General features: G+C 72.1%; 48 protein-coding genes and 1 pseudogene. 17 read left to right on the top strand and 32 right to left on the bottom strand.

The annotated features are described in order from the left end of the window. Window positions 1-65: 65 nt before the first annotated feature. From ACFY7E_RS28020 to ngcE, 3 genes are all read right to left on the bottom strand, one after another. Window positions 66-1,007, bottom strand: a complete 942-nt coding sequence (locus ACFY7E_RS28020; RefSeq protein ID WP_383441330.1) for a carbohydrate ABC transporter permease — start codon at window positions 1,005-1,007, stop codon at window positions 66-68. After that, entirely contained in the window at window positions 1,007-1,936 is a 930-nt protein-coding gene (locus ACFY7E_RS28015) for a carbohydrate ABC transporter permease (RefSeq protein WP_389489590.1), read from the bottom strand. Before ACFY7E_RS28015 ends, ACFY7E_RS28020 begins: the two co-directional genes overlap by 1 nt. Window positions 1,937-2,040: 104 nt before the next feature. Continuing rightward, window positions 2,041-3,483 (bottom strand): N-acetylglucosamine/diacetylchitobiose ABC transporter substrate-binding protein, encoded by a 1,443-nt coding sequence (gene ngcE, locus ACFY7E_RS28010; RefSeq protein WP_389489587.1) that lies wholly within the window; start codon window positions 3,481-3,483, stop codon window positions 2,041-2,043. Window positions 3,484-4,010: 527 nt separating this feature from the next. On the opposite strand from ngcE, the gene ACFY7E_RS28005 reads away from it, so the two are divergent. Both ACFY7E_RS28005 and ACFY7E_RS28000 read left to right on the top strand, forming a co-directional pair. After that, window positions 4,011-4,940, top strand: a complete 930-nt coding sequence (locus ACFY7E_RS28005; protein ID WP_389489584.1) for an FG-GAP repeat domain-containing protein — start codon at window positions 4,011-4,013, stop codon at window positions 4,938-4,940. A 383-nt stretch (window positions 4,941-5,323) separates the two neighbouring features. Next, a pseudogene (locus ACFY7E_RS28000) lies at window positions 5,324-6,448 on the top strand (MFS transporter); the annotation flags it as partial. Window positions 6,449-6,667: 219 nt separating this feature from the next. Here the strand turns inward: ACFY7E_RS28000 and ACFY7E_RS27995 are convergent. Both ACFY7E_RS27995 and ACFY7E_RS27990 read right to left on the bottom strand, forming a co-directional pair. Beyond that, the gene (locus ACFY7E_RS27995; protein WP_389489582.1) at window positions 6,668-9,463 is read right to left on the bottom strand and encodes an aconitate hydratase; all 2,796 of its coding nucleotides are present in this window, start codon (window positions 9,461-9,463) and stop codon (window positions 6,668-6,670) included. A 224-nt stretch (window positions 9,464-9,687) separates the two neighbouring features. After that, complete coding sequence (locus ACFY7E_RS27990) at window positions 9,688-10,236, bottom strand: GNAT family N-acetyltransferase (protein WP_389489580.1); 549 nt, start codon at window positions 10,234-10,236, stop codon at window positions 9,688-9,690. A gap of 96 nt (window positions 10,237-10,332) precedes the next feature. Between ACFY7E_RS27990 and ACFY7E_RS27985 the strand changes: the two genes are divergently transcribed. Beyond that, window positions 10,333-10,689, top strand: coding sequence for a VOC family protein (locus tag ACFY7E_RS27985; protein ID WP_389489577.1), 357 nt, complete (start codon window positions 10,333-10,335; stop codon window positions 10,687-10,689). A 51-nt stretch (window positions 10,690-10,740) separates the two neighbouring features. Beyond that, window positions 10,741-12,270, top strand: coding sequence for a helix-turn-helix domain-containing protein (locus ACFY7E_RS27980; RefSeq protein ID WP_383441346.1), 1,530 nt, complete (start codon window positions 10,741-10,743; stop codon window positions 12,268-12,270). Window positions 12,271-12,626: 356 nt separating this feature from the next. Here ACFY7E_RS27980 and ACFY7E_RS27975 read toward each other — a convergent pair whose 3' ends face one another. Together ACFY7E_RS27975 and ACFY7E_RS27970 are read right to left on the bottom strand one after the other, a co-directional pair. Next, a complete protein-coding gene (locus tag ACFY7E_RS27975) occupies window positions 12,627-13,457 on the bottom strand; it encodes a ribosome-inactivating family protein (protein WP_389489575.1) in 831 nt (276 codons plus the stop codon). Window positions 13,458-13,798: 341 nt separating this feature from the next. Continuing rightward, window positions 13,799-14,035, bottom strand: a complete 237-nt coding sequence (locus tag ACFY7E_RS27970; protein ID WP_389489573.1) for a hypothetical protein — start codon at window positions 14,033-14,035, stop codon at window positions 13,799-13,801. A 513-nt stretch (window positions 14,036-14,548) separates the two neighbouring features. Here ACFY7E_RS27970 and ACFY7E_RS27965 point away from each other — a divergent pair. Next, a complete protein-coding gene (locus ACFY7E_RS27965; RefSeq protein ID WP_389489571.1) occupies window positions 14,549-14,680 on the top strand; it encodes a hypothetical protein in 132 nt (43 codons plus the stop codon). A 37-nt stretch (window positions 14,681-14,717) separates the two neighbouring features. On the opposite strand, the gene ACFY7E_RS27960 is transcribed toward ACFY7E_RS27965, so the two are convergent. Beyond that, on the bottom strand, window positions 14,718-14,930 hold the full coding sequence (locus tag ACFY7E_RS27960; RefSeq protein ID WP_389489569.1) for a DUF397 domain-containing protein: 213 nt from the start codon (window positions 14,928-14,930) through the stop codon (window positions 14,718-14,720). After that, complete coding sequence (locus ACFY7E_RS27955; RefSeq protein ID WP_389489567.1) at window positions 14,912-15,754, bottom strand: helix-turn-helix domain-containing protein; 843 nt, start codon at window positions 15,752-15,754, stop codon at window positions 14,912-14,914. Before ACFY7E_RS27955 ends, ACFY7E_RS27960 begins: the two co-directional genes overlap by 19 nt. A gap of 203 nt (window positions 15,755-15,957) precedes the next feature. Here ACFY7E_RS27955 and ACFY7E_RS27950 point away from each other — a divergent pair, with 203 nt between their 5' ends. Continuing rightward, window positions 15,958-16,203 carry a hypothetical protein gene (locus ACFY7E_RS27950; protein ID WP_389489564.1) on the top strand — a complete coding sequence of 82 codons (246 nt, stop codon included), beginning with the start codon at window positions 15,958-15,960 and terminating at the stop codon, window positions 16,201-16,203. Continuing rightward, a complete protein-coding gene (locus tag ACFY7E_RS27945) occupies window positions 16,200-16,439 on the top strand; it encodes a hypothetical protein (protein WP_389489562.1) in 240 nt (79 codons plus the stop codon). The genes ACFY7E_RS27950 and ACFY7E_RS27945 overlap by 4 nt, the downstream gene beginning before the upstream one ends. A gap of 23 nt (window positions 16,440-16,462) precedes the next feature. On the opposite strand, the gene ACFY7E_RS27940 is transcribed toward ACFY7E_RS27945, so the two are convergent. Then, a complete protein-coding gene (locus ACFY7E_RS27940; protein ID WP_389489559.1) occupies window positions 16,463-17,557 on the bottom strand; it encodes a hypothetical protein in 1,095 nt (364 codons plus the stop codon). 370 nt (window positions 17,558-17,927) lie between these two features. Here ACFY7E_RS27940 and ACFY7E_RS27935 point away from each other — a divergent pair, with 370 nt between their 5' ends. From ACFY7E_RS27935 to ACFY7E_RS27925, 3 genes are all read left to right on the top strand, one after another. Beyond that, complete coding sequence (locus ACFY7E_RS27935; protein WP_389489557.1) at window positions 17,928-18,464, top strand: hypothetical protein; 537 nt, start codon at window positions 17,928-17,930, stop codon at window positions 18,462-18,464. Between the two features lie 701 nt (window positions 18,465-19,165). Continuing rightward, window positions 19,166-19,573 carry a hypothetical protein gene (locus ACFY7E_RS27930; protein ID WP_389489555.1) on the top strand — a complete coding sequence of 136 codons (408 nt, stop codon included), beginning with the start codon at window positions 19,166-19,168 and terminating at the stop codon, window positions 19,571-19,573. 179 nt (window positions 19,574-19,752) lie between these two features. Next, window positions 19,753-22,299, top strand: a complete 2,547-nt coding sequence (locus ACFY7E_RS27925; RefSeq protein WP_389489553.1) for an NACHT domain-containing protein — start codon at window positions 19,753-19,755, stop codon at window positions 22,297-22,299. Between the two features lie 27 nt (window positions 22,300-22,326). Here ACFY7E_RS27925 and ACFY7E_RS27920 read toward each other — a convergent pair whose 3' ends face one another. Further along, window positions 22,327-23,631: a YncE family protein gene (locus tag ACFY7E_RS27920; RefSeq protein ID WP_389489551.1), complete on the bottom strand. Its 1,305-nt coding sequence runs from the start codon at window positions 23,629-23,631 to the stop codon at window positions 22,327-22,329. A 313-nt stretch (window positions 23,632-23,944) separates the two neighbouring features. On the opposite strand from ACFY7E_RS27920, the gene ACFY7E_RS27915 reads away from it, so the two are divergent. Further along, window positions 23,945-24,595, top strand: a complete 651-nt coding sequence (locus ACFY7E_RS27915; protein WP_389489549.1) for a TetR/AcrR family transcriptional regulator — start codon at window positions 23,945-23,947, stop codon at window positions 24,593-24,595. 59 nt (window positions 24,596-24,654) lie between these two features. On the opposite strand, the gene ACFY7E_RS27910 is transcribed toward ACFY7E_RS27915, so the two are convergent. Both ACFY7E_RS27910 and ACFY7E_RS27905 read right to left on the bottom strand, forming a co-directional pair. Next, window positions 24,655-26,211 carry an MFS transporter gene (locus tag ACFY7E_RS27910; RefSeq protein ID WP_389489547.1) on the bottom strand — a complete coding sequence of 519 codons (1,557 nt, stop codon included), beginning with the start codon at window positions 26,209-26,211 and terminating at the stop codon, window positions 24,655-24,657. A gap of 98 nt (window positions 26,212-26,309) precedes the next feature. Then, window positions 26,310-26,615 carry a hypothetical protein gene (locus ACFY7E_RS27905; RefSeq protein WP_389489544.1) on the bottom strand — a complete coding sequence of 102 codons (306 nt, stop codon included), beginning with the start codon at window positions 26,613-26,615 and terminating at the stop codon, window positions 26,310-26,312. Window positions 26,616-26,780: 165 nt separating this feature from the next. Between ACFY7E_RS27905 and ACFY7E_RS27900 the strand changes: the two genes are divergently transcribed. After that, a complete protein-coding gene (locus ACFY7E_RS27900; RefSeq protein WP_389489542.1) occupies window positions 26,781-28,403 on the top strand; it encodes an AMP-binding protein in 1,623 nt (540 codons plus the stop codon). A gap of 152 nt (window positions 28,404-28,555) precedes the next feature. Further along, window positions 28,556-29,383 carry a PaaX family transcriptional regulator C-terminal domain-containing protein gene (locus ACFY7E_RS27895; RefSeq protein WP_389489539.1) on the top strand — a complete coding sequence of 276 codons (828 nt, stop codon included), beginning with the start codon at window positions 28,556-28,558 and terminating at the stop codon, window positions 29,381-29,383. 48 nt (window positions 29,384-29,431) lie between these two features. Here ACFY7E_RS27895 and ACFY7E_RS27890 read toward each other — a convergent pair whose 3' ends face one another. The 12 genes from ACFY7E_RS27890 to ACFY7E_RS27835 form a co-directional block, all read right to left on the bottom strand. Next, window positions 29,432-30,847, bottom strand: a complete 1,416-nt coding sequence (locus ACFY7E_RS27890) for an amino acid permease (protein WP_389489536.1) — start codon at window positions 30,845-30,847, stop codon at window positions 29,432-29,434. A gap of 120 nt (window positions 30,848-30,967) precedes the next feature. Next, a complete protein-coding gene (gene argF, locus ACFY7E_RS27885) occupies window positions 30,968-32,044 on the bottom strand; it encodes an ornithine carbamoyltransferase (protein ID WP_389489534.1) in 1,077 nt (358 codons plus the stop codon). A gap of 110 nt (window positions 32,045-32,154) precedes the next feature. Beyond that, entirely contained in the window at window positions 32,155-33,387 is a 1,233-nt protein-coding gene (locus ACFY7E_RS27880) for an arginine deiminase (RefSeq protein ID WP_389489531.1), read from the bottom strand. A 580-nt stretch (window positions 33,388-33,967) separates the two neighbouring features. Beyond that, window positions 33,968-36,535 (bottom strand): polynucleotide kinase-phosphatase, encoded by a 2,568-nt coding sequence (locus ACFY7E_RS27875; protein ID WP_389489529.1) that lies wholly within the window; start codon window positions 36,533-36,535, stop codon window positions 33,968-33,970. Next, a complete protein-coding gene (locus ACFY7E_RS27870; protein ID WP_389489527.1) occupies window positions 36,532-38,022 on the bottom strand; it encodes a 3' terminal RNA ribose 2'-O-methyltransferase Hen1 in 1,491 nt (496 codons plus the stop codon). Before ACFY7E_RS27870 ends, ACFY7E_RS27875 begins: the two co-directional genes overlap by 4 nt. Window positions 38,023-38,179: 157 nt before the next feature. Further along, window positions 38,180-39,103, bottom strand: a complete 924-nt coding sequence (gene mmuM, locus ACFY7E_RS27865; protein WP_389489524.1) for a homocysteine S-methyltransferase — start codon at window positions 39,101-39,103, stop codon at window positions 38,180-38,182. An 18-nt stretch (window positions 39,104-39,121) separates the two neighbouring features. Then, window positions 39,122-40,045: an LLM class F420-dependent oxidoreductase gene (locus tag ACFY7E_RS27860; RefSeq protein ID WP_389489522.1), complete on the bottom strand. Its 924-nt coding sequence runs from the start codon at window positions 40,043-40,045 to the stop codon at window positions 39,122-39,124. An 81-nt stretch (window positions 40,046-40,126) separates the two neighbouring features. Next, window positions 40,127-40,618 carry a DUF6099 family protein gene (locus tag ACFY7E_RS27855; RefSeq protein WP_389489713.1) on the bottom strand — a complete coding sequence of 164 codons (492 nt, stop codon included), beginning with the start codon at window positions 40,616-40,618 and terminating at the stop codon, window positions 40,127-40,129. A gap of 151 nt (window positions 40,619-40,769) precedes the next feature. Further along, entirely contained in the window at window positions 40,770-41,168 is a 399-nt protein-coding gene (locus tag ACFY7E_RS27850) for a nucleotide pyrophosphohydrolase (RefSeq protein WP_389489520.1), read from the bottom strand. After that, on the bottom strand, window positions 41,165-42,310 hold the full coding sequence (locus ACFY7E_RS27845; RefSeq protein ID WP_389489518.1) for an ATP-binding protein: 1,146 nt from the start codon (window positions 42,308-42,310) through the stop codon (window positions 41,165-41,167). The genes ACFY7E_RS27850 and ACFY7E_RS27845 overlap by 4 nt, the downstream gene beginning before the upstream one ends. A 385-nt stretch (window positions 42,311-42,695) precedes the next feature. Further along, on the bottom strand, window positions 42,696-43,127 hold the full coding sequence (locus ACFY7E_RS27840) for a cell division protein SepF (RefSeq protein WP_389489515.1): 432 nt from the start codon (window positions 43,125-43,127) through the stop codon (window positions 42,696-42,698). A 303-nt stretch (window positions 43,128-43,430) separates the two neighbouring features. Continuing rightward, window positions 43,431-44,654, bottom strand: coding sequence for a PLP-dependent aminotransferase family protein (locus ACFY7E_RS27835; RefSeq protein WP_389489513.1), 1,224 nt, complete (start codon window positions 44,652-44,654; stop codon window positions 43,431-43,433). A gap of 427 nt (window positions 44,655-45,081) precedes the next feature. Between ACFY7E_RS27835 and ACFY7E_RS27830 the strand changes: the two genes are divergently transcribed. Then, complete coding sequence (locus ACFY7E_RS27830) at window positions 45,082-45,225, top strand: hypothetical protein (RefSeq protein WP_389489511.1); 144 nt, start codon at window positions 45,082-45,084, stop codon at window positions 45,223-45,225. Window positions 45,226-45,237: 12 nt separating this feature from the next. Beyond that, complete coding sequence (gene fabI, locus ACFY7E_RS27825) at window positions 45,238-46,203, top strand: enoyl-ACP reductase FabI (RefSeq protein WP_389489509.1); 966 nt, start codon at window positions 45,238-45,240, stop codon at window positions 46,201-46,203. A 25-nt stretch (window positions 46,204-46,228) separates the two neighbouring features. Here fabI and ACFY7E_RS27820 read toward each other — a convergent pair whose 3' ends face one another. From ACFY7E_RS27820 to ACFY7E_RS27790, 7 genes are all read right to left on the bottom strand, one after another. Next, the gene (locus ACFY7E_RS27820; protein ID WP_389489507.1) at window positions 46,229-46,915 is read right to left on the bottom strand and encodes a GntR family transcriptional regulator; all 687 of its coding nucleotides are present in this window, start codon (window positions 46,913-46,915) and stop codon (window positions 46,229-46,231) included. 89 nt (window positions 46,916-47,004) lie between these two features. Further along, a complete protein-coding gene (locus ACFY7E_RS27815; RefSeq protein ID WP_389489505.1) occupies window positions 47,005-48,009 on the bottom strand; it encodes a proline racemase family protein in 1,005 nt (334 codons plus the stop codon). 109 nt (window positions 48,010-48,118) lie between these two features. Next, the gene (locus tag ACFY7E_RS27810) at window positions 48,119-49,033 is read right to left on the bottom strand and encodes a dihydrodipicolinate synthase family protein (protein WP_389489503.1); all 915 of its coding nucleotides are present in this window, start codon (window positions 49,031-49,033) and stop codon (window positions 48,119-48,121) included. 88 nt (window positions 49,034-49,121) lie between these two features. Further along, window positions 49,122-50,636 (bottom strand): FAD-dependent oxidoreductase, encoded by a 1,515-nt coding sequence (locus ACFY7E_RS27805; RefSeq protein WP_389489501.1) that lies wholly within the window; start codon window positions 50,634-50,636, stop codon window positions 49,122-49,124. Further along, on the bottom strand, window positions 50,617-50,937 hold the full coding sequence (locus tag ACFY7E_RS27800) for a (2Fe-2S)-binding protein (RefSeq protein WP_389489499.1): 321 nt from the start codon (window positions 50,935-50,937) through the stop codon (window positions 50,617-50,619). The genes ACFY7E_RS27805 and ACFY7E_RS27800 overlap by 20 nt, the downstream gene beginning before the upstream one ends. After that, entirely contained in the window at window positions 50,934-52,121 is a 1,188-nt protein-coding gene (locus tag ACFY7E_RS27795; protein ID WP_389489497.1) for an NAD(P)/FAD-dependent oxidoreductase, read from the bottom strand. The genes ACFY7E_RS27800 and ACFY7E_RS27795 overlap by 4 nt, the downstream gene beginning before the upstream one ends. 97 nt (window positions 52,122-52,218) lie before the next feature. After that, window positions 52,219-54,531 (bottom strand): collagenase, encoded by a 2,313-nt coding sequence (locus ACFY7E_RS27790; protein WP_389489495.1) that lies wholly within the window; start codon window positions 54,529-54,531, stop codon window positions 52,219-52,221. Window positions 54,532-54,835: 304 nt separating this feature from the next. Here ACFY7E_RS27790 and ACFY7E_RS27785 point away from each other — a divergent pair, with 304 nt between their 5' ends. Beyond that, window positions 54,836-56,083 carry an SLC13 family permease gene (locus ACFY7E_RS27785; protein WP_389489493.1) on the top strand — a complete coding sequence of 416 codons (1,248 nt, stop codon included), beginning with the start codon at window positions 54,836-54,838 and terminating at the stop codon, window positions 56,081-56,083. 94 nt (window positions 56,084-56,177) lie between these two features. Further along, entirely contained in the window at window positions 56,178-56,633 is a 456-nt protein-coding gene (locus tag ACFY7E_RS27780; protein ID WP_383435800.1) for a tellurite resistance TerB family protein, read from the top strand. Window positions 56,634-56,751: the final 118 nt, after the last annotated feature.

Below are 56,751 nucleotides of genomic sequence, written 5' to 3'. Positions count from 1 at the left end.
CCCCCGGCGCGCGGTGCGCCGGGGGCCCTTCGGGAGCGGTGGCGGGGCCGGTGCGGCCCCGGGGATCACTTCACGGCGCCGGCGGTCAGACCGGCCACCACCTGCCGCTGGAAGATGATGTACGCGGCGAGGACCGGGAGCATGGCCATCACCAGACCGGCGAAGAGGCCCGACCAGTCGCCCTTGTAGCCCTGGCTCACCGCGAGCTGGACGAGGCCCTGCGAGAGCACCTTCCGCTCCGGCTCGGTGTTGAGCACGGTCGGCAGCAGGTACTGGTTCCACTGCCCCAGGAAGTTGAAGATGCCGACGCTGATGAGGCCCGGCTTGGCCATCGGCAGCATCACCTGGAAGAAGGTCCGGGTGTGCGAGGCGCCGTCCACGAAGGCCGCCTCCGCCACCGAGGTCGGCAGGGTGCGGAAGAAGGCCGTGAGGAAGAAGACCGTGAACGGCAGCGAGTACGCGATGTAGACGAGGATCAGGCCGTGCAGCGTGTTGAGCAGGGCCATGTTCTGCATCACGTAGAACAGCGGCACGAGCGCCAGGATGATCGGGAAGCTCATCCCACCGATGAAGAGGAAGTAGATGAAGCGGTTGCCCGGGAACTCGAAGCGGGCCAGGACGTAGGCCGCCATCGAGCCGAGGAGGAGCGTGCCGAGCAGCGAGCCGCCGACCACCAGGAGGGTGTTCAGGAAGTAGTCGCTCATGTGCGCCTCGGTCCAGGCGCGCGACCAGTTCTCGAAGTGCAGCCTGTCGGGCAGCGCCCACGGGGAGGTGAAGATCGCCCGGTCGGTCTTGAAGGAGGTCATGACCGCCCAGAGCAGCGGCATGACGACCATGATCGCCCAGAGGATCAGGACGCCGTGGGAGAAGACGTTGAGGACGGCGCCCTCCCCCTTCTTCGGCTCCTTGCGGGGCGCGGGGGCGGTCGTCTTGGTGACCACGGGGTCCGGTCCCGCCGGGGAGCCGGGGTTCTCCACTCCGGCGGGGGTCGTGTCGGTGATCTTCATCAGAACTCCAGCCGCTCGCGCCGGCCCAGCTTCATCACGACGGCCGCGAAGGCCAGCGTCACGACGAGCAGGGCGACGCCGATGGTCGTGGCGTAGGCGGCCTGACCGTCCCGGAACGCCTTCTGGTACACGTACAGCGGCAGGACGATGGTGGAGTAGTCGGGCCCGCCGCCACTGGGACCGACGGTCATGATCTGGACGACGGCGAAGGACTCGGCCCCGAGGGCCAGGATGCCCATGTAGATCCACCCGGACTGCACGGTGTCCCAGAGCAGCGGCAGGGTGATCCGGAAGAAGGTGGTGAAGCGGTTCGCGCCGTCGAGCAGGGCCGCCTCGTAGAAATCCCTGGGAATGGACGCCATGCCGGCCGAGAAGAGGACGACGAAGAATCCGACGGTGGACCAGACGAGGACGACCATCACGCAGACGAGGGCGAGGTCCGGGTCTCCGAGCCAGTCCGGCTGGACGCTGCCGAGACCGACGCCCTTCAGTACGGAGTTGATGGCTCCGCTGTTCGGGTTGTACGCGAACTGGAAGAGCAGCGCGACGATCGCGATCGACAGCACCTGCGGGAAGAAATAGACGATCTTGTAGAAGGACGATCCGCGCACGCCGGCGATGGCCGCGTCCTTTCGGCGCCGACCGCCGACATTGAGCATGAAGGCGAAGAACAGTGCGAGGCCGACGGTGACCAGGGGCAGCACCACCGCGAAGGTCAGGCTGTGCTGGAGCGATTTCCAGAAGATCTCGTCGTCCAGCATTCTGCTGTAATTGCCGAATCCGATCATTCCGAATTCGGGGCTCAGCCCGGTCCAGTCCGTGAAGGAGTAGTAGATGGACTGGATGAACGGCCAGATGACGAACAGCGCGTAGAGCGCGAGGGGGGCCGCCAGGAACCCCACGATGAAACGGTACTTGCCGTGTTGCATTTCCTACCGACCCCGATCTTCCCGCGAAGGCGCGCCGCTCGTGCCGCGCGCTGAGGGGCCGGGGCCCGCTCCCGGTCGGCGGGAAGGGGCCCCGGCACTGTTCGTCAGTGCTTGTAGTGCTTGATCGAGGAGTCCTTGGCCGCCTCGTCGGCGAACTTCTGGATCTTCTTGATCGTCTCGGCCGGGGTGGCGCGGCCGGCCATCATCTCGCCGATGCCGGCGACACCGATCTTCTCCTTCTGGAGGGCGACGTACCAGTCCTGGAGGCGCGGGTTGACGACGTTCTGGCCGGCCTTCTCCAGGGCCGCGACGCCGGACTTCAGGCCCGGGGAGAGCTCGATGCCGTCGGTGCCGCCGTTGAGGGCGGTCAGGGACTTCACGGACTGCGTGAAGCTCTTGGAGGAGGCCTCGCCGAGCATGATGCGCAGCTGCTCCATGCCGCCCTCGGCGTTCTTCGCCTTGGCCGGGACGACGAAGGGCTCGCCACCGGCGGCCCAGATGGTGCCGAACGGCATCTTGTCGGAGGCGTCGAGGCCGGTCGGGCCGGAGACGGCCAGGCCGAAGTCGGCCGGCATGGTCTTCGCGGCCTCGTTCTCGACCCAGGAGCCGTTCGGGATGAACAGCGCCTTGCCCTCGGTCCAGGCGGTCTGCGACTGGATGTGGTCGAGGCCGGGGGTGCCCTTGAGGACGTAACCCTTCCGGACGAGCTCGTAGTACGCCTCGAAGCACGCCTTGACGGCCGGGTGCTCCCAGGCCTTGGGCTCCAGGTTGTCGATGGCGTCCAGGACCTCGCGGCCGCCGACCTTGCCGATCATCGGATAGAGCGAGAAGGGGACGTAGTACGGGTGCTTGCCCGCGTACGTCCAGCCGGCGATGTTCTTCTTCTTGGCCTTCTCGCAGACGGCCAGCATCTCGTCCCAGGTCTCCGGGTACTTCGCGTCGAGCGAGTCGAGGAGCTTCTGCGAGTACCAGACGCCGTAGACGGTGTAGGCGTAGTTGAGGATCCAGCACTGCTCGCCGTCGAACTGGCCCATCTCGACGATGCCGGGCCGCAGGGTGTCGCGGACCTTCTTGCTCGGGTCGTCGAGGGAGGGCGCGTCGAGCAGCGGGGTGAGGTCGGCGAGCTGCTTCTGGCCGACCAGGACGCCCATGTCCATCTGCTCGGCGCCGGAGTTGTCGATGAGGTCCGGCGGGGTGCCGCCGTTGAAGCGCGGCTGCAGGGTGGTGGTGATCTTCTGGGTCGGGGTGAACTTGACCGTGGCCTTGGGGTAATTCGTCTTGTAGACCTCGATCGCGTCCTTGGCGTACTGCTGTCCGAATCCGCCGTCGAAGAGGACGAAGTCGAGCGGTGCCGACTCGTTCACGCCGAGCGGGTTCTTGTCGGATTTCGTACCCTTCTCGACCTTTCCGTTGCCACCGCTGTCACTGCTCGCACAGGCGGACAGGAACCCCATGGTCGGTACGGAGATCAGACCGATAGCGGCGGAACGCTTGATCAGATCGCGACGGCCGAGGCCCTCATTGGTCTGTGCGGAGGTGGATCCCATGCTCAAGTCCTCGCCTTCATTCAGGACTCAGGCGGTGTACCGGTCGCCCGTTCTCAACTCGCCTCAGGCGAAGGGCCCCGCCACCGCGGTCATTTGCAGCCGGGTCGTGCACGCGCCGGGCCGTCGTCGATGGACACGACGGGCTGGACGCGACAGGTATAGTCCACTCTCCTTCGCCTGAGCAAGATCGAAAGCAGGTTTCGACAGCCATCTTTCCCGAGTTGAGACCTGCGGGATAAGTACGCTGGATCTGCGGCGTTTCGTCCAACGGTCCGTCACGCGACACCCTTGACACGACACCAGGGTCACCCCATGCCCGGGGCCGATCGAGCAGGCGGACGAGGACGCGCGGAAGGAAACACGTAAATGGGGCATAGGTTCGGCATCGAAACAGTTGTGTCACAAACCGGCTGCCCGGTGAAGATCCCGCGCGAAGGATCCGGGATCATAGAGGTCCCGCCCGCCCCTGCCTCCGGCACGGGCACGCGGCGGGCCCTTTCTCGTCCCATGAGCATCTGGAGTACTACGTGGCCAATTCTTCTGGCCTGAACCGCACGGGCGTCCTGTCCCGTGTCACGGTCGCGGCGATAACGGCCGCTCTCGTCGGCACCTCCACGGCCGCCGTGGCAGCCGACGCGCCGCAGGCTGCGAGCCGCACCCACACCGCCCCCGCGGCCCCGGCCGCTTCCGCCGCGAACTCCTCGGCGACGACGGCGGACGCCGAGATCCGCTTCCTGCAGGCCGTCTCCGGCTCGGCCCTGTACTGGTACGAGCCCAACGGCTCCGGCGGCTACGAGGCCCGCAACTACGACAACTCGACCTGGGGCAGCGTCAAGAACGCCCAGCAGGCCGACAACGACGGCGACGGCGTCGCCGACGACGCGTGGATCTGGTACACCAACGGCAACCTCGGGTACCTCTCGGGCGAGTCGACCGGCACCCAGTTCGTCAACGTCGGCAGTGGCTGGAACATCTACAGCAAGGTGCTCTCGCCGGGTCAGCTCGGCGGCGGCGCGGCCGCGGACCTGATCGCCCGCGACTCGTCCGGCACCCTGTGGCTGTACCTCGGCTACGGCAACGGCAAGTTCGCCGCCCGTTCCAAGGTCGGCACCGGCTGGAACATCTACAACCAGATCGCCGGCGTCGGCGACCTGAGCGGTGACGGCAAGGCCGACATCGTCGCCCGCGACAGCGCGGGTGTGCTGTGGATGTACAAGGGCACGGGCGACTACAAGAGCCCGTTCGGCGGTCGCACCAAGATCGGCGGCGGCTGGGGCGGGTTCAACACCCTCCTCGGCGTCGGCGACCTCGACTGGGACGGCCGCAGCGACCTGCTCGCGCGCGACACCGCCGGCAAGCTGTACCGCTACAGCGGCACCGGCAACGCCGCCGCGCCGTTCAAGGCTCGCGTCCTCATCGGCGCCAGCGGCTGGAACACCTACCGCCTGATGTTCTGACCCACGGTCCCCACGGATCCCACGGGATCCACGGACCCGCACGCGTGACGAACACGCGCAAGGGCCCCGCTCCTCCTCCGAGGAGCGGGGCCCGCTTCGTACTGCCGGTTACCGGTTACCGGGCCCTACGGCCTCAGCCTCGGATCAGGCTGCGGGGCACGTCCGGCGGTCGCCCCGTATTCCGCCCGCTGCCGTGGCGGCGGGTCCGGGTGCTCGCGTGGCTGCGCTCCCGCGCGCCCTTCATTGCTGATCCCCGACACAAAACGCCGGGTCACAATCGCGGTCATGTGATCACACAGAGGACTAGCCGGAACGTTCGCCGATTGCACCGAGCCTGTGCGCATCGATTGGGCTCCCGCCGACGGGGTGAACGGCTTTCCGTTATGCGGACCCACGCGGGAGTCGTCGGTCGGACCGGACCGGCAGGCGACCCGATGACCGCCGAATCGCCGGTCCCGGAAGCGGAGGCGGCCCGCTCCCTCCGGGAACTGCTCACTCACAAGTCCTGCCGGGTCTGGACGCTCATCGTCCAGCTCGTGAACGCGCCCGCCCTGATGGCCGCCATGGCGTTCGCGGGGCTGACGGCCGCGGGCACCGGTTCCGCAGAGGACGGCGGGGTCATGGTCGCCCCGCTGATCCTGGCGGACGTCGCCTCCTCCGGGCTCATCGGCAAGGTCGCGGACCGTACGCCGGGCCGTGCCGTACCGGTGGTCTCCGCCGCTCTGGCGGCCCTCGGGCTGGCCTCGGTCGCCCCGGCCCCTGCCGTGGACGCCCCGCTGCCGGTGCTGTGCGTGCTGTGCGTGCTGTGCGCGGTCGCGGGCATCGGCCTCGGCGGCCTCACCGGGCTCACCCGTACGCTCCTCAACTCGGCCGTGCCCGAACGGCTGCTGGAGCGGGCCCTCGCGGTCAACGCCACCGTGATGGAGTTCCTGGTCGTCGGAGCCCCGCTGATCGCGGGGGCGGCGCTCCTGGCCTTCGGCCGGACGGGTGGCGTCTTGGCGATGGCCGCGGGCTGTGCCGTGCTCGCCCTCCTGCTGGCCTTCTCCCGCCGGGCGTCCCGGCCGGCCCGGGAGCGTACCGCCGAAGGCGCCGAGGGCGAGGACGAGGTGCTCGACGAGCCTCGTGAACCGCTGTGGAACCTCGGATTCATCGCCTGGGTCGCGGTCGGCGTCGCCTTCAGCCACACCCTCGGTGCCATCGAGACGGCCGCTCTGCCGCTGGCCCGGACCATCGGGTCCGGGGCCTTCGGCGCCGGCACGATCATCGCGGTGCTCGCGGGCAGCAGCGTGCTCACCGGAGTCGGCTGCACCGCGCTCGCGGACCGGCTGTCCGGCGGGCCCGCGGTGCGGGCGGGCACCCTCCTCGCGGTGGTGGCGGTGGCGGTCGTCGGCGTCGGACAGGCCGGCGGCTGGCCCGCGCTGACCCTCGTCGTGATCGCCGCCGGTCTGTGCACCGCCCCGCTCGACGCGATCCGGTCCTGCGCGGTCGAGAGGACCATCCCCGAACATCGGCGTTCCGAGGGGTTCGGCTGGCTCTACACCACGGGAGCCTGCGGGTTCGCCGTCAGTGGCCTGGGCCTGACCGCGGGTCCGCCGTACGCCGGCCCGGGGCCCGGCGCCTTCCCCGTACGCGCTTTCCGCCAAGGTTCCCGGAGTTCTCCGCCGTCGCGCGCGAGCGCCCCCGCCCCCGCGCGAGATGCGGGGGCAGGGGCGCTCGTTCACATCCGGTCAGGAGCCGGCGAGCTGGCGCAGCACGTACTGCATGATGCCGCCGTTGCGGTAGTAGTCCGCCTCGCCGGGCGTGTCGATGCGGACGACCGCGTCGAACTCGACGCCGGTGTCGGTGGTGACCTTCACCGTGCGCGGCGTGGTGCCGTCGTTGAGCTCCTCGACGCCGGTGAAGGAGAAGGTCTCCTCGCCGGTCAGGCCGAGGGAGTCGGCGGACTGGCCCTCCGGGAACTGGAGCGGCAGGACGCCCATGCCGATGAGGTTCGAGCGGTGGATGCGCTCGTACGACTCGGTGATGACGGCCTTGACGCCGAGGAGCGCGGTGCCCTTGGCGGCCCAGTCGCGGGACGAGCCGGAGCCGTACTCCTTGCCGCCCAGGATGACGAGCGGGGTGCCCTGCTCGATGTAGTTGCGGGAGGCGTCGTAGATGAACGACACCGGACCGCCGTCCTGCGTGAAGTCGCGGGTGTAGCCGCCCTCGGTGCCCGGCGCGAGCTGGTTGCGCAGGCGGATGTTGGCGAAGGTGCCGCGGATCATGACCTCGTGGTTGCCACGGCGCGAGCCGTAGGAGTTGAAGTCACGACGCTCCACACCGTGCTCGGTGAGGTACTGGCCGGCCGGGGTGTCGGCCTTGATGGCGCCGGCCGGGGAGATGTGGTCGGTGGTGACCGAGTCGCCCAGCTTGGCCAGGACGCGGGCGCCCGTGATGTCGGAGACCGGGGTGGTCTCCATCGTCATGCCCTCGAAGTACGGGGGCTTGCGGACGTAGGTGGACTCGGCGTCCCACTCGAAGGTGTTGCCGGTCGGGATCGGCAGCGCCTGCCACTGGGCGTCGCCCGCGAAGACGTCCTGGTAGGACTTGCTGAACATGTCCTCGCCGATGGCGTTGGCGACGACGTCGTTGACCTCGGCCTCGGTCGGCCAGATGTCCGTCAGGAAGACCGGCTCGCCGTTCTGGTCGGTGCCGAGGGCGTCCTTGGTGATGTCGACCTTCATCGAACCGGCGAGGGCGTACGCGACGACCAGCGGCGGGGAGGCCAGGTAGTTCATCTTGACGTCGGGGTTGATGCGGCCCTCGAAGTTCCGGTTGCCGGAGAGGACCGAGGTGACCGCGAGGTCGTGCTCGTTGACGGCCTTGGAGACCTCCTCCGGCAGCGGGCCGGAGTTGCCGATGCAGGTGGTGCAGCCGTAGCCGACGAGGTTGAAGCCGACCTTGTCGAGGTACGGGGTGAGGCCCGCCTTGTCGAAGTAGTCGGTGACGACCTTCGAGCCCGGGGCGAGGGTGGTCTTGACCCACGGCTTGCGGGTCAGGCCCTTCTCCACGGCCTTCTTCGCGACGAGCGCGGCGGCGACCATGACGTACGGGTTCGAGGTGTTGGTGCACGAGGTGATCGCGGCGACGGTGACGGCGCCGTGGTCGAGCTCGTAGGTGCTGCCGTCGGGGGCCGTGACGGTGACCGGGTTGGACGGGACCGAGGCACCGGTGCCCCCGGTGTGCCGGGGGGCACCCGCGCCGTTCTCCTGGCTGCCGTAGGCCGGGGCGTCGGAGGCCGGGAAGGACTCGACGCTCGCCTCGTCCACCGGGGAGGCGGCGGAGCCGTTCCCGTCGGTCGGGACCTCGACGTAGTTGAGGACGTCCTGGGCGAACTGCTCGGCGGCGTTGGCGAGGACGATGCGGTCCTGCGGGCGCTTCGGGCCGGCGATGGAGGGGACGACCGTGGAGAGGTCGAGCTCCAGCTTCTCGGAGAAGTCGGGCTCGGCGGCCGGGTCGAGCCAGAGGCCCTGCTCCTTGGCGTACGCCTCGACCAGCGCGACCTGCTGCTCGGGGCGGCCGGTGAGCTTGAGGTAGTTCAGGGTCTCGCCGTCGATCGGGAAGATCGCGGCGGTGGAGCCGAACTCCGGCGACATGTTGCCGATGGTGGCGCGGTTCGCCAGGGAGGTGGCGGCGACGCCCTCGCCGTAGAACTCGACGAACTTGCCGACGACGCCGTGCTTGCGCAGCATCTCGGTGATCGTGAGGACGAGGTCGGTGGCGGTGGTGCCGGCCGGCAGCTCGCCGGTCAGCTTGAAGCCGACGACGCGCGGGATGAGCATGGAGACCGGCTGGCCGAGCATCGCGGCCTCGGCCTCGATGCCGCCGACGCCCCAGCCCAGCACGCCGAGGCCGTTGACCATGGTGGTGTGCGAGTCGGTGCCGACGAGGGTGTCGGGGTACGCCTGGCCGTTCCGGACCATGACCGTGCGGGCCAGGTGCTCGATGTTCACCTGGTGGACGATGCCGGTGCCGGGCGGGACGACCTTGAAGTCGTCGAAGGCGGTCTGGCCCCAGCGCAGGAACTGGTAGCGCTCCTTGTTGCGGCCGTACTCCAGCTCGACGTTCTGGCCGAAGGCTTCCTTGGTGCCGAACTTGTCGGCGATGACCGAGTGGTCGATGACCAGCTCGGCCGGGGAGAGCGGGTTGACCTTCGCCGGGTCGCCGCCGAGCTCCTTGACGGCCTCGCGCATGGTGGCGAGGTCGACGACGCAGGGCACACCGGTGAAGTCCTGCATGATCACGCGGGCCGGCGTGAACTGGATCTCCTGGCTCGGCTGAGCCTGCGAGTCCCAGTTGCCGAGGGCCCGGATGTGGTCGGCGGTGATGTTCGCGCCGTCCTCGGTGCGGAGCAGGTTCTCCAGGAGGACCTTCAGGCTGTAAGGGAGGCGCGCGGAGCCCTCGACCTTGTCCAGCTTGAAGATCTCGTACGACTCGTCGCCCACACGCAGCGTGCTGCGGGCGTCGAAGCTGTTCGCCGACACGACAGTCTCCTTCATCAATGTGCGCGTACTACCGTCATGCTGCCGCCACGACTTCTCGCGGATCCGTTAGGGTAGGGCTGGGTTAGGTAACCCTTACCGGCCGGGCGGCCACGGTGCGCCGTAAGCAGTTATCTCGATGTCGAGATAACTCTAGTGCATCCCCGTCGCTCGGTCATGCCCGGGCGCCCGCGAAGTGTCGGAAAAGCGCGGCGCGCCCTGTCCCCTCACGACGGGGCGGCGGGGCGGGGCAGGGCGAACACGAGCACGTCCCGGTGCTCGTCCCCGATCCGCAGCCCTCCCGCCAGCAGTCCTTCGCGCCGGAAACCCGCGCGCTCGGCGACCCGCGCGGAGGCCGTGTTCCAGGGCTCGACGTGGAGCGCGAGCCGGGGAACGCCCAGCTCCCGCAGGGCCCAGTCGGTGACGGCGGCGACTCCGGACGCGGCGGCGCCCCCGCCACGGGCGGAGGCGACGACCCAGTACCCCAGGGTGGCACCCCCCTTCCCGTCCGGCCAGAGGCCGACGGTGCCGACGGGCCGCCCGCCGGGGTCCACGAGGACGAACGGGAAGCCGACGCCGGTGGTCGCCCTCCCCCACTGGCGCTCCACGAAGGCGCGGCCCTCGGCCTCGGAGTACGAGGAGGGCACGGTCGTGATCAGCGGGATGTACGGATCCTCCGAGGCCTCGCGGACGAGGTCCAGGTCGGACATGCGCCAGGGGCGGAGGGCGAAGCCGCCGGGGGCGGTGAGGTCGGGCACGTGGAGGGGGTGTTCCATCCGGCCATCCTGCCGCGCGGGGAGATCCGCCGTCCGCACCCCCCGTACGGACGCGGACGAGTGGCCGTCCCGGTGCGGGAGGCCGAGGATCGGAGCATGTTCAGCGGCGTGCACGTGACCTTCTACAGCCGGGACGCGGAGGCCGACCGCGCCTTCCTCCAGGACGTCTTCGGCTTCGAGCACGTGGACGCGGGGGGCGGCTGGCTCGTCTTCAAGCTGCCGCCCGCCGAGATCGCGATGCACCCCACGGCGGAGGAACCGCGGCACGAGGTGTACCTCATGTGCGACGACCTCACCCGCACCCTGACGGTCCTGGAGGACCGGGGGGCGGAGATCTCACGGGCCATCACCGACCGGGGCTGGGGGCTGCTCGCGGCCGTGCGGCTGCCGAGCGGCACCGAGCTGCCCCTCTACGAGCCGCGTCACCCGACCGCGCACGGCCTTTCACCCTGACGGCTCACCCCGGATACGATCTTCATCTCATATCTGAGATAACGTGACGCCATGGCAGACGACTACCTCGTACGCATCGGCAAGCTCATCCGTGACGCCCGGCAGCACCGCGGCTGGACCCAGACGCAGCTCGCCGAAGCGCTGGCCACGAGCCAGAGCGCCGTCAACCGGATCGAGCGCGGCAACCAGAACATCAGCCTTGAGATGATCGCCCGGATCGGCGAGGCCCTCGACAGCGAGATCGTGTCCCTGGGGTACTCGGGTCCCATGCACCTCCGGGTCGTCGGCCGCCGCCGGCTCTCCGGCGCCATCGACGTCAAGACCAGCAAGAACGCCTGTGTCGCGCTGCTCTGCGGCTCGCTCCTCAACAAGGGCCGCACGGTCCTGCGCCGGGTCGCCCGCATCGAGGAGGTCTTCCGTCTCCTGGAGGTCCTCAACTCCATCGGCGTGCGCACCCGCTGGATCAACGAGGGCGTGGACCTGGAGATCGTGCCGCCGGCCGAGCTGGACATGGAGTCCATCGACGCCGAGGCCGCGATCCGCACCCGCTCGATCATCATGTTCCTCGGCCCGCTGCTGCACCGCATGGACCGCTTCCGGCTGCCGTACGCCGGCGGCTGCGACCTCGGGACGCGCACGATCGAGCCGCACATGATCGCCCTGCGCCGCTTCGGCCTGGAGGTCACCGCCACCGAGGGGATCTACCACGCGCAGGTCGAGCGCTCGGTCTCCCCCGGCCGCCCGATCGTCCTGACCGAGCGCGGTGACACGGTCACCGAGAACGCGCTGCTGGCCGCCGCCCGGCACGACGGCACGACCGTCATCCGCAACGCCTCCTCCAACTACATGGTCCAGGACCTGTGCTTCTTCCTGGAGGCCCTCGGCGTACGGGTCGACGGCATCGGCACCACCACCCTGACCGTGCACGGCGTGCCGCAGATCGACGTGGACGTCGACTACTCCCCCTCCGAGGACCCGGTCGAGGCGATGAGCCTGGTGGCCGCCGCCGTCGTCACCGAGTCGGAGCTGACGATCCGCCGGGTGCCGATCGAGTTCATGGAGATCGAGCTCGCGGTCCTGGAGGAGATGGGCCTCGACCACGACCGCTCGCCCGAGTACACCGCCGACAACGGCCGCACCCGCCTGGTCGACCTGACGGTCCGCCCCTCCAAGCTGGAGGCGCCGATCGACAAGATCCACCCGATGCCGTTCCCGGGCCTGAACATCGACAACGTCCCCTTCTTCGCGGCCATCGCGGCCACGGCGCAGGGCAAGACCCTGATCCACGACTGGGTCTACGACAACCGGGCCATCTACCTCACGGACCTCAACCGCCTCGGCGGCCGCCTCCAGCTCCTCGACCCCCACCGCGTCCTCGTCGAGGGCCCGACCCGCTGGCGCGCCGCCGAGATGATGTGCCCGCCCGCCCTCCGCCCCGCCGTGGTCGTCCTCCTCGCGATGATGGCCGCCGAGGGCACGTCGGTCCTCCGGAACGTGTACGTCATCAACCGGGGGTACGAGGACCTGGCGGAGCGGCTGAACTCGATCGGGGCGCAGATCGAGATCTTCCGGGACATCTGAAAGTTCGTCGGGCAATGGCTGACGACACCTCTCCGGCCTGCGTCGATGCACACCACCAGGAGGTGTGACGACACTTCGTGGGACTCCTCCGGGACCTTGCGCCCGCGCCGGACGCGCCCGCGAAAGGCGGCGTGACCGGAGCGGGCGCGGGTGGCGATGGACTCGTGGTTGTCCGCGTGCGCCTCGACCATCGAGCGATCGAGGAACACGTCGAGGATCAGGGTGTTGCCGGAGAGAGCCGGCGGGCCCTCGCGGATGCCGAAGCCGGGTATCGGAAACGGCTCAGTGCCGCGGGTTGACCCGGAGCATGCGGCGGCGGGCCCACGCCACTCGTGACGCGGGCCCGCGACGTCAGGTCACCATTGAGATCCGAGAGCAACGAACACGTCAATGGCAGGCATGCCCCGGCTGGGGTCCCCCTGCTCCACTTCAGTGCGATTCGAATAGACCCGGTTGTTTATGTTCACCGGTACCCCTTGCCGTCCCGCCGCGTTGGCGGCAAGGAGGCGGGTGAGGGCCGCCCAGCTGGTTTCCATTTCGGCACCGAAGGGCCCCAAGTGGCTGTACCTGTTGGTTCCGTCGATGTCGGAACCGCTCCGGATCGTGTTGAGGATGCGGTTCTGGATCCATCCGAATCGTGCGGCTTCGGACACTGCGGCCACAACCTGGGTGAGTGAACGCGCGGCCGTGATGGCCGGAGGCGTGTTCTGACCTATGGTTCCACTGAGGCCGACAAGGTTGTTGATGTCGTTTCGCAGTCCCAGAAACGACGTGTTGGCGCGCCACTCGTCCCGGGAGAAGTCGTTGTAGTTTTCACCGAACGGCAGGTAGGTGAAATGTCCTGGCTGCAGCCCACCGTGGACGGCGTTGTACGCGGACACGACGCGATTCACGTCCATGTCCCTGAAGAGATACCTGCTCCGAGGCGTGAAGAACCCCACCGCGTAGAGATTTCTTGCATCAAGGATGAGGGAGAGTCGATGCGGCACCGCCTGGTTCGACCAATCCACCAGCGCAACTTCGATGTACCTGTTCGAATCGGGGTCGGTTATGGAATAGGTGGCGCCGTGGTGGGGCGGAATTCCCGTGCTTGCGTATTCTCGAACCGACGCCAGCATCGACCAGTAAGAGTTCGCGGCGTACGTGCTGGACGTATCGGGCTGGAGGTTTGTGATGTCCCAGTCCACGCGAACCCACCGAGGCGTTACCGCGGTCGCGGTCGGGGCGGGAGCCTGGGTGACTCCGAGGGATGCCACCAACGCCAGAATCACTACTAAAATTCGCGCGAACGCCGGGCGGACGGATGGGTTGTTTTTCATGCGGAAGGTTCTCCCGGGTTGGTTGAGGATGATCAGAGGGTGCTTTGTGCGCCTGGTGGCAGGGTATGTACTTTCAAGGCCGGGGCTGTCGATACGGCTGTACGCTTCGGCGGCTCGCGGAGGGCCTGTCCGACCGCGTGTCCGGACAGGTCGGACGGATCCCTGCCGGCCATGCGCTGTTCCACCGGGCGGTATTCGCTCACCAGAGGTCATGGGTGGGGCGCCAGCCGGTCCGGGTGCCGTCCCACGCGCAGTTCGTTGAACCGGTGGCGTCCGTCGGTGCCGATCGCGAACTCGTACTGGTCACCGGCCTTCGAGGTGCAGGCGGCGACGCCGTATTCGCGGATGACGGTGCCGGTACCGGACCGGCAGTGGCCGAGGGCCCGTGCCGGAGTGACGGCGAGGACCGTGCCGACGGTGAGGACGGCGGCGTTGATTCTCTTCATCGCGGAACTTTCTTCGCTCGATCGGGCATGGCGAACGCTCGGTCCCGTCAGGGAGGCGAACCCGGACGACCTTCGGCTCCACGCTAGGGATCACTGCTAACGCCTCACTGGCGCACGCCTAACGCGGCTGATCGACACCGGACTCTTGCTCCACGGGCGCGTACACGACCGAGCCTTTCCAGACCGGCGGTGATGACCGCGAGTGGGACACAGCCGCACAACGACGAAGCTCCCGGCAGACGGGTTCTGGAGCAAGATCACCCGTGTCTGCCAGGAGCTTCGCGTGCTTGTCTGCCCGTCGGCGATCGACCTGTCCGGCCGCGCCCTGCGGTTCTGACCAGACGGCTGAAGGCCAGGCAGCAGGAGATCGGCACGCGTTGGCGGAGCCTTCCTCCCTCGCGGCGGACCCTGCCCGCCCTGGCTCATCCGCGGCGCGGTGACCCCCACGCCCAGCCGGCCGCCGGGCTCGGCGTGGCGATGCCGCCCTCCGCGTACGTGCCCCAACTCGGCGGCGTGACCACGATCCAGGTCACCGACGCACCGGTCCGCGTCGAGTACGTCGTCTGGACCCCGGGCAACCGCACGCCCCCGGCGACCGCGTTCCTGTGTCTGCTCGACATCCCGTACGTCCGCGAAACCCCTTGAGAAGCCGGGGTGTTCGGCAGAGGCTGTCGCCGCTCGCTCAGCCCTTCAGCAACCCGCCCTTGACCGCCGCGACGAAGGAGGACCAGCCGTCCGCCGGGAACACGAGGGCCGGACCGTGCGGGGTCTTGCTGTCCCGTACGGGGACGACGAGGGGGGCGAAGTCGTCGGAGATCTCGACGCATTCGCCACCGTCGGAGTTGCTGTAGGAACTCTTGCGCCAAGAAGCAGCACTCAGGTCGATGCGTCGCACGGTACTTCCTCCAACAAGGCCAGAACGAACTTCTGCGACTCGGCCGGAGAAAGCGCCAGGTCACGCATCGCATCGTACGCACGCTGCAAGGGTTCGACCGAAGTGCTCTCCTCGATCAGCTCGCCGTGGTGGGCGTTCTCCGTGTAAGCAACGGTACGCCCGCTGTGCAGCCGCAGGAACATCACGGCGGTGCTGTTCAGGCCGTGCACACCGGCGCGCAGAGGAAGGATCTGCAACGTCACGTCCGGGCGCTCCGCCACCTCTAGAAGATGCTCAAGCTGTTCGCGCCACTCACCCGAGTCTCGCACCGGCGTCCGCAGCACCGCCTCCGACAGGATCGTCCGGAACGGCGGTGCGTCCTCCCCCTCCAGCAGCACTTTCCGGCTCATTCGCGCTTCGACCTGCTGCTCCAGCTCCTTGCTCTTGTATCCGCCCGCCGCCAGAACTTCCCGCGCGTACCCCGCCGTCTGCAGCAATCCCGGCAGCACGCTCACAGCGAAGTGCCACAGGCTCACCGCCTCCGCCTCCAGTGTCATGTACCGCCGGTACCGCTCCTTGAACTGCGACTTGTCCCCCGCCGCCAGCTCCCACAGCGCCAGCAACAGCCCCGGCGTCTCGTAGAACGTGTCCAGGCCCTGGACGACGTCCGGGCTGCCCAGGGTCTCGCCCTTCTCCATCTTCCCGAACAGGGACCAGTCCCAGCCCACCCGTTCGCCGAGCTGGCGGAGGCTCAGTTTCCGGACCGTACGGAGTCTGCGCAGCTCCTCCGCGAACCGCTGGCGCGGCTCCTGGCTTCGGCCGCTGACCACTCGTCGCTGCGGCATCGTGTCGCCCTCCGGGTCGCTCGTACGGACCGGCGGTGTGGAAGGTGTGGAACCGGCGCCGTACGCCGCGGAAGCACGCCCCCGTCCACACCCGGCCCACCCGCGTCCGGGCACATCCTCGTCACATCTGGACTACGCAGCGTAATCCAGCGCACGTCAACGGGTCCGCGAAACGGCGGAACCGACCCACGAGGAGTGAACCCATGGCATCCACCCCGCGCGAACCGAACACCACCTCGCCCAAGATCCAGGAGGCCCTGGACGCACGGGACGCCCTCGCCGCCGCCCTCTCCCGGGCCGGCGTCCAGCTCCCCGCCATGGACATCCGCAGCCCGTGGCCGGACGAGCGCGAGGGCGAGGCCTCCTACGCCCTCGTCCACCTCGGCGTCTGCTCCGCGCCCGTCGCCCACGCGCTCGCCGAGGTGATCCTGAACGGGCTCGCGCGGTGACCCGTGAAGGCGGCGGACTCCCCCGCGTCGGCGCGGTCGTCCTCGACACCACCCGCAATCTCGTGGGCCGCGTCACGGGCGCGGACGGCTCGTGCCTCCGGCTCCGTCCGCTCGGTGGCGGCGTCGAGTGGGACGTCGCCCCGGCGGACCTCCACCCGCTCACCGGCGCGGAATTGCTGAGCGCCCTCGTCTCCGAGGCCAACGCACGCAGTCGGCGCGGGCGGGCCGGCCGCTGATCCGGGGACGGTCCGGCAGCGGGTCAGCGTGTCTTCGGCAGGCGCAGGTCGGTGCAGCCGTGGCGTTCGGCGGAGCGCTTGGCGAATTCGCGGAAGGCCGGCAGGCCGAAGGTCTCGCCGCCCTTCTCGCCGGGGAACCAGGCGGTGAAGGCCACGGGCGGTACGTAGCCGGTGAACAGGGCGCGTTCGGTGTCGCCGGGGCAGCGGGCGGAGGCCCAGAAGGTGCCGCCCCTGGCACCTGCTTCACCGCTGGTGTCGCGGTAGCCTCCCTCGCGTCGGGCCACCAGGGCGTACGGGCCGAAGCGGGCGGAGAAGGAGTAGGTGTCCGTGGTGAAGTGGCCTGAGGACGCGACCTCGCAGATCTCGTACACGGCGGACCGGTCGACCGCGGTCTCCCGTACGGTGTCCAGGCGTGGGTCACGGGCGAAGGGCAGGCCCGCGCAGGTGCCGTCGGCGCTTTTGGTCGTCTCGTCGCGGGTGACCTCGGGCAGGAACGTGAGGGGCTTCCCCGTCTCGGCCTCACAGCCCCAGTGCGCGGCCGCCTTGACCGCCGTCGCGAGGGCGAACCGGGTTCCGGAGAGGTGGTCGGTCTCCTCCCACATCATCTCCGGCCTCGCGAACACCTTCTCCGCGTCCTCCTCGCTCAGAGGAGAGACCATCTCGACCATCACGGCGACGCGGTCCGCGCTTCCCCGGCAGTCGAGCAGGACCCGTGCCGAAGAGCCGTCGATCCAGCCCCGCCAGCCCCCGCCCAGCGGGAGCGGCAGCAGTACGTCGTCCCGGAGCTGCGGCAGGGTGTCCTCCAGTTCCCCGGGACCGGGGTCGCCGCCGGGCAGGAGCGCCACCACGACCTGTCGTCCCGTCCTGCCCAGCCGGCAGGTGTGGGCGTCCTTCCTCGGGCTGTAGTCGCCCCGCAGGGCGATCTCGTGCCCGAGGCCGTCGGACAACGGGCCCTTCTCGTACGCCAGTACGCCTCCGCAGTAGGTCTTCATGGTCTCCTCGAAGCGCCAGCGGGCCGCCGTGTCGCTCTCCCGCCACCACATCCACGCCGCCAGGAGCACGAGGGCGAGCACCCCCGCCACCCACGCCGTCCAGCGGAACACCGTCCTGCGTATCAATTCCCGGTCCTTTCCTGAAGACCTCAGAGGATATGCGGGGTGTGTTCCCGCCGATCCGGGCGTCCCCCGGCGGCGGTCGTGGAGACGGGCCTACGATCCCGGGGTGGACCCCTACTCGCCCGTGCCCCCGCCCCCGTCCCCTGCGCCCGTCGAACGCCCCTGGTGGCGGCGTCCGGGGTTCGTCGTCATGGGGGTGCTGGTGGTGTTCGCGGGCGGTCTCCTGTTGTTCGGCGATCCTTCCGGAGCGCCGAGAGCGGGCGTCGGGGACCCGAAGGGGAGTGGGCGGCCGGAGGTTTCCGTCTCCCCCTCCGCCGCCGCGTCCACGGGTGCTCCTTCCGCCTCTCCGACGCCCGCCGGACCGCCGCGGCTCGTGGGGAAGGTGCTCAAGGAGGCGCAGGGGGTCGCGGCCGGGGCCGGGTACGACGTCGTGACGCACGACGCCTCCGACCGGGACGACGAGCAGTGGGACGCGAACGGGTGGAAGGTGTGCTTCCAGACGGCGGCCGGGCAGCGGGGCGGGGGCCGGCCCGCGCTCGACCTCGGGGTGGTGCGCGTCGACGCGCCCTGCCCCGCCGCGGACGGCGAGAAGGTCACCTGGCCGGCGATGCCGGGCGTCGCCGGGGCGACCCTCGTACGGGCCGGGGAGATGCTGGAGGGGATCGGGGTGAAGAAGGTGCGGCCGGAGAGCGTCTACACCGACGTCACGCTGCCCGCCGACCCGAGCGCGTGGCTGGTCTGCTTCCAGGATCCCGCGCCGGGCGAGGAGATCGAGAACCCGCAGTACGCGACCGCCTACCTCAAGCTCGCCCCGCCGGACGCCGCGTGCCCCGACGAGCCGTACGCCCGGTTGCGGCCGGAGCCCACGCCCCAGGGTTCGTCCGACCCCGGTCCGCCGGACAGGCTCTGATGACCTGGGTCGGAGATTCGTCGTTGGTCGGGCGCGGTCCGCACCTGGCGGCGTCGCTCCCGCCCTCGGGCGCGACGGGCTCACGGTGCCCGGCCTTCGCCTCGATGGCCTCCTGGAGCGCCTCGGTGCAGGGGTCGCTCACGTCCAGGTCCGCGAGCGAGGCGACGGTCATCGTCTCCCTCTGCCTCGGCGCACCCTCGATCTCCTCCTCGCTGACGTCGGTCCCGGACCGGGCGAGCTCGGCCGGGGAGCGGATCTCGTCGCCCGGGCGCAGGCCCCGGATCCTCAGGGCCTCGCCAGGGTCGCGTGGCACTTCGGTCAGGGACACGGCGGACAACTCGCCCGTCTCCTCGGCGGCCTGGAGGACCGGGCTCGCGGCGTCCGGGTCCGCCTCGTACGGCGCGGCCCGGCCCGCACGGGCGACGCGGAACCGGGCCGGGGGCCGGACGCGGCCGGGACGGTGCTCCGGGGGACTGCTCGTCGCCGAGCACGGGCTGCTCCGCCTGAATGCCCCCTGCAGCATCCCTTTCGGCGCGGATGCTCGATCCTCGGCGAGGATCTGGGTATGGCAGCATTTCGCCGGCACGGAGGTTCGCGCGCAGTGGGATCCGGGCAGGTACCGTTCAGGTAGCGCCCTCTCCGCCGGGTGTAACTCCAGTGGAGACTAGGGAGTTTGGGGCACGACGGGGGATGGAGGGCCCATGGAGGTGATCACGGCCGAGCTCCTCACGGCGCTGGCCAGTGGCGCGGCGGGCGCGGCGGGGCAGCAGGCATGGATGTCGCTGCGTGACCTCGTGCGGCGCCGCGCCGAACCGGACGGGGTGCCTGGCGCACCCGAGGAGGTTCCGTCCGGGGAGGAAGAACTCGTGGCCCTGGACGAGCAGGCCGAGAGCATGGAGCGGGCGCGGGCGCTCGCCCGCGTGCTGGCGCTGCGGGCCACGTACGACCATGCGTTTCGCGACGGTCTCACGGCCTGGCGGAGCACTGCGGAAGACGCCGCAGCGCGAACCGGTGCGGGTGATGTCGACAACCGCATCACGGGCGGCAGGCAGGACACCGTCATCATGGGGCGGGATTTCCACGGCCCCATCACATTCAACCGGTCATGACGCGGCGCCGGACCTGGCGTGGACGTCCCGACGTGGCGTCACCAGTGCGTCTCCACGAGTCCTTACGTCCGGAGGCGCGCCGCCCGGTTTCGTGGCGGCGGGGGCGCGGCGTCGGGCGGGACGGGGCGTACCGGTCGAAGCTTTCCCGTAGACCGCGGACAGCGACCGGCTGAGCGGCCATGTCGGAGCAAGCACAGGGCGACGTGCACAACGTGTTCTCGGGCAATGCGACGTACGTGATCCAGGGCCGGGACTTCAGTGCCGTTCACCTGCATCTGCCGTTGCCACAGACGTCGCAGGACCGCGCCGCCGCCGAACTGGCGCGCGTGGTGCTCGCCCAGTGGCGGGACGAGGCGGGGGCGCTCGGCCTGACCGGAAGCGCCAGGCTCGCGGTGGGCTGGCGAGCCGACCGGACGGTGGCCGATCACCATGAGCACATCGGGGCGGACGTGGCAGGCAGCACTGCGGGTCTCGCCGAGCTCGCCGCCGCCTTCCAGGCTCTGCGCGCCCGGCGTCTGGTGATCATCGGCGGTCCCGGCACGGGCAAGACGTCCCTGACGATCCTGCTCGCGCTGCAGTTGCTGAGCCTGCACGATGCGACGAGGCCCGTCCCCGTACCGCTACTGGTCTCCTCCTGGGACGCGGGCAAGGAACACTTCGACGTCTGGCTCGCGCGCCGTGTCCACGAGGAATACGTCGGCCTGAGCAGGGATCTCGACCGAGCCCGGATCCGCGAACTGGTACGCGACCGGCGGATACTTCCGGTTCTCGACGGCCTGGACGAACTGCCGCGTCCGCTTCGGTCCGCGGCGCTGGCCGGGCTCAACAAGACGGGCGTCGACAGCGCGCCGTTCATTCTCACCTCCCGAACGACGGAGTACGCCGAACTCGTCGGAGAAGAGACCGTGCTACAGGCGGCGGCCGTGATCAAAGCACAACCGGTGGAAAGCGCCGCGGCGGCCGCGTACCTGCGCGGCTCTTCGCATCCCCAGCACACCCGGCGCTGGCAGGCGTTCCTGGAACACATCACCCACCACCCCGAGGCCGTGTCGGCCAGGGCCCTCTCGTCCCCGCTCATGCTGTGGCTGGCGCGCACGGTGTACGCCCGTGCGGATTCCGATCCCGGCGAGCTCGCCGACGAGTCCCGCTTTCCCGACGTCGTGGCGATCGAACGCCACCTGCTCGCCTCCATAGTTCCCGCGGCCTTCCCCTGCGGACCGGCCTCGCCCCACCAGCCCCATCCAGTACGCGAGTGGGGGCACGCGCAGGCGCAGCGTGCCCTTGGTTTCCTGGCCGTCCATCTCACCGCGGCGAAGACCAAAGAGTTCGCCTGGTGGGAGCTGCACCGAGCGAAGGCGCCGACGTTCCTCAAGGCGCCTGCGCTGCTGATCGGCTACGTCCTGCTGATGGCGGGTTCTTCGTGGTTCCAGGACTGGATCACCGGAGGCGACGCGCTTCAGGCCTTCCAAATGGCCGCGGGAGCCTGGGCCGCCACGATGTTCGGGACGATGGGAGGCCTGTTCCTGATGCTCTCGCAGATGTGGAAGGGACCTCTGCCCCGTCGGCTCGCCATGTTCGGCAGGCACCGCTCGCGTATCCCGGGCCTGTTCTGGCTTCTTGTGTTCCTGGCACCCATCGTCTTGCTCCTGGCACAGGACAAGCCGTTCATGGCACTGGGCTTCATCGTTCCGGCGCTGCTCATGATGGTCGTCGGCGCGCCGGCCGACACCGCGCAGGCCGTCGGACCGCGGGCACTGCTGAGCGGCGAGAGGGCCAGCACCGTACTCATGGTGCTCGGTGTCGCACCGGTGATCGGAGCCATCGGCACCCTCAGCATCGTCCACGTCCCCGACCGCACCGTGCTGTTCGGCAGTTGGATCTCCGGAACCGCGGGGGCGGCCGCGGTGATCGTGGCGAGCAGCCCCTGGACGCAGTGGCTGCTCGCGAAGGTGACTCTCGCGGCTTCGGGGAGACTGCCGTGGTCGACCATGGCATTCCTGGAGGACGCGCGCCGGGTGGGCCTGCTGCGACAGGTCGGCGGCGTCTACCAGTTCCGCCACGCCCAGATCCAGGCGGGCTTCGCCGGCCATCAGCGAGGCGGGACCCCGGCACGTCGGCGTCGCGCCCGCACCCGCGTGCCCTGGCCGGTCCGCCCGCTGCCTGCGGCGAGCAGCACCCCACAGTCCGTACGCGTCCCCGGCTACGTCGGGCCGCGGAGCACCAGAGGACGACCGGGCACGTACGTGGGGATGTGGACGATCGCGCTGGTGTGGATCGGCGTCATCACCTTCCAGGACGGCTGGCAGGATCCCGGCGCCCTGCAGACCGTGGGCTTTTTCGTGGCGCTTCCCCCCGTCATCGACCTTCTGATCCCGCCCCTCACCTGGCGGCGCGCCGAGCTGCGCCTGGACGAGAACGGGATCGGGTTCGCATTGGGCAAGCGGTCGTTCCGCTTCGAGTGGCGGGAGGTCGCGGACGTCGCACCGCGCCTGTTCGAACCGCCGCTCGGCAAGAACGACGACGGCACCGTCATGCTTCACCTGCGCCTCACTGCCGAAGCCGCTCCCGGGCCGAGGATCCGTGTCGACAGCACGGGCTGGGTGGCCCTGTGGCCGCTCGACTGCCCCACGGGAGACCCGGACGACGCGGTGATCCGACCTGAATTGGATGACGCGCTCGTACGCTTCGCGGGCGCCCGATGGCGGCGGCCTCCGGCTGGAGGATGACGAGCCGGTGGTGAGCGACGGGAGCGGTCAGTCGGTCGGGCTCGTCCAGCCGGCAGGGAGGTGGGCGATGCGCACCCGTTGCGGGTGGTCGCCGACGGGTACGGAGGTGATCTTCCGGCCGGTGGCGAAGCTGATGGCGGTGACCTGGTCGGCGCCGCTCTCGGAGATGACGCAGGCTCGGCCGTCGCCGCTGACGGTGGCCCAGTAGGGCTTGGCGGCGGGGACCAGGGGCCCCTCCCGGAGGGTGGTGCGGTCGACGACGGTGGCGTAGTCGTCCATGGTTCCGGCGATGCACAGCCTGGTGCCGTCGGGGTTCATGGACATGCCGTGGTGGCGGGAGTCGTTGACGTAGGTGGTGCGGTCGTCACTGGTGGCGGGGTTCTTCGGCAGGGTCTTCATGCGGGTGATCTTGTCGGTGGCGACGTCGTACTCGAAGAAGCCGCTGAAGAAGGAGACCTGGAAGTACATCTTGGACTCGTCGGGGGTGAAGGCGACCGGCCGGATCGAGTCGGAGTGGTCCTTGCCTCCGGGGAAGGCGTTCAGCCGCTCCCGCATGTCGATGGTCCTGACCACCTCGAGGGTCCGGGCATCCGCCACGGTGATCTTGCGGTCGCCCTTGAGGAAGTCCTGCCAGGGCGCGTCGAAGTCGTTGTTGACCTCGCCGATCGACATGTTCCAGATCTTGCCGTCGCGGGTGAAGACGTTCTCGTGGGGCTTGTCGCCGGTGGCGAAGGAGCCGATCTGCCGGCCCGTGCGGATGTCCAGGACGTGCACGGTGTTGCCGGTCGAGGCCGACACCGCGACCCGTGTCCCGTCAGGGGAGACGGCCATGTGGTCGGCCCGGTAGCCCGCGACGCGGAAGCGCCACTCGAGCTTCCCGGTGGCGGTGTCGATGGAGGCCACGTCGCCGAAGCTGGGCCGTGACACCACGATCGCCGAGCCGTCGGGGGTGGTGTACATGTCGTCGACGAACTGGTCGTGGCCCTCGCCGGCGGTCTCCCGGATGCCCAGGAAGAAGGCCAGCCTGACCGGGTCGGTGTAGATCTCCCACAGGCGTTCGCTCTTGTCGGGGACCAGGTTGATCCGGCCGACCTTGGTGAAGTCCCCCGTGGACCTGATGACGTCGGCGGTGCCCTCCCAGTTGTTGCCGACCAGCATCACCTCCTGGAGCGTGGGCGCCGCCTGCGCGGTGCTCGCGGGCACGACGGTGCCGGCGGTCAGCAGGGCTGCGGCGGCGATGCTCCACAGCCGCCGGCGGCGGGTGGTGCCGGTCTGGCTGTTGCCGGTCCGCTCGGGACTGCTCGGAGCGGGGGCTGATGACGCAGCGTGCATGTTTCGCTCCTCCAAAGGGAGTGGTGCCGGGATGGGCGGGAAACGGGAGCTGCTGTGCATCGAGCCGGCCTGCGGTGCCGGAGCGCGAAACACGCTCTGCCGTGAGGCGTGGCAGCGACGGTCCGATCACTGATCGTCGGCGGTTCCGGGCGTTCTCGAGTCCAGGGGGCGCTCGCTTCGTGGGCTTGCACGACTCCCCAAGTCTGAACACCGACAATTTCAGACTTGGGTTACCGGATGGTAGGGAGGCACCCGCGGGCGGCGCAAGGCCCGTGCGGGAGGATTGTGCGTACCACCGGGCAGGGGGGTTGCGGTGACGGGAAGAACCACTCCGGCACAGGGCCGTTACGGGGGCAGGGACGCGGCCGAGCGGCGGGCCGAGCGACGCGGGCGGTTCCGCGAGGCGGGCCTGGACCTGTTCGGTGCCGGCCCCGGATACCGGGCGACCAGGCTCGGGGACCTGTGCAAAGCGGCCGGACTGTCGACCCGCCAGTTCTACGAGGAGTACCGCACGCTCGAAGACCTGCTCGCAGACCTTCACCTGTACGTCAACGAGGTCGCCGAGAAGGCGGTCATCGACATGTTGCCCGACGTCGAACACCTTCCTCTGCCGGAGCGGATCACCGCCTACGCCCACGCCTACATCAAGGGCGCCGCCGGCGACCTGCGCCATGCGCGCATCGCCTATGTCGAGATCGTCGGGGTCAGTCCGCGCATCAACCGTCAACGTCTTGAGCGTCGCGCCGTCTGGGTCGAGTTGCTGAACCGGATCTCGGGAGACGCCGCCGAGCGCGGCGAGATCCCGGCAGGTGACCACCGCATCACCGCCGCGGCCCTCATCGGCGCCGTGAACGGCCTGATGCACGACTGGGTCGTCGGGTGGGTCGACGCCACTCTGGAGGAGATCGCCGACGAGTTCCTCCAGATCGTCCTCGGCAGGTACGGACTCCGCCCGTCCACCTGACCGACCCTCACATGGCGGACATCTTCATCCGATCCGCCCGGTGATCCAGACGAGACGGCCTAGCCGCCCGGCATCATGCCCGCGCCGCCCTTGAGGCGTTCGATGTCCGAGGCGCGGACCTGGATGACGACGAGGGCGATCAGGGCGGCCACCGCGGCGAAGATCGCCGCCGTGACGAAGCCCGCCGAGACGCCCGAGGTCAGGACCTGGTCGCCCCAGGGCGGCGGCAGCTGGCCCGTCTCGGCGAACTGCGCCTTCTCCAGGGGGTTCGCCTGGGACAGGAAGGCCGGCACCTGCTTCTCGGCCTCGTTGCGGCTGGCCGTGCCGAAGACCGTGACCAGGATCGACAGGCCGAGTGATCCGCCGACCTGCTGCATGGCGTTGAGCAGGCCGGACGCGGCGCCCGAGTCACGCGGTTCGACGTTCGACAGCGCCATGATGGTCAGCGAGACGAACATCAGGCCCATGCCGAGACCGAAGACCAGGATCGGGCCGAGGATGCTCCCCAGGTAGCTGGAGTGCACGTCCGTCAGGGTCAGCCAGGCCAGGCCCGCGGCGGCGAGCACCGAGCCCGTCACCATGAAGGGCTTCGGGCCGTACCGGGGCAGCAGGTTGGACGTGAGTCCGGCGCCGACCGCGATGATCGCGCTGACCGGCAGGAACGCGAGGCCCGCCCGCAGGGGGCTGAAGCCGAGCACCTGCTGCACGAAGAGCGTGAGGAAGAAGAACATGCCGAAGATCGCCGCCGCCAGGCACAGCATGATGGCGTAGGTGCCCGAGCGGTTGCGGTCGGCGAACATGCGCAGCGGGGTGATGGGCTGCTGGGAGCGGCGCTCGACCAGGATGAACGCGGCCAGGAAGACGACCGCCGCGACGAACGAGCCGATCGTGTACGGATCGCGCCAGCCCTCCTGGGCGGCCCGGATGAACCCGTACACCAACGCCACCATGCCGAGCGTCGAGGTCAGCGCACCGGTGACGTCGAAGTGGCCGGGGCGCGGCTCCGACTCCTTGACGTGGCGGGGGGTCAGGAAGGCGATCAGCAGGGCGATGGGCACGTTGACGAAGAAGATCCAGCGCCAGTCGAGCCACTGGACGAGCATGCCGCCGGCCACCAGGCCGATCGCGCTGCCGCCGGCCGAGACGGCGGCGAACACGCCGAAGGCGCGGTTGCGTTCGGGGCCCTCGTCGAAGGTCGTGGTGATGAGGGAGAGCGCGGTCGGCGAGGCGATGGCGCCGCCGACGCCCTGGACGGCGCGGGCGGCGAGGAGTTGCCACTCGCTCTGGGCCAACCCGCAGAAGAGGGAGGCCAGTCCGAAGAGCAGCACGCCGAACATGAAGACGCGCCGACGCCCCAGGATGTCGCCGAAGCGGCCGCCGAGGAGGAGGAAGCCGCCGAAGGTGAGCGTGTAGGCGTTGACGACCCAGGCGAGGCTGGTGGTCGAGAAGTCGAGCGCGCTCTGGATGTGCGGGAGCGCGATGTTCACGATCGTGATGTCGAGGACGACCATCAGCTGGCAGGAGGCGATCACGAACAGGGCGATGCCCTTGCCGTCTCCTCCGCTCCCACGGGGTGCGGTCACCGTGGGATTCGTCGGCTTCGGGGTGCTAGGCATGAGCGTTCATGGCGCGTAACGCCCTCACGGGAGGGAGCCGTGGGCCGGCCGGCCCACCTTTTCGACCCTAAGCCCGGTCCGGGAGGGCGACCAGTTGATCAAGCGGGCGCGGGCTCGTCCGGGACCGCGAAGCCGTCCGGCTCCACCAGGGCCTGTTCGTCCCGGAGGCGTACGACTCCGGTCACGGCCGTCGCGGGCTGGTCACGGCCCGCCAGTCCCCGCCGGACGGGGCCCGGTTCGTGGGCCCGCGCCCGGTGGTCCTCGACGTCGGCGGCGTGGGCGGTGACCCGGGCGAGGAGGGTGCCGGGCTTCCTCGCGGTGGCGGGCACGCGGGGCTCGGCGGGGAGGGTGCGGAGCCGCCCCCGCCGGGTGGTCCGTTCCGGTTCGAGTGAGAATGCGGGCATGCGGGCCCTCTCCGGCGCCCTTCGGCGCCCTCGTCACAGCGCCGGCCTCCGGCGCCCTCGTACCGGCGCGTCCCGGCGGGCTTGTCGCGGTTTAACGACTGCCGCCGGTCCCACGTTATGTTCGTGGAGCGACCGGCGGCCCCGTCACGTCAGGGGGACGGACCCATGGAGCTGACGCCCTCGGCCCACCTCGACGCCTTCGCCCGCGACCGGCTGCCGCCGCCGGAGCGGTGGCCCCGGCTCCTCTTCGACCTCCCCGGGCTCGCGTACCCCGACCGGCTCAACTGCGGGGCGGAACTCCTCGACCGCACGGTGGAACGTTTCGGCGCCGACCGGCCCGCCTTCCACGACGACGAGGGCGGGGTCTGGAGCTACGGGGAGCTGCGGGACCGGGTCGACCGGATGGCCCACGTCCTCACCACCGACCTGCGCCTCGTGCCCGGCAACCGGGTCCTGCTCCGCGGGCCGACCACCCCCTGGCTGGCCGCCTGCTGGCTCGCCGTGATGAAGGCCGGCGGGATCGCCGTCACCGTTCTGGCCCAGCAGCGCGCCCCCGAACTGGCCGTCATGGCGGACGCGGCCCGCTGCACCCACGCACTCTGCGACGCCCGCTCCCTCGGCGAGCTCCTCGCGGCCGGGATCCCCGGGCTCCGGATCACCCCGTTCGGCGGGGACGGCCCGGACGACCTCCTGGCCCTCGCCGCCCGCCGCCCCGGCCCGTACGCGGCCGTGCCGACCGCCGCCGACGACGTGGCCCTCATCGCCTTCACCTCCGGCACCACCGGCCGCCCCAAGGGGTGCGTCCACTTCCACCGGGACGTCCTGGCCGTCGCCGACACCTTCTCCGCGCACGTCCTGCGCCCGCTGCCCGACGACGTCTTCGCCGGTTCGCCGCCGCTCGCCTTCACCTTCGGCCTCGGCGGGCTCGTCGTCTTCCCCCTGCGGGCCGGAGCGAGCGCGGTCCTCCTCGAACAGGCCGGCCCGCAGCAGCTCCTCGCGGCGATCGAGCGGTACCGGATCTCGGTCCTCCTCACCGCCCCGACCGCCTACCGCGTCATGCTCGGCGAGCTGGCCCGGGGCACCGCCCCGGACACCGGCTCGCTGCGCCGCTGCGTCTCCGCCGGGGAGGACCTGCCGGAGGCGACCTGGCGGTCCTGGTACGCCCGCACGGGGCTGCGCCTGATCAACGGCATCGGCTCGACCGAACTGCTGCACATCTTCCTCTCGGCCGCCGACGGCGACGTCCGCCCCGGCACCACCGGCCGCCCGGTCCCCGGCTGGCGGGCCAGGGTCGTCGACCGGGAGGGCCGCGAGGTCCCGGACGGCCGGGAGGGGCTGCTCGCGGTGCGCGGCCCGGTCGGCTGCCGCTATCTGGACGACCCCCGTCAGACCGAGTACGTGCGGAACGGCTGGAACGTCACGGGCGACACGTACGTCCGCGACCCCGACGGCTGGTTCCGGTACGTCTCGCGCGCCGACGACATGATCATCTCGGCCGGGTACAACATCGCGGGGCCCCAGGTCGAGGAGGTCCTCCTCGGCCACCCCGACGTGGTGGAGACGGCCGTGGTGGGCCGCCCGGACGAGCTGCGCGGCCAGGTCGTCGTGGCGTACGCGGTGGTACGGGACGGGGTGCCGCGCGACGCGAGCACGGCCGCCGCGCTGCGGGCCTTCGTGCGCGCCCGCCTCGCCCCGTACAAGTCGCCCCGCGAGGTCGTCTTCCTGGACGCGCTGCCGCGCACGGCGACGGGCAAGCTCCAGCGCTTCCGGCTCCGGGGGGCGGTGTGACCCGGTTCCGCACCCGGCGCGGTCCGTCGTCCGATCCGTTGTCGGGTCCGGTCCGTCGTCCGGTGCGGTCCGTCGTCCGGCGCGCCCCCGCACCCCGTGTGACCCCGCCTGACGTGTGCACACCCCCCGCGCCCAGCGCCTAAAGTGATCACGTGGCCGAGCAGCACACCCCCCGATCCCTGATCGTCTCCCTCTACGGCGAATACGGGCGCACGCCCGACGGCTCGCCGGTGCCGGTGGCCGCGCTCGTCCGGCTGCTCGCCGTCCTCGGCGTGGACGCGCCCTCGGTGCGCTCCTCGGTGTCGCGCCTGAAGCGGCGGGGCCTGCTGCTGCCGCGCCGCACGGCGGACGGGGCCGCCGGGTACGCCCTCTCGGAGGACGCGCGCCGGCTCCTCGACGACGGCGACCGCCGGATCTACGCCCGGAGTGAGCCGAAGCTCTCCGAGGGCTGGGTCCTGGCCGTCTTCTCGGTGCCCGAGGCCGAGCGCCACAAGCGGCACCTGCTGCGGTCCCGGCTCGGCCGCCTCGGCTTCGGCACGGCGGCGCCGGGCGTCTGGATCGCGCCCGCGCGCCTGTACGAGGAGACCCGCAACACCCTGGAGCGCCTCGGGCTCTCCCCGTACGTGGACCTCTTCCGGGGCGACCACCTGGGGTACGCGGCGACGGCGGAGGCGGCGGCCCGCTGGTGGGACCTGCCGGCGATCGCCGGCCTCCACGAGACGTTCGTGGCGGCCTACGGGCCGGTCCTGCGGGCCCGGCGGAAGGACCCGGGCGGGCCCGAGGACGCCTACCGGGACTATCTGCTCGCCCTCGACTCCTGGCGCCGCCTCCCGTACGCCGACCCCGTCCTCCCGGCGGAGCTCCTCCCCGGCGACTGGCCGGGCCGCCGCTCGGCGGAGGTCTTCGCCGCCCTGCACGAGCTGCTGCGGGACCGGGGGGCGGAGTTCGTACGGCCCTTCCTGGCCGGGGACGGGGAGTAGGGCCGCCCCCGGCCCCGTACCGTCGGCCGAGGGCCGCCGCTGCGGCTGCTAAGCCCCGTCCGCCGGGGTGACGAGCCGCGAGTTGCGGCGCCCGTAGACCGCGTAGAGCAGTCCGCCCGCGAGCAGGAACACCGCGAACTGCAGCCAGGTCGCCCAGCCCGTGCCCCAGATCAGGTACAGGCAGAAGCCGATGCCGAGCACCGGGCTCAGCGGGAAGAGCGGCACCCGGAAGGAGCGCTGCAGCTCGGGGGCACGGCGGCGCAGCACCATCACCGCGAGGTTGACGACCGCCATGACGGCGAGGGTGCCGATGGTGGTCAGGTCGACGACCACGTCGAGCGGGGCGAAGGCGGCCGGCACGGCGAAGACGGCGGCCACGGTCCAGGTGTTGGCGACGGGGGTCGAGGTCTTCGGGGAGACCCGCTCGAAGACCCGGGGGACGAGCCCGTCGCGGGACATCGACATCAGGATGCGGGTCTGGCCGTACATCACCGCGAGGACGACGGAGGCGATGGCGACGACCGCGCCGAAGGCGATGACCCCGCCGCCGACCGACGAGCCGGTGACCTCGTTCACCACGACCGAGAGGGCGGCCGGGCTGTTCGCGACGGCGTCGGCGCCGAGCGCCCCGATCGCGGAGAGCGCGACGGCGCAGTAGAGCAGGGTGACGATCCCGATGCAGACGAGGATGGCGATCGGGACGTTGCGGCGCGGGTTCTTCACCTCCTCGCCGGCCGTGGTGATCGCGTCGAAGCCGATGTACGAGAAGAAGGCCACGGAGGCGCCGGCGGTGATGCCGCCGAGGCCGCTGCCCGTGAACGGCGAGAGGTGCCCGTCCTGGAAGGCGGAGAAGCCGACGGCGCAGAAGACGATCAGGATGCCGATCTTGAGGACGGCCATGGCGGCGGTCGCCCGGGCGCTCTCGCGGACCCCGCGCACGAGGAGCGTGGCGGCGAGCAGGATCACGACCACGGCGGGCAGGTTGACCACGCCGCCCTCGCCCGGCCCGGCGGAGAGCGCGGCGGGCAGCTGCCAGCCGGTCAGGCTTTCGAGGAGTTCGTTGAGGTACTGGCTCCAGCCGACCGCGACGGCGGAGACGGACACGCCGTACTCCAGGAGCAGGCACCAGCCGACGAGGAAGGCGGCCCGCTCGCCCAGGCTCGCGTAGGCGAAGGAGTACGAGGAGCCCGAGACCGGGATCGCGCTGCCCAGCTCCGCGAAGGAGAAGGCGGTGAAGACGCAGGTGATCGCGGCGAGCACGAAGGAGACCACGACCGCGGGGCCGGCCTCCGCGACGCTGTCGGAGAGGCCGACGAAGATGCCGGTGCCCACGATCGCGCCGACGCCGAAGCAGATGAGCTGGAAGAGGCCCATGGTGCGCTTGAGGCCGTGGCCCTCGAGGTCGGCGCCGGACTCGGCGATGAGCTGCTGCGGCGTCTTGATCCGCGCGGCGGACGGGGTCATGCGGGGTTCTCGTTTCTGGTGCGTGCACGCGTGAGGGGGGTCCGGGCCTACCAGCCCGAACCCCCCTGAACCGTGCGATCGTAAACCGCACGCCGCATATTCACCCAATCGGGCGCAACGTCACGCCTCGACCACGGCGCCGGTCCCGGCCCCGGTCCCGGTTCCGAGCCCGGCCCCGGCTCCCGTGCCGGTCTCGGCCCCGGCCAGCGTCGCGACCAGGACCGCCTTGATGGTGTGCATCCGGTTCTCGGCCTGGTCGAAGACGACCGAGTGCGCCGACTCGAAGACCTCGTCGGTGACCTCCAGCTCGGTCAGGCCGTGCCGGGCGTGGATGTCGCGGCCGACGGCGGTGCCCAGGTCGTGGAAGGCGGGCAGGCAGTGCAGGAACCTGACGTCCGGGTTCCCGGTGGCCCGCAGCACGTCCATGGTCACGGAGTACGGGGCGAGGGCGGCGATCCGCTCGTCCCAGACCTCCTTGGGTTCGCCCATGGAGACCCAGACGTCGGTGGCCACGAAGTCGGCGCCCCGGACCCCCTCCGCCACGTCCTCGGTGAGCGTGACGGTGGCGCCGCTCCTCCCGGCCAGCTCGCGGGCCCGCTCGACGACCCCCTCGGACGGCCAGTACGCCTTCGGGGCGACGATCCGGACGTCCATGCCGAGCAGGGCGCCGGTGACCAGGTAGGAGTTGCCCATGTTGAAGCGGGCGTCGCCGAGGTAGGCGAAGGCGACCCGCTCCAGCGGCTTGTCCGTGTGCTCGGTCACGGTGAGCACGTCGGCGAGCATCTGGGTGGGGTGCCAGTCGTCGGTGAGGCCGTTGAAGACGGGCACGCCCGCGAAGGCGGCGAGCTCCTCGACCGCGGCCTGGCTGTCCCCCCGGTACTCGATCCCGTCGAACATCCGGCCGAGGACGCGGGCCGTGTCCTTGAAGGACTCCTTGTGGCCGATCTGGGAGCCCGAGGGGTCGAGGTAGGTCGTGGAGGCGCCCTGGTCGGCGGCGGCGACCTCGAAGGCGCAGCGGGTGCGGGTCGAGGTCTTCTCGAAGATCAGGGCGATGTTCCGGCCGCGCAGCCGCTGCACCTCGGCACCCGCCTTCTTGGCGGCCTTGAGGTCGGCGGCGAGCGCGACCAGACCGCGGAACTCCTCGGCGGTGAAGTCCAGCTCCTTGAGGAAGTGGCGGCCGATGAGGTCTGTGGCCATGGGTCGCGCTCCTGTGGGTACGGTCGGGTACGGCGATCGGGGACCCTGGAAGTCTATACGCACTTCAACATTTATATACAGCCCCCTCCCGGCCGCTCTCCCCGAGCCCGTCAGACGGCGTCCCGCTCCACCGGACAGCTCATGCAGCGCGGACCGCCCCTCCCCCGGCCCAGCTCGCTGCCGGGGATCTCGATCACCTCGATGCCCTGCTTGCGCAGGTGCGTGTTCGTGGTGACGTTCCGCTCGTACGCGACGACCACCCCCGGCTCCACGGCGAGCACGTTGCACCCGTCGTCCCACTGCTCGCGCTCGGCCGCGTGCACGTCCTGGGTCGCCGTGAGGACCCGGATCCCCGGGAGGCCCAGGGCAGCCGCGATCGCGTCGTGCATCCGCTCCGGCGGGTGGTCGGTCACCCGCAGGGGCTGCCCCGCGTCCCCCGGCTCGATCGTGTACGAGCGGAGCATGCCGAGCCCCGCGTACTGGGTGAACGTGTCCTGGTCCACCATCGTCATCACCGTGTCCAGGTGCATGAACGCGCGCCGCTTCGGCATGTCGAGCGCGACGATCGTGTGCGCCGAACCGGCCGCGAACAGGCCCCGGGCCAGCATCTCCACCGCCTGCGGGGTGGTGCGCTCGCTCATCCCGATGAGTACGGCTCCGTTGCCGATGACCAGGACGTCCCCGCCCTCGATCGTCGACGGGTAGTCCGCCTGCCCCTCCGACCAGTGGTGGAAGGGGCCCGCCCCGGGCCCGGTGAAGAGCGGGTGGTGCTTGTAGATCGCCTCGAAGTGGACCGTCTCGCGCTGCCGGGCCGGCCAGCGCATGGCGTTGATGGAGACGCCGTCGTAGATCCAGGCCGAGGTGTCCCGGGTGAAGAGGTGGTTGGGCAGCGGACCGAGGAGGAAGTCGTCCAGGTCGAGCGCGTGGAAGCGGACCGAGGTCGGCTCCCGGTGCGCCGCCAGGAACTCCCGCTTCGTCATCCCGCCGACGAGCACCTCGCCGAGCGCGACGGCGTCGAGCGAGTCGAAGGCCGCCCGGAGGTGGTCGGTGGCGAGCGGACCGTACTCCTTCTCGTCGAAGACCCGGTCCAGGACGAGGGCGCGGGCGGCCGGGACCTCGAGCGACTCGCTCAGGAGGTCCGCGAAGAGGTGCACCTCCACGCCCCGGTCGCGCAGCACGTCGGCGAAGCCGTCGTGCTCCTGCCGGGCCCGCCGCACCCAGAGGACGTCGTCGAAGAGGAGGGTGTCCTTGTTGGTCGGAGTGAGCCGCTTCAGCTCCAGGTCGGGGCGGTGGAGGATGACGCGGCGCAGCCGCCCGGTCTCGGAATCGACGTGGAATCCCATGGGTCCATCCTGACGGAGGGGGGCCTCCGCGGCCCGCGTTTCGGCGCGGGGCCGTCGGACGGGGCGCCTGTCCCGGCCGACCGCCGGGACGCTCGCGGCGGGCGGGTCACCGGCGGTGTGGTGCGTGCGGTGTGGTGCGTGCGGTGTGGTGCGTGCGGTGTGCGGTGTGGTGCGTACGGTTCTCTCCTCCGGCCCGGGGCGTTGGGCCGTCCCCCCGCGACGGCCCAACGCCGGTTCGTGGCCCCCCGCCGGCCCCGGGCGGCGGCTCCCCGTCCGGTCCGGGCGGAGGCGCGGTCCCGCGCGGCACACCGTCCGCGTACCACCCCCGTACCGCCCGCGAGCCTTCTCCGGAGGGTCCCCGCCGGTGCCCGTCCGGTGCCTTTCGCGGGCGTGTTCCCGGCTCGTGTGGCGTTCCCCGTCACGCTGTTGGCGTTCCGTCACGTGACGGGGTGAAGAACGCTAGGGGGTGCGGAAGCAACGCGTCAGCGAGCACGAGGGGGCGCAGGGGAGCGCCGCCCCGGACACCCCCGCGCCCCCGCCGGAACGGTCCGGCGGGGGCGGGAGGACACGGGCCCCGGATTCAGAGCCTCGGGTCGACCGGCTCCGATTCCAGGGCGAGGACCGCGAAGACGGCCTCGTGGATCCGCCAGAGCGGTTCGCCGTCGGCGAGCCGGTCGAGCGCCTCCAGGCCGAGCGCGTACTCGCGCAGGGCGAGGGACCGCTTGTGGCCGAGGAAGCGCTGCCGCAGCCGCTCCAGGTTCTCCGGGCGGGTGTACTCGGGGCCGTAGATGATCCGCAGGTACTCCCGGCCGCGGACCTTCACGCCCGGCTGGACGAGCCGGCCCTTGCCGTCGCGGACGAGCGCCGCCAGCGGCTTGACGACCATGCCCTCGCCGCCCGCGCCGGTCAGCTCCAGCCACCAGTCGACGCCGGCGCGGACCGAGGCCTCGTCGCCCGTGTCGACGACGAGGCGGCGGGTGACCCGGACCAGACCGGTCGGGTCGTGCTCCACGAGCCGGTCGAGCCACGCGAGCTGCTCGTCGTGCGGCACGGCCGCGAGCGAGCGCCCGCGCGCCGCCAGGAGCTGGAAGGGCGCGAACCGCACGCCCTCCAGGCCCTCGGTCGGCCAGCAGTACCTGCGGTAGGCGGCCGTGAAGGCCTCCGCGTCCACCGCCCGCTCCCGCTGCCGGCCGAGCAGCCCGTCGAGCCCCTCGACGCCGCGTTCCACCGCCTGTCGCAGGGCGTCGATCGCACCGGGCAGCACGGCGCCCGAGGCGGCGCCGACGGCCGCGTACTGCGCGCGGAGCAGACCGGCCGACTTGAGCGACCACGGCATCAGTTCGCCGTCGAGCAGCAGCCAGTCCGTGTCGAGTTCCTCCCAGAGCCCGGCGGCCCCGATCGCCGTCCGCAGCCGTGCGAGGACCTCCTCGGTGACGGCGGCGTCGTCGAAGAAGGGGCGTCCGGTACGGGTGTGCAGGACGCCCGTCACCCCGTCGGCGCCGAAGCGCTCGCGGGCCGCGTCGGCGTCCCGGCAGACCAGGGCCACGGCCCGGGAGCCCATGTGCTTCTCCTCGCACACGACCCGTTCGACGCCGTCGGCCCGGTACTGGGCGAAGGCCTCGGCGGGGTGCTCCAGGTAGCCCTCCTCCTTCGAGGTGGCGGTCGGCGCCATGGTCGGCGGCAGGTAGGCGAGCAGGCGCGGGTCGACCGCGAAGCGGCTCATGACCTCCAGGGCCGCCGCCGCGTTCTCCTCGCGCACGGCGACGTTGCCGTGCTGCCGGGTCTCCACGGTCCGCCGCCCGTGCACGTCGGCCAGGTCCAGGGGCCGTCCCTGGTGCCCGCCGGGCGCGGCGGTCGCGAGCGGCCGGGCCGGCTCGTACCAGACCCGCTCGGCCGGTACGTCGACCAGTTCGCGCTCCGGCCAGCGCAGCGCGGTCATCCTCCCGCCGAAGACGGCCCCGGTGTCGAGGCAGAGGGTGTTGTTGACCCAGGACGTGTTCGGCACGGGGGTGTGCCCGTAGACGACGGTGGCCCGGCCCCGGTACTCCTCCGCCCACGGGTAGCGCACGGGCAGCCCGAACTCGTCGGTCTCGCCGGTGGTGTCCCCGTACAGCGCGTGCGAGCGCACCCGGCCGGAGGTGCGGCCGTGGTACTTCTCCGGCAGTCCGGCGTGGCAGACGACGAGGTCGCCGCCGTCGAGGACGTAGTGGCTGACGAGTCCGTCGATGAACGTCGCGACCTCGGCCCGGAACTCCTCGCTCTCGCCCTCCAACTGCTCGATCGTCTCGGCCAGTCCGTGGGTCCGCTGGACCTTGCGGCCCTTCAGCCAGCGGCCGAGCTTGTTCTCGTGGTTGCCGGGGACGCACAGGGCGTCGCCGGAGGCCACCATGGACATGACGCGGCGCAGGACGCCCGGGGAGTCGGGGCCCCGGTCGACCAGGTCGCCGACGAAGACCGCCGTGCGCCCCTCGGGGTGGTGCCCGTCGACGTAGCCGAGCTTGCCGAGCAGGGTCTCCAGCTCGGAGCTGCAACCGTGGACGTCGCCGACGACGTCGAAGGGGCCGGTGAGGTGGCGCAGGTCGTTGAAGCGGCGCTCCAGGACGACCTCGGCAGCCTCGACCTCCTCGACGGAACGCAGCACGTGGACCTTGCGGAAGCCCTCGCGCTCCAGTCCGCGCAGCGAACGCCGCAGCTCGCGGCGGTGGCGCTGGATGACGTGCGCGGGCATGTCGGCCCGGTCGGGGCGGGTCGCGTTCCGCTCGCGGCACACCTGCTCGGGCAGGTCGAGGACGATCGCGATCGGCAGCACGTCGTACGTCCTGGCGAGCTGCACGAGCTGCCGCCGGGCCTCCTGCTGCACGTTGGTGGCGTCGACCACGGTGAGCCGCCCGGCGGCGAGGCGCTTGCCGGCGATGTAGTGGAGGACGTCGAAGGCGTCCCGGCTGGCGGACTGGTCGTTCTCGTCGTCGGCGACGAGCCCCCGGCAGAAGTCGGAGGAGACGATCTCGGTGGGCTTGAAGTGGCGCCGCGCGAAGGTGGACTTGCCGGAGCCGGTGGCGCCGACGAGCACGACGAGGGAGAGGTCGGTGACGGGCAGGGTCCGGCGCGCGGCGGTGGTGTCGGCGGTGCTGTCGGTGACGGTGGTCATGCCTGCCCCTCCTTCTCGTTCTTGTCGTTCTCGTCGTTGTTCTCTGTGGTGGTACGGGTGAGGACGGCCATCTGGGTGGGCGGTCCGACCTCGGGGTCGTCGGGGCCGACGGGGGTGAACCCGACCTCGTACCCGTACTCCCCCGCCACCCGGACCGCCCAGGTCCGGAACTCCTCGCGGGTCCACTCGAAGCGGTGGTCGCTGTGCCGGACGTGCCCGGCGGGCAGGGTCTCCCAGCGCACGTTGTACTCGACGTTCGGCGTGGTCACGAGGACCGTACGGGGCCGGGCCGAGCCGAACACCGCGTATTCCAGGGCCGGCAGCCTCGGCAGGTCCAGGTGCTCGATCACCTCGCTGAGCACGGCCGCGTCGTAACCGGCCAGCCGCTTGTCGGTGTACGCGAGGGAGCCCTGCACCAGTTTCACGCGGGCGGCCTGCCGCTCCCCCATGCGGTCGAGCCGCAGCCGGCGCGCGGCGACGGTCAGGGCCCGGACGGACACGTCGACGCCGACGACCTCGGTGAAGCGCGGGTCCTTGAGCAGGGCCTGCACCAGCTGGCCCTGTCCGCAGCCCAGGTCGAGCACGCGCGCCGCCCCGGCCTCGCGCAGCGCGGACAGGATCGCGTCCCGTCGCTGCCGGGCGAGCGGCACCGGGCGTTCCTCGGTGTCGGTCGTCTCGTCCACGGCGTTGTCGACGTCCTCGACGTCCAGGCCCTCGGCCTCGGCGAGCCGGGCCAGTTCGAGTCGTTCCGTCGCCTCCCGGGCCAGGCCCCGGCGGCGGGAGAGGTAGCGCTCCGTGATCAGCTTCCGCTCGGGGTGCCCGGCGAGCCAGCCGTCACCGGCGCGCAGCAGCTTGTCGACCTCGTCGGGCGCGACCCAGTAGTGCTTGGCGTCGTCGAGGACGGGCAGCAGGACGTACAGGTGGTTGAGGGCGTCCGCGAGCCGCAGCTCGCCCTCAAGGACGAGGCGCACGTACCGCGAGTCGCCCCACTCGGGGAACTCGGCGTCCAGCGCGACCGGTTCGGCCTCCACCACGGTCCAGCCCAGCGGGCCGAACAGTGCGCGCACCAGCCCGGCGCCGCCCCGGGCGGGGAGCGCGGGGACCTCGATCCGCAGCGGCAGCGGCGCGGCGGCCCGCTCGGGCATCGCCCTGCAGTCGCCGTGCAGCGCGGACTTGAAGACCTTGGCGAGCGCGACGGCGAGCAGTGAGGACGCCGCGTAGGGCCGGTCGTTCACGTACTGCGCGAGCGCGGAGTCCGGGGCGCCGCCCCGGCCCTTGCCCTTGCCGCGGCGCACGAGCGCCACGGGGTCCACCTCCAGGAGGAGCGCCGCCGTGCACCGCTCGGCGCTCGCCTCGGGGTAGAGGACGTGCGCGGTGCCGTGCGAGGTCGGGAACGACTGCGCCCGCTCGGGATGCTTGTGCAGCAGGAATCCGAGGTCGGTCGCGGGTCGCTCCGGGATGCCGGTCGTACTGATCGTCAGGAACACGTCTTCGAGTATGGTGCCGCCCTTCGCCGCCCCACCAGGCATTTTCCGCGCGCCCGGACGGGCGGGACCGGACGCACGGGACCGGACGCGCGAGGCCGGGCGGGACCGGGTGCGCCAGGCCGGGCGCGCGGGGCCGGGCGCGCGGGAGGCGTCCGGGTCAGCCGGTGCCGTCGGCTCCGGTGTCGGCCAGGGTCTCGGCGAGGGCGGTGATCGTGTCCGGGCCGACCCGGCAGCAGCCGCCGACGAGCCGGGCGCCGGAGCGGACCCAGGCGGCGGCCCGCTCCGGGGCGAAGGTGGATCCGCCGCGCCAGTCCCGCGCCCCGGCGTCCCAGCGCTCCCCGCTGTTGGGGTAGACCACGGCCGGTTTCCCGGTCACGGCGACGGCCGTCTCCACGGCGGGCCCCGCGTCGGCCGGGTCGCAGCAGTTGACCCCGACCGCCACCACCCGGTCGTTCCCGGCGGCGACCGCGAACGCCTCCGCCAAGTCCTGGCCGGCCCGGGTCCGCCCGCCCTCGACCGTGTACGACAGCCACACGGGCACCCCGCACCCCTCGGCCGCCCGCAGCAGCGCCTCCGCCTCCTCCGCGTCCGGAACCGTCTCCAGCGCCAGGACGTCGGGCCCCGCCGCCGCGAACACCTCGATCCTGGGCCGGTGGAACGCCTCCAACTCCCGTACGGAGAGCCCGTACCGTCCCCGGTACTCGCTGCCGTCCGCCAGCATCGCGCCGTACGGCCCGACGGACGCGGCGACCCAGACCTCCTCCTCCGTGGCCTCCGCCGCCGACCGCGCGAGCTCCACGCTCCGGGCGAGCAGCCGTGCCGCCTCCTCCCGGTCCGCGCCCCGCCGGGCGAAGCCCTCGAAGGTGGCCTGGTAGCCGGAGGTGACGAGCACCCGGGCCCCGGCCCGTACGTACGCCGTGTGCGCCTCCTCGATCCGCTCGGGTCCGTCGGCGAGGAGCCGCGCGGACCAGAGCGCGTCCGAGAGGTCGCAGCCCCGCGCCTCCAGTTGGTTGGAGAGCCCGCCGTCGAGGACGAGGACCTCCGTCCCGAGGGCCTCGGCGAGCGTACGGACCGGTCTCATCGGCTCACTCCTCTCCGCTCAGCCCAGCTGCGACTGGACCTGGGCGGAGATCAGCTCCAGGTGGTCCAGGTCGTCCAGGTCCAGGACCTGGAGGTAGACCCGGGAGGAGCCGATGGCCGCGTACCGGCCGAGCTTGTCGACGACCTCGGCGGGCGAGCCGGCGAGGCCGTTCGCCCTGAGCTCGTCCACGTCACGGCCGATGGCGGCGGCCCGGCGGGCCACCTCGGCGTCGTCCCGGCCGACGCAGACGACCAGTGCGTTGGAGTACACCAGGTCGCCGGCCGGCCGGCCGATCGCCTCGGCGGCGGCCCGCACCCGTCCGAACTGCTTCTCGCTGTCCTCCAGGGAGGCGAACGGGATGTTGAACTCGTCCGCGTACCGCGCGGCGAGCCTCGGGGTGCGGGTCGCGCCGTGCCCGCCGATCAGGACCGGGATCTTCTCCTGGAGGGGCTTGGGCAGTGCCGGGGAGTCGGTGAGCCGGTAGAACTCCCCCTCGTGGGTGAACGTCTTGCCGACCTCGGTCTCCCACAGACCGGTGACGATCGCCAGCTGCTCTTCGAGGCGGCCGAACTTCTCCTTCGGGAAGGGGATGCCGTAGGCCTTGTGCTCCTCCTCGAACCAGCCCGCGCCCAGGCCCAGTTCGACCCGGCCGCCGGACATCCGGTCGACCTGGGCGACCTGGATGGCGAGGACGCCGGGGAGCCGGAAGGTGCCGGCCGTCATCAGCGTGCCGAGGCGGATCCTCTTCGTCTCCCGGGCGAGGCCGGCCAGGGTGATCCAGGCGTCCGTGGGGCCGGGCAGCCCGTCGCCGGACCCCATGCTGAGGTAGTGGTCGGAGCGGAAGAATGCGTCGAAGCCGAGCTCCTCGGTGGCGCGGGCCACGGTGAGGAGGGTGTCGTAGTCGGCCCCCTGCTGGGGCTCGGTGAAGATGCGAAGATCCATGCCTCCATCCTGCACCGTCGGATACGGGCCGACCTCCCGGCCGACGCCCCCGGGAGGGCGAAGGCCGGTCGGGCCGGGGCGTCAGCACGACGGCTCCCGCCGTGGGGTCGCGCGGCCCCGGGCGGGGTCGGGCGGGCGGGCGCGCTCGCCGTCCCGGACGGCCAGGCGCCGTAACATCCCGCGCACCCGGTCGCCCGATTCGTCCGTGGCGTCGATCGCCTCGATGCACTGCCAGTAGAGCCCCTCCTCGTCGGTGGCGCAGGCCACGCCCACCAGGGCGATCCCCACCTCGCCGAGCAGCTCCCCCAGTGCGGTCAGCGTCCGGTGGGGGTCCGCGACCTCGGTCAGCCGGGCCGCGCGCGGCCCTCCGGCGCCCCACACCGCCGGATACTCCCCGATCTCGCCCAGCCCCCGCGCCTCGCCCCGCAGCTCCTGCGGCCCGCAGAGCGCGAGACGACTCCCTATGGCCTGGGCGAGGGCCTGGGCCTGCCAGGCCTCCGCCACGATGTCCTGTGCCGTCCCGCTCTCCGCCAGCGCGTGCCGGCCGAGCACGATCAACCGCTCCGCTTCCATCAACACCGCCCCCGTTCCTACGACTTGCCACCCACTCAGTCATTACCCAGAGTGAGGCGGCCTGAGCCCAAACACCAGGGGAATTCGGAAATCTGTGGACAGGAGTCCTGACGGGGAAAAGGCGATCACTCCGAAGAGTGACGATCTCTGTTCAGGGGCCCTCCTCACCCCCTTCGCCCCGCCGCTTGGCGGGAAATCGGACCTCGTTGCGGTCGATCTTGGCCGCGAGCGCGGCCAGCGGGTCGATCCCGAGCGCCTCGCAGAACTGGAGGAGGTAGGCGAGCACGTCCGCCACCTCGTCGGCGACCCGGTGGGCCGACTCCGGGTCCTCCATCACCCGCTCGGCCTGCTCGGGCGTCAACCACTGGAAGATCTCCAGGAGTTCGGCCGCCTCCACGCTGAGGGCCGCCGCCAGGTTCTTGGGCGTGTGGTAGGGCTGCCAGTCGCGGGCCGCCGCGAACGCGACCAGCCTGCGCCGGAGCCCCGCCACATCGTCGCCCGTCGCGCCGTTGCCGTTCACGCCGTCGTCCGTCGTGTCTTCGTCCGTCACCCGTCCAGGTCTACCACCGTCACCCCGGGCGTTCGGCGGGCCTCCTCCGCCGTGCGGTCCCCCGCCGTGCCCGCCAGGCGGATGTGCCCGTCCCCGGCGATGTCCACGGCGAGGCGGAGCAGTTCGCCCGACTGGCGCCGGTCCAGGCCCCGGTCGAGGCCGTCGGCGAGCAGGGTCAGGCTCTGCATGGCGTCGGGCACCTCGGCGATGCGGTCCATCTCCAGGATCCCGGGGCCCGTGAGCAGGGTGAGCGCGAGCGCCAGGTAGCGCAGTTCGCCGTCGCCGAGGCGGCCGAGCGGGGTCGCGGGGCGGCCGTCCCGTTCGAGCACCGCCCGGACGGTGCCGTCCGGGAGTTCCCGCACCCCGAGCCCCGTGACGGTCCCCGCACAGCCCGCTCCCGCCACGGTCGCGAGGCGGTGGTGGCGGCGCGGGCAGTCGTTGTGGGTGCGGTGCAGGACCTCCGCGAGGTTCCGGCAGTCGCGCCGCAGCCGTCCCTCGCCGGGCGGCACGGGGGCCCGCATCCGCTCGGGCCGGGGGTCGCAGGCGAAGGCGGACCGCAGCCCGACGACCGCCTGTTCGGCGGCGGCCAGGACCTCCAGCTGTCCTGGGGTCTTGCCGGCGACCCGCAGCGGCAGCAGGGCCGTACCGAGGAGGTCGTCGGGGAGCGGTGCCCTGGTGACGGGGGTGGCGCCCGCCGTGTGCCACTCGGCCTGGACGGTGCTGCGGCCGGGGTCGCGGAGGGCGGTGGCGAGCAGGGTGCGGCCCCGGGCGGTGAGCCGTTCGCCGACGATGCGGAGCCGGGGCTCGGCCTGCACCGCGAGGTCGAGGTGGACGGGGCCCCTCGGTCCGTCGACGGTGCACCCGATGCGGAACCCGCGCCGTCCCTGGGCGTCGGGCCGGGCGCGCTCGGGGACGAGGTCGGCGGCGTCCGGGAACACCTCGTCGAGCGGGTCGCCCGCGCAGAGCCGGGCCAGCGCCTCGTACGCGCGCAGGGCGGTGGTCTTGCCGCTGCCGCTGGGGCCCGCGAAGAGGGTCACGGGTCCGAGCGCGTGCACGGCGGAGCGGTGGCCGGCGAACGCGGAGAGGCGCAACTCGGTGACGGCGGGCCGGGCGTCGGCCCGCCCCTCCCGGGGCTCCGGCACGACCGGGCCCCGTGCCTCGGGGACGGAGGCACGGGGCCGGTCGACGCGCGGGAGGGAAGCGCCCCTCCCGGGAGCGGACACGGACCCGGAGGCGGGCCCGGACACGGAAGCCGGCGTGGGCGTGGACGCGGCAGGGGTACGGGCCTCCGGGACGCGCGGCCCGGCAGCGGGAACGGCGTCGGAGGAAGGAGCGACACCGGAAGCGGGAACGGCGTCGGGGACGGCCTCGGGAACGGAAGGGGAGGCGGGATCGGAAGGGGACGCGGGAGCGGGGACGGAGGGGCGGTTCTTCGGTGTGCGGGCGAGCGCGGAGCCGCAGGTGAGGTCCATGTCCGGACCGTACGCAGCTCTTTCCCCGACGAACCGTTACGCCGAGTGGAGCTTCCTACGATCGGGGGACGTCGGCGGCCCGGCCGCCCACGACCTCCTCCTCGTCCGCGTCCTCCGAGCCCTCGACCTCCGTGCCCGCCGGGGCGAGGAGGAAGACGTTCCGGTCGACGCGGTGCATCCCGCTGCCGAGCCCGAAGACGACGCCGCTGCTGAAGTCGAGGATCCGCTTGGCGACCTCGGTGTCGGCGCCGGTCAGGTCGAGGAGGACCGGGATCTGGGCGATGAGGTACTCGGCGACCTCGCGGGCGTCGGCGAAGACCTGCACGCGGAGCACGACCATGCGGCGCTGCTCGGCGGATTCGTACTGCTCGGGGATCGCGCGGTGGTCGACCCTGGACGGCCATTCGTCACGGCCGCGCAGGGGTACGACCTGCGCGAGGCCCTCCCACTGCTCGTCGGTGACGTCGTACCTCTCGTACCTACTCATGGGTCCATCCTCCCGCTCCTCACCCGTTCGGCCCAACAGCGACACGGCGCGATGACGGCGTGGCGGCCGACCGGGCCCGAAGCTCACCCGGTCGGCCCATTCCACGGCCCGTTCCGTGCCGCCGGTGGGCCGGAGTACGTCACGGTGGCCGGGGCCGCCAGTTCGTCACCTTCGTCACGAAGTCCGGCGAGAACCACGTGGAGGCACCGGCAGAATTCGGCCACGCGCGCGGGTCGCACGCACGCGCCCGCGATCGTCTCCACAGCCCAAGCCCAGGCCCAAGCCCCGGACCCGATCCCGGTCTCAGGCGAAGCTCTTGGCGAGCCTGCGGAGGCCCTCCCTGATCTCGTCGGGCGAGTGCGTCGTGAAGGAGAGCCGCATGGCGCCGGGGTCCGCCTCGCCGCAGAAGAACGGCGCCCCCGGCACGTACGCCACCTCGTGGCCGACGGCGGTCTTCAGGAGCGCCGTGGCGTCGTGGCCCTCGGGCAGGGACGCCCAGACGAACATGCCGCCCTCCGGCCTGTTCCAGCGGCTGCCCTCCGGCAGCGCGGCCGGCAGGCCTTCGAGCATCGCGTCCCTGCGCTCCTGGTAGGCGGCGCGGATCACCGCCACGTGCGCGTCGAGGTCCCTGTCGCGCAGGTAGCGGGCGGCCGCCGCCTGGTCGATGGTCGAGGTGTGCAGGTCGGCGGCCTGCTTGGCGATGACGCAGGAGCGGCGCAGTCCGGCGGGGGCACGGAGGTGACCGAGCCGGAGGCCGGGGGCCATCACCTTGGAGAAGGAGCCGAGCAGGACGGTGCGGTCGGCCGCCGCGGGGGCGGACGCGATCCAGGGGACGCGCTCGCCGTCGTACCGCAGTTCGCTGTACGGGTCGTCCTCGACGATCCAGAAGCCGTGCCGGGCCGCGGCCTCGGCGACGGCGGTGCGCCGCTCGGCGGGAAGGGTGCGGCCGGTGGGGTTCTGGAAGGTGGGGATGACGTAGAGGAGGGTCGGCTTCTCGCGGACCGCGATCTCCTCCAGTGCGGCCGGGAGGATGCCCTGGTCGTCGGTGGGCACGGGGACGACGCGGGCACCGGCGAAGCCGAAGGTCTGGAGGGCGGCGAGGTAGCAGGGGTTCTCGACGAGGACCACGGCGCCGGGTTCGACGAGGGCGGTGGTGAGCAGCGTGAGGGCCTGCTGCGAGCCGGTGGTGACGAGCAGGTCGTCGGCGTCCGTGGGCAGTCCGCGCGTGGTGAGCCGCTCGGCGACGGCGGTGCGCAGCTCCGGGTCGCCCTCGGTCGTCGAGTACTGGAGCGCGTGCCGCGCGTTCTCCGCGAAGACCCGGTCGTACGCGTCCCGCATCCCGGCCACGTCGAACAGCTCGGGGGCGGGCAGGCCGCCGGCGAAGGAGATCACCTCGGGTCGCGCCGTGAGCGCCAGGATCTCCCGTACCGGTGACGAGCCGACGTTCGCCAGCCGGGAGGCGGCGGCCGGCACGGGCGCGGAAGCGGACGTGGACACGGACGCGGGCGTGGAGGCGGCGGAAAGCATGGCGTCAGCATATAGATATTCAAGGCGCTGTCCAGATCGTCCGATTCCCTCCGGGTGCGGCCGGGTCGACACGCTCCGGGATCACCTCCGAAGGAATTCCGGATCCGTTCCGGCCACACCGTGGATCACGGGATTCCGAGCGTGCGGGACGAATTCGGAGGATTCCCCTCCCTTTTCCTTTCCCGCTGATCGCCGTCGGAAAGGGTGATCCCGTCGATCTTGTCCGGCGCTGCCCGGCGCACCGCGGTCCGCCCTTGATCGAACGGCCCGTGCGGGGCGGACGCCTTCGGGAAATCGGCCATTCCGGTCCGGGGGCCCGTTGATGGGAGACCGCTTCGCGGATACCCTTCCCCGCCCCACCACCGCGATGTCCGCGATGTCCGCGGTCTCCCGGCCGAAGTCGAACGAGCGAGGCGAGTGGATCACCATGACATCTTCCCTTTCCGCCGACGAGGTCGGCCTCGTCGGCGCTCCCGGGGAATTCCCCGCCGCGCCCGAGAAGTACCGGAAGATCGCCGTCCGGGGAATGCCCGCCGGCGCCGAGGGCGAACTCCCGGGCGCCGACGGTTAGAGGACGGTCCCGATGCGCGCGTCCCGCGACTCCCACCACGCCCCCGACCCGCTCGGCCTCGCGGGGCGCCGCTATCTGGTGACCGGGGTCCTCAACGACGACTCGATCGCCTGGCACACCGCCCGCGCGCTCCAGGAGGCGGGCGCGGAGGTGCTCCTGACGGGTTTCGGACGCACCCGGCGGATCACGGAGGCGGCGGCCTCGGGCCTTCCGTACCCGGCCGACGTCCTCGAACTCGACGTGACGCGCACCGGGGACCTGGACCGGCTCACGAAGGAGCTGGAGCGCCGCTGGGGCGCGGTGGACGGCGTCCTGCACGCGATCGCCGCCGCGCCCAGGTCCGCCCTCGGCGGCAACTTCCTCACGGCCTCCGTCGAGGACGCGACGCTCGCCCTGCGCACGGCGGCGTTCTCGCTGCACTCCCTGACCACCGCGCTCGCCCCGCTGCTGCGGGAGGGCGGGGGCGGCGGCCCGGTCCGGGGCAGTGTCGTCGGGCTCGACTTCGACGCGTCGGGGGCGTGGCCGGGGTACGACTGGATGGGGGTCGGCAAGGCCGCGCTCGGTTCGGTCTGCCGTTATCTCGCCCTCTACCTCGGGCACTCCGGCATCCGCGTCAACCTGGTGGCGGCCGGGCCGGTGGAGACCGTGGCCGGGCGGGCCGTCGGCACCTTCGACCGGATCGCGGACCGCTGGGAGCAGGAGGCCCCGCTCGGCTGGGACCGCGCCGATCCGGCCCGGCTCGTCGGGCCCGTCCTGTTCCTGCTCTCGGACCTGGCGGCGGCCGTCACCGGGGAGATCGTGCACGCGGACGGCGGGATGCACGCCGTGCGCATGGGCGCCCGAGCGGTCGGCGAACCTCCGGGTCCCGGCGCCCCGCCCCGTACCGACGCCGGGAGTCCGCCCCGTACCGTCCCGCCGGCCACCTCGCGGATCGTCCCGCCGGCCTCCTCGCCGGCCGGCGAGGAGGGGCGCCCGTGACTCCGGTGGTCCCGCCGGACGGGGCTCAGCGGCTGTCCGCCGGTCCGTCCCGGCCCTCGGCCCACAGGGAGCGGACGTGGCCGAGGTGGCGGCGCATGCAGGCCTCGGCCCCGCGCGCGTTCCCGGCGATCATGAGGTCGAGGAGTTCGACGTGCTCCTCGGCGGAGGAGACGAGCAGTCCGGCCTCGTCCAGGCCCGTCAGGCCGTAGAGGCGGGAGCGCTTGCGCAGGTCCCCGACGGTCTCGACGAGGCGCTCGTTGCCGGAGAGGGCGAGCAGGGCGAGGTGGAAGCGGCGGTCCGCCTCCAGGTAGCCGATGAGGTCGTGTTCGCGGGCACGGGCGACGATCTCCTCGGCGACCGGGCGGAGTTCCTCCAGGCGTTCCCGCGCGGCCGTCCTCGTGACCCGGCCGACGGTGGGGACCTCGATGAGGGTGCGCAGTTCGGTGTACTGGTCGAGGTCGCGCTCGCTGACCTCGGTGATGCGGAAGCCCTTGTTGCGGACGGGCTCGACCAGGCCCTCCCGGGCCAGGTCGAGCATGGCCTCGCGGACCGGGGTCGCGGAGACGCCGAGGTCGCTCGCGAGGCCGGGGGCCGAGTAGACCTGGCCGGGGCGCAACTCCCCCGCTATCAGGGCCGCGCGGAGGGCGTGCCCGACCTGGTCGCGGAGCCGTTCCTGCGCCCTGACGAGGCCGTACTGCTTCAGGTCACCCATCGTGCGTCCTCCGAGAAGTCACGGAGGGGCATCGTACAATGTCACGTTTCGCCGCCCGGGCCGCCCACCTTCAATCCTCTCCGCCCGGGTCAGAGCAGGAATCCGGCCGGGAACGGGTCGTCGGGGTCGAGGAAGTACTGGGCCGTGCCGGTGATCCAGGCCCGTCCGGTGACGGTGGGGACGACGGCGGGCCGTCCGCCCACGGTGGTCTCGCCGACGATCCGGCCGGTGAACTCGGTGCCGATGAAGGACTCGTTGACGAAGGCGGCGCCCGGGGCGAGCAGCCCCCGGGCGTGCAGTTGGGCCATGCGGGCGCTGGTGCCGGTGCCGCACGGGGAGCGGTCGAACCAGCCGGGGTGGATGGCCATGGCGTGGCGCGAACGGGTCGCGTCGGAGCCGGGCGCGGCCAGGTAGACGTGCTTGACCCCGGCGATGGCGGGGTCCTCCGGGTGGACGGGCCGGTCGGGTCCCGCGTCGATCGCGGCCATGACGGCGAGCCCGGCGGCGAGGAGGTCGTCCTTGCGGTCGCGGTCGAAGGGCAGCCCCAGGGTCTCGAGGTCGACGAAGGCGTAGAAGTTGCCGCCGTAGGCGAGGTCGTAGGTGACCGTGCCGTACCCGGGCACGTCCGCCTCGAGGTCGAGGCCGACGCAGTAGGAGGGCACGTTGGTGAGCGTGACCGCCTTCGCGGCGCCGTCCTCCACCCGTACGTCGACGCTCACGAGCCCCGCCGGGGTGTCGAGGCGGACGGTGGTGACCGGTTCGACGGCCGGCACCATGCCCGTCTCGACGAGGACGGTGGCGACCCCGATGGTGCCGTGGCCGCACATCGGGAGGAGTCCGGACACCTCGATGTAGAGGACGCCGTAGTCGGCGTCGGGGCGGGTGGGCGGCTGGAGGACCGCGCCGCTCATCGCCGCGTGGCCGCGCGGCTCGTACATGAGGAGGGTGCGGACGTGGTCGAGGTGCTCGGCGAAGTGGAGCCGCCGCTCGGCCATCGTGGCGCCCGGGATCGTCCCGAGGCCGCCGGTGATCACCCGGGTGGGCATGCCTTCGGTGTGGGAGTCCACCGCGTGGTAGACGTGGCGGGTGCGCATGGGTCCCCTTCTGTCGGTGTCGTGCGGACGGGCAGGCGGACGGACGGACGGGCCGGCGGGCGAACGGGCTTTCTCGCGGGCGGGGTTACGGATGGGGCCGCGGGCGGGGTTACGCGTGGCCCTCCGCCAGGACCTTCTCCGTGGCGGCCCGCACGGCGGCCTCCTGTTCGGGCGCGAGCGGGAGCCGGGGCGGCCGGCAGACGCCGCCGCGGTGTCCGGCGAGGTCCATGGAGAGCTTGATCGCCTGGACGAACTCGGTCTTCGAGTCCCAGCGGAAGAGCGGGTGGAGGGAGCGGTAGAGCGGGAGGGCGGTGGCGAGGTCGCCGGTGACGGCGGCCCGGTAGAGGGCGGCGCAGGCGCGCGGAAGGGCGTTGGGGTAGCCGGCGACCCAGCCGACCGCGCCCGCGAGGGCGAGTTCGAGGAGGACGTCGTCGGCACCGACCAACAGATCCAGATCGGGTGCGAGTTCGGCGATCTCGTAGGCGCGGCGGACGTCCCCGCTGAACTCCTTGACGGCGACGACACTGCCGTCGGCGTGGAGTCGGGCGAGGAGGGCGGGGGTGAGGTCGACCTTGGTGTCGAGGGGGTTGTTGTAGGCGACGACGGGCAGGCCGACGGCGGCGACGGCGGCGAAGTGGTCGCGCACGGCGGCCTCGTCGGCCCGGTAGGCGTTGGGCGGCAGGAGCAGGACGGACCCCGCGCCGGCCTCGGCGGCCTGTTCGGCCCAGCGGCGGGCCTCGGCCGCGCCGTACGCGGAGACGCCCGGCATGACGCGCGCCCCGTCCCCGGCCGCCTCGACGGCGGTCCGTACGACCCGGGCGCGCTCGTCGTCGGTGAGCGTCTGGTACTCGCCGAGGGAGCCGTTCGGGACGACTCCGTCGCAGCCCTCGGCGATCAGCCGGGCCACGTGGCGCGCGTAGGCGTCGTGGTCGACGGAGCCGTCGTCGCGCAGGGGGAGGGCGGTGGCGACCATGATCCCGCGCCAGGGGCGGTCACGGTGCACGGGTGCTTGCGCGTTGACCATGAAAGAACTCCCTTGTGTGGTGTGTGACATTTTATTGAAGGGCGAGCGAGCCACAAGAGGCCTGCCTTCGCTTACTCCTGACGGGGTATCAGTCTTCGATACGGACCTGCTCCGGGAGTTCTGCCAGGTGCCGGAGCGGTACGGGGCAGGCGAGGGGGCGCCGGTCCGGAACCGCCTCTCCCCCGGAGGCGTGCCCGGCGAGGGCGGCCACGGCGGGGCCGCACGTGCGGCCCTGGCACCAGCCCATGCCGGCGCGGGTGAACAGTTTGACCGTACGGGCGTCCCGGGCGCCCAGGGTGTCGACGGCCTCCGTCACCCGGGCGACCGGCACCTCCTCGCAGCGGCACACCTCGGTGTCGGGCCGCAGCCATCCGGTCCATCCGGGTCCGGGCCGGTGCACGGCGCCCATCGCCTCCGCGAAGGCGCGCAGCCGGTCGCGGCGGCGCCGGAGCGCGGCCTCGCGGGGCTCCGGCGCCCGGACGCCGAGGAGGGTGCGGGCGATGGACACCGCCGCCAACTCCCCTTCGAGGACGGCGAGTCGGGCTCCGCCGATGCCGCCCGTCTCCCCTGCGGCCCAGACGCCGGGGACCGAGGTCGCCTGCTCGGTGTCGAGGACGAGGGCGGCCGTCCCGTCGGCGCTCGTACGGGTCGCGCAGCCGAGGGCCGTGGCGAGCTCCAGCTGCGGTACGAGGCCGTGGCCGACGGCCAGCGCGTCACAGGGGATCCGGCGGCCGGTGCCCGGCAGGGGGTGCCAGTCGGGATCGAGCCGTGCCACGGTCACCGCCTCGACGCGCCCGGAGCCGTGGGCCTCGACCACCGCGTGCCGGGCGAGGAGCCTGGTGCCGTGCCGCAGCAACGCGCCCCCGTGCAGGGCCCCTTCGGCGAGCTTGGCGGGGTTGCGGAGGAGCGTCGGCACGAAGCCGGAGTAGCCGAGGTACGCACCGGCCTCGACGACGGCGGGGACGCGGGCGCCGGCCGCCGCGAGGGAGTCGGCGACCGCCAGGAGCAGGGGGCCGCTGCCGGCCACGACGACCCGGCGGCCGGGCAGGACGAGCCCGCCCTTGAGCATCGCCTGCGCTCCCCCGGCGCCCACCACGCCCGGCAGCGTCCAGCCCGGGAAGGGCAGTTGGCGCTCGTGGGAGCCGGTGGCCAGGAGCACCGCCCGGGCCCGGACGGTCGCGGCGCCCTCGTCGGCCCCGGCAGCCCCCGCGACCACGGCGTGCAGCATCCAGCCGGTGCCTTCCGGCACCACCGTCCAGACGTGGTGTCCGGCCAGGTGGACGGCCCGGCCCGCCCGGACGAGGCCGTCCAGGGCCGCCCTGCGGCGGGTGAACCCCCGCCAGTCGTGGTGGAGCGCCCCGGGCCGCCGCGCGCCCAGCTCGGGCGCGGGGTGCCGGTGGTACTGGCCGCCGGGCCGGTCCCCGGCGTCCACGAGGACCACCCGGAGGCCGCGCCGGGCCGCCGCCACGGCGGCGGTGAGCCCGGCGGGCCCGGCGCCGACGACGGCGAGGTCGAACCACTCGGACGGCTCGGACGGCTCGAACGGCTCAGACGCCTCAGACGCCTCAGACGCCTCAGACGCCTCAGACGGCGAGGTCGGCACGGCCCGTCCCCTCCTGTGTCGTGACGGCGTCGCCGGGGCGGGCCGGGGTGAGGCAGGCCCGCAGACTGGGGCGCCCGTTGACCGTGACGAGGCAGTCGAAGCAGCTGCCCATGCCGCAGAAGACCCCGCGCGGCGCCCCGGCGTTCCTGGTGGTGCGCCAGGTCAGGATGCCGGCGCCCCACAGGACGGCGGCGACGGACTGGCCGTCGAGGGCGGGGACCGGGCGCCCGTCGAAGGTGACGGTGAAGGCGGTCTCGGCCCGGCCGCCGACCAGGGCACGCGGGGTACGGCGTCGTCTCATCGGGTGTTCTCCCGTCGTCCGTGGTCGGAGGTGTCGTCGAAGCGTTCGGGCCGGAAGGGCGCCGGGTCCACGCCCTGCGCCCCCTCCCCCGCCCCGCCCGTGAGCGCGGCGGCGATCAGGAGCCCCGTGGCCGGGGCGAGGCCGATGCCCGCGCCCTCGTGGCCGCAGGCGTGCAGCAGCCCGGGGACGCGCGGGTCGGGGCCGATCGCCGGCAGGTGGTCCGGCAGGTAGGGGCGGAAGCCGTGGTAGGCGCGCAGTACCCGCACGTCGGCGAGGACGGGGAAGAGCGCGGTCGCCCGGGCGGCGAGGCGGCGCAGGGCCTCGGTGGACAGGGAGCGGTCGAAGCCGACGCGTTCGCGGGTGGCGCCGATGAGCACGGGCCCGGCCGGGGTGCCCTCGACGACGGCCGAGGACTGGAGCGCGGCCGAGCCGCTGGCCACGTCCGCGATGTAGTCGGCGGCGTACACCTTGTGCCGTACGGCCCCGGGGAGGGGTTCGGTCACGAGGACGAAGCCGCGCCGGGGCCGTACCGGAAGCTCCGTTCCGGCGAGCGCGGCGACCGCGCCGCCCCAGGTCCCGGCCGCGTTGACGACGGCGGGGGCGGCCAGTTCGCGGCGGGTCGTGCGGACCCCGCGCACCGCTCCGGAGGCGGTGCGGAGGATGCCGGTGACCTCCTCGCCGAGGTGGACGGCGGCGCCGGAGGCGGCGAGGAGGCGGGCCGCCGCGCGGGCGGGCTGGACCTGGGAGTCCTGCGGGTAGCGGAAGCCGCCCGCGAGGCCGTCGGCGAGGTGCGGTTCCAGGGCGCGCAGCCCGTCGCCGGGGACCTCGGCGGCCTCGACGCCGGCCGTCCGCTGCCCCTCCGCGAAGGCGCGCAGGGCCTTGAGGGCGGTCGGGTCGGGCGCCACGACGAGGCCGCCCTTGGCCTCGTACTCGATGTCGGGCGGGAGCAGGTCGGCGAGGTCGCGCCAGAGGCGCGCGGAGAGCAGGGCGAGGTCGAGTTCGGGTCCGGGTTCCTTGTCGGAGACGAGGAGGTTGCCCTCGCCGGCGCCGGTGGTGCCGCCCGCGACGGGACCCCGGTCGACGACCGCGACGGAGAGTCCCGCGCGGCCCGCGAAGTACGCGCAGGCGGCTCCGACGACGCCCGCGCCGATGATCACGGCGTCCGGGCTCTGGCTCTTGGACACGGGAGTAAGGTGCCACCTTCCCTTGCGGAGGAACAGGACGGGTCCGGGGGCGCCCGGCCGGGTGGTGCCCGGCGCCCCAGGACCCGGTGCGCGCGGCTCAGCCGCGCAGCGGTCCCTCGCAGCTGTAGCCGGAGGTTCCCGCGCGTCCGCCGGTCCAGACGTCGACCGGACCGAAGGAGCAGTCCATGTCGGCCAGGTTGTTCGAGGCCGTGCCCGCCCGGTCGAGGAGGAAGTAGTCGACGGTCTCGGACATGTCCTTGAAGACCTGGTCCGCGCTCGCCGCGTTCGCGAGGTTGGCCGTGACGCGGCCGGTGCAGACGAAGCGGCGTCCGCCCGGCGCGCCGGTCTCCGCGCAGACGGGGGTGTTGGAGGTCGCCGCGGCGAAGGAGGCGGCGACCTCGGAGGCCCTGGAGTCCCGCAGCCGGTCGTTCGGCGTGAACGTGGTGACCGGCACGTACAGGCGGTCCACCTCGGCGATCCGGGCGTCGAGGAAGGAGTCGTAGCCGCGCTGGAGCGCCGTGTCGGCGCCGAGCCGCGCGCGCCAGGCGTCGTACGCGGACACGTCGTCGCCCCGCAGGTGTCCGTACATCTCGCGCAGCAGGGACGGCTTCTCGGTCCAGAGGTACTCGAAGAAGGTGCCGGCGTAGTCGTAGAAGCGGAAGCCGTCGCCGTCGTAGGTGGCGTTCAGGATCTGACGTACCGTCATGCGCGGTCCGCCGCCCGCCGTGTCGGAGATGACGCCGCGGACGAGCGACTTGCGGACGGCGACGCCGTCGTCACGCGTGGCGCCGGCGAAGAACTCGGCCGTGCCCTCGTCCATGGCGGTGGTGCGGTCGTTCTGGTACCAGGGGCCCTCGCCGAAGAAGCCGGGCACGGCGTACCGGCCGTTCAGGTAGTGCGTGTACTCGTGCCGGAAGAGTTCTTCGAGGGTGAGCGTGGAGTCCTGCGGGACGCGGCGCTCGTAGGTGTAGAAGGTGGCGCCGCGCTCGATGTAGATGCCGCCGTTGTTCGTGTCCATCCCGGTCAGGATGGGGTGGTACTGCTCGTAGTCGGCCCGCGAGGCGTACAGGACGATGTTCAGGGTGGAGTTGGGGTCGCCGGCCAGCGGCTCCTGGGCGCCGAGGACGCGGTGGAACTGTGCCTTGACCCGCTTGCTCGCGTAGTAGAGCGTGTCGACGGTCGCGCGCGGGAGGCCGGTGCGGACCTTGATGGCCCCGCTGTCGTACGTGTACGTGTACGGGAAGATCCGGCGCTCGATGTCCTCCTTGCACACCTTGTGGGGGGCGCAGGCCTCGTAGAAGTTGAGCCAGGAGACGAGCGAGGCCCACTGCGCGCTCGCCGTGCCGAAGGTGGTCTCGACCGGGCCGAGCAGGGCGCCGAGGTCGGCGACGACGCCGGTGCGCAGGCCGTCGATCTGACCGAAGCGGCCGTACTCGCTCAGCGCGTCGCGGGCGACCCAGGCGTTGACGGTCCCCTTGAGGTGCCCGTGGCCGGAGAAGGCCTTGAAGGCGGCGCGGTACGCGGGGTCGGCGGCGGCCGCCGCGTGGAAGGCGGCGTCCCGGTTGCCCGGGTAGACGCCGAGGTAGTTGACGGAGAGCGCGGCGAGGGCGGCGTTCGCCCAGACCGGGTCGAGGCGGGTCGCGGTGTGGTCGGCGTCCATGGTCGCCAGGACCTTGCGGATCAGGGGCAGTTGGTGGTGGCGCAGACCGGGCGCGCTGGCCGCGTAGAGGGCCTCGCGGAGGGTGGCGGCGTTGACCGGGGTCACGTCGAAGGTGCGGGCGGCCGCGCCGAAGCCGGCGACGGCGCGGCGCACGGCGTCGACGGTCGGGGCGTCGGTGGTGTCGATCTCGTCGCGCGAGAAGTCGTGGTAGGCCACCGCGTGGAGGTAGGTGAACATCTCCTCCAGGTGGGTGGAGTTGCGTCCGTCGTGGCTCGCGGCGAGCGAGGAGGCGCGCCGGGCGACGGCCTGGACGTGGGCGTCGGACATGACCGGGGCGAGCCGGGCGTCCCAGGTCCATATGAGGTCGCGCAGACAGCCGTCGGCGGTCACGGCGGGGTCGGCGAGGAAGTCGGCGAACCGCTCGGGGGTCAGGCCGGTGACGCCGTCGAGGGTGCAGGGCGCGGCGGCGGCCCGTCGTTCGGCCTTGCGCGGCGCGGTGCCGGCGGGCTCGGCGGGGCCGGGGGTCCGGCCGGCGGCGGTGCCGCCCGGGGCGGGTGCGGGGGCGGCGGTGGCCGGGGGCGCGGCGGCGAGGCGGTCGACCTCGTCGTACGGGTGCGGGCGGGCCTCGGCGGCGGGCGGCGCGCTTTCCGCGGTCGCGGCCCGGCTGACGCCCTGCCCGAGCGGCACGAGCAGGCCGGCCGCCAGTACGGCGGAGAGCAGGGAGGTGCGCACGGATCTGTGCTGGGACACCAGAACTCCTGTGTCGGGAGGGGAATGTGGGGGTGGTTCCCAGTCAACTCGCTGTGCTGTGCGTCGAGTTGACGTCGGTTGCAGCGACGGTGCGAGCAGTACCATAGTAATGTGAAATTGCACTGGCAAGGGGTGGGCGGGAACCCGGCGGGGAAATCACGGGGGATCACAGGGGATCACGGGGGCATCGGGATCCGAGCAGGGGCCCGACGACCCCAGGATCCGGGCCCCGGACCCGACACCCGACCTCCGGTCCCGGGCCCCGAAGCCGCCCCACCGCCCGTCGCCCCGGATGATCGGACGCATGCTCGTCTCGTCCGTGTCCGTGCTCGCCCTGGCCGTCGTGCTCCTCTGCGCCGTCGTCCGTCCCTTCCGTCTGCCCGAGGCGGTCTTCGCGCTGCCCGCCGCCGGCGCCGTCCTCGCGGTGGGGGCGGTGACGCCCGACGCCGTGCGCGAGGAGGCCGAGCGGCTCGGGCCGGTGATCGGCTTCCTCGCGGCCGTCCTCGTCCTCGCCAGACTCTGCGACGACGAGGGCCTCTTCCGGGCCTGCGGCGCCTGGATGGCCCGCTGGTCCCGCCGCCGGCCCCGGCGGCTGCTCGGCGCCGTCTTCGGCCTCGCCTCGCTGATCACCGCCGTACTGAGCCTGGACGCGACGGTCGTCCTGCTGACCCCGGTGGTCTTCGCGACGGCCGCCCGGATGGGGGCCCGCCCCGCACCCCACGTCTACGCGAGCGCCCACCTGTCGAACACGGCCTCGCTGCTCCTGCCCGTCTCGAACCTGACCAACCTGCTCGCCTTCACGGCCACCGGCCTCGGCTTCACCCGGTTCGCGCTCCTGATGCTGCTCCCCTGGCTCACCGCCGTCGCGGTCGAGTACGCGGTCTTCCGCCGCTTCTTCGCCCGCGACCTCGCCGCCCCGGCCGACGCCGCCGAACCGCCGGAGCCCGTCGTGCTCCCGGTCTTCGCCCTGGCCACCGTGGCCGCGACCCTCGCCGGCTTCGCCGTCGCCTCGGCCACCGGGACGGACCCGGCCTGGGCGGCCGCGGCGGGCGCCGCCGTCCTGGCTGTACGCGCCCTGGCCCGGCGCCGCACCACCCCGCGCGCGCTCGTCCGCGCGGCCTCGCTGCCGTTCCTCGCCTTCGTCCTGGCCCTGGGCGTCGTCGTCCGCGCCGTCGTCGACAACGGCCTCGGCACCGTCCTCGCCCACCTCCTGCCCGACGGCACCTCCCTGCCGGCCCTGCTCGGCACCGCCGCGCTCGCCGCCGTCCTCGCCAACCTCATCAACAACCTGCCCGCGACCCTGGCCCTGGTGCCGCTGGCGGCCCCCTCGGGGCCCGGCGCGGTGCTCGCCGTCCTGATCGGCGTGAACATCGGCCCCAACCTCACGTACGCGGGCTCCCTCGCCACCCTCCTGTGGCGCCGCATCGCCCACCACCACGACCATCCGGTCGACCTGGCGCGGTTCACCCGCCTCGGACTGCTCACCGTCCCCGCCGCCCTCGTCGCCTCGACGGCGGCCCTGTGGGTGTCGCTCCTGCTCCTGGACGGATGAACGGCCGACCGGGTCCCGCCGGCCCGGGAACTCCCGACGGCACCGCTACGTTCTACACGTACGTAGAAGTAAGCGATCGACGTCGGGAGTGCTCATGGCCCTGTGGGACCGCATCAAGGAATCCGCATCGACGATGCAGACCCAGCTGGTGGCGAGGAAGAACGACCTGAAGAGCGGCGCGTTCCGGGACGCGAGCATGGCGATGTGCGCCCTCGTCGCCGCCGCCGACGGCACGATCGACCCCGCCGAGCGCCGCCGGGTCGCCCAGCTCATCGCGACCAACGAGGTGCTGCAGAACTTCGACGCGCTCGACCTCCAGCGCCGCTTCGACGCCAACCTGGACAAGCTCACCGCCGACTTCGACTTCGGCAAGGTCGGCGTCCTCCAGGAGATCGCCAAGGCGAAGAAGAAGCCGGCCGAGGCCCGCGCCGTCGTCCAGATCGGCATCGTCATCGGCGGCGCCGACGGCGACTTCGACAAGACGGAACAGGCCGTGGTCCGCGAGGCGTGCTTCGCCCTCGGCCTGCCGCCGCACGAGTTCGACCTCTAGGCCCTGATCCGCCGGACAGGCCCTAGGTCGTGTCTGATAATTGATCTTGTGATGGGTCGAGGGGAATTGACGGATGCGGCATGGGAGCGGATAGCGCCGCTGCTCCCGGGCACGGATG

Source organism: Streptomyces sp. NPDC012825, assembly GCF_042900925.1.
Taxonomy (GTDB): domain Bacteria; phylum Actinomycetota; class Actinomycetes; order Streptomycetales; family Streptomycetaceae; genus Streptomyces.
The sequence above is the reverse complement of the archived record's forward strand: the minus strand, read 5'-3'. Positions and strand labels throughout refer to the sequence as shown.

Bases quoted from the DNA above. Each gene is read 5' to 3' on its own strand.
- ACFY7E_RS28020 (WP_383441330.1), bottom strand. From the start codon at position 1,007: ATGAAGATCACCGACACGACCCCCGCCGGAGTGGAGAACCCCGGCTCC.
- ACFY7E_RS28015 (WP_389489590.1), bottom strand. From the start codon at position 1,936: ATGCAACACGGCAAGTACCGTTTCATCGTGGGGTTCCTGGCGGCCCCC.
- ngcE (WP_389489587.1), bottom strand. From the start codon at position 3,483: ATGGGATCCACCTCCGCACAGACCAATGAGGGCCTCGGCCGTCGCGAT.
- ACFY7E_RS27990 (WP_389489580.1), bottom strand. From the start codon at position 10,236: ATGGAACACCCCCTCCACGTGCCCGACCTCACCGCCCCCGGCGGCTTC.
- ACFY7E_RS27985 (WP_389489577.1), top strand. From the start codon at position 10,333: ATGTTCAGCGGCGTGCACGTGACCTTCTACAGCCGGGACGCGGAGGCC.
- ACFY7E_RS27980 (WP_383441346.1), top strand. From the start codon at position 10,741: ATGGCAGACGACTACCTCGTACGCATCGGCAAGCTCATCCGTGACGCC.
- ACFY7E_RS27970 (WP_389489573.1), bottom strand. From the start codon at position 14,035: ATGAAGAGAATCAACGCCGCCGTCCTCACCGTCGGCACGGTCCTCGCC.
- ACFY7E_RS27955 (WP_389489567.1), bottom strand. From the start codon at position 15,754: ATGCCGCAGCGACGAGTGGTCAGCGGCCGAAGCCAGGAGCCGCGCCAG.
- ACFY7E_RS27950 (WP_389489564.1), top strand. From the start codon at position 15,958: ATGGCATCCACCCCGCGCGAACCGAACACCACCTCGCCCAAGATCCAG.
- ACFY7E_RS27930 (WP_389489555.1), top strand. From the start codon at position 19,166: ATGGAGGTGATCACGGCCGAGCTCCTCACGGCGCTGGCCAGTGGCGCG.
- ACFY7E_RS27925 (WP_389489553.1), top strand. From the start codon at position 19,753: ATGTCGGAGCAAGCACAGGGCGACGTGCACAACGTGTTCTCGGGCAAT.
- ACFY7E_RS27920 (WP_389489551.1), bottom strand. From the start codon at position 23,631: ATGCACGCTGCGTCATCAGCCCCCGCTCCGAGCAGTCCCGAGCGGACC.
- ACFY7E_RS27910 (WP_389489547.1), bottom strand. From the start codon at position 26,211: ATGCCTAGCACCCCGAAGCCGACGAATCCCACGGTGACCGCACCCCGT.
- ACFY7E_RS27905 (WP_389489544.1), bottom strand. From the start codon at position 26,615: ATGCCCGCATTCTCACTCGAACCGGAACGGACCACCCGGCGGGGGCGG.
- ACFY7E_RS27900 (WP_389489542.1), top strand. From the start codon at position 26,781: ATGGAGCTGACGCCCTCGGCCCACCTCGACGCCTTCGCCCGCGACCGG.
- ACFY7E_RS27890 (WP_389489536.1), bottom strand. From the start codon at position 30,847: ATGACCCCGTCCGCCGCGCGGATCAAGACGCCGCAGCAGCTCATCGCC.
- argF (WP_389489534.1), bottom strand. From the start codon at position 32,044: ATGGCCACAGACCTCATCGGCCGCCACTTCCTCAAGGAGCTGGACTTC.
- ACFY7E_RS27880 (WP_389489531.1), bottom strand. From the start codon at position 33,387: ATGGGATTCCACGTCGATTCCGAGACCGGGCGGCTGCGCCGCGTCATC.
- ACFY7E_RS27875 (WP_389489529.1), bottom strand. From the start codon at position 36,535: ATGACCACCGTCACCGACAGCACCGCCGACACCACCGCCGCGCGCCGG.
- mmuM (WP_389489524.1), bottom strand. From the start codon at position 39,103: ATGAGACCGGTCCGTACGCTCGCCGAGGCCCTCGGGACGGAGGTCCTC.
- ACFY7E_RS27860 (WP_389489522.1), bottom strand. From the start codon at position 40,045: ATGGATCTTCGCATCTTCACCGAGCCCCAGCAGGGGGCCGACTACGAC.
- ACFY7E_RS27855 (WP_389489713.1), bottom strand. From the start codon at position 40,618: ATGGAAGCGGAGCGGTTGATCGTGCTCGGCCGGCACGCGCTGGCGGAG.
- ACFY7E_RS27840 (WP_389489515.1), bottom strand. From the start codon at position 43,127: ATGAGTAGGTACGAGAGGTACGACGTCACCGACGAGCAGTGGGAGGGC.
- ACFY7E_RS27835 (WP_389489513.1), bottom strand. From the start codon at position 44,654: ATGCTTTCCGCCGCCTCCACGCCCGCGTCCGTGTCCACGTCCGCTTCC.
- ACFY7E_RS27830 (WP_389489511.1), top strand. From the start codon at position 45,082: ATGACATCTTCCCTTTCCGCCGACGAGGTCGGCCTCGTCGGCGCTCCC.
- fabI (WP_389489509.1), top strand. From the start codon at position 45,238: ATGCGCGCGTCCCGCGACTCCCACCACGCCCCCGACCCGCTCGGCCTC.
- ACFY7E_RS27820 (WP_389489507.1), bottom strand. From the start codon at position 46,915: ATGGGTGACCTGAAGCAGTACGGCCTCGTCAGGGCGCAGGAACGGCTC.
- ACFY7E_RS27815 (WP_389489505.1), bottom strand. From the start codon at position 48,009: ATGCGCACCCGCCACGTCTACCACGCGGTGGACTCCCACACCGAAGGC.
- ACFY7E_RS27810 (WP_389489503.1), bottom strand. From the start codon at position 49,033: ATGGTCAACGCGCAAGCACCCGTGCACCGTGACCGCCCCTGGCGCGGG.
- ACFY7E_RS27800 (WP_389489499.1), bottom strand. From the start codon at position 50,937: ATGAGACGACGCCGTACCCCGCGTGCCCTGGTCGGCGGCCGGGCCGAG.
- ACFY7E_RS27785 (WP_389489493.1), top strand. From the start codon at position 54,836: ATGCTCGTCTCGTCCGTGTCCGTGCTCGCCCTGGCCGTCGTGCTCCTC.
- ACFY7E_RS27780 (WP_383435800.1), top strand. From the start codon at position 56,178: ATGGCCCTGTGGGACCGCATCAAGGAATCCGCATCGACGATGCAGACC.